The sequence below is a fragment of the Enterobacter sp. Sphag1F genome, assembly GCF_014193275.1.
GTDB classification, from domain to species: Bacteria; Pseudomonadota; Gammaproteobacteria; order Enterobacterales; family Enterobacteriaceae; genus Pantoea; species Pantoea symbiotica.
Genome location: NZ_JACHZD010000002.1, coordinates 858,528 through 916,198, shown reverse-complemented (window position 1 = coordinate 916,198; position 57,671 = coordinate 858,528). Strand labels below are relative to the sequence as shown.

48 protein-coding genes, 1 tRNA gene and 2 pseudogenes (2 of these 51 cut by a window edge) are annotated in these 57,671 nt (G+C 51.2%); 14 read left to right on the top strand and 37 right to left on the bottom strand.

Features of this window, described 5'->3' with window-relative positions; all coding sequences use genetic code 11:
• Positions 1-429 carry the 5' portion of a copper-exporting P-type ATPase CopA gene (copA, locus tag FHW71_RS09795; protein ID WP_179451693.1) on the bottom strand. It extends 2,091 nt beyond the left edge of the window, so 429 of the gene's 2,520 nt are visible here — the first part of the coding sequence; it begins with the start codon at positions 427-429; its stop codon lies beyond the left edge, outside the window.
• 95 nt (positions 430-524) lie between these two features.
• On the opposite strand from copA, the gene cueR reads away from it, so the two are divergent.
• Positions 525-941: a Cu(I)-responsive transcriptional regulator gene (gene cueR, locus FHW71_RS09790; protein WP_179451692.1), complete on the top strand. Its 417-nt coding sequence runs from the start codon at positions 525-527 to the stop codon at positions 939-941.
• Here cueR and FHW71_RS09785 read toward each other — a convergent pair.
• The 5 genes from FHW71_RS09785 to tesA all read right to left on the bottom strand — a co-directional run bounded on the left by FHW71_RS09785 (position 917) and on the right by tesA (position 4,718).
• Complete coding sequence (locus FHW71_RS09785) at positions 917-1,375, bottom strand: NfeD family protein (RefSeq protein WP_036648269.1); 459 nt, start codon at positions 1,373-1,375, stop codon at positions 917-919. The two genes, cueR and FHW71_RS09785, sit on opposite strands and share 25 nt — an antisense overlap.
• Positions 1,375-2,289, bottom strand: a complete 915-nt coding sequence (locus FHW71_RS09780; protein WP_008103839.1) for an SPFH domain-containing protein — start codon at positions 2,287-2,289, stop codon at positions 1,375-1,377. Before FHW71_RS09780 ends, FHW71_RS09785 begins: the two co-directional genes overlap by 1 nt.
• Before the next feature lie 63 nt (positions 2,290-2,352).
• A complete protein-coding gene (locus tag FHW71_RS09775) occupies positions 2,353-3,207 on the bottom strand; it encodes a co-chaperone YbbN (RefSeq protein ID WP_008103837.1) in 855 nt (284 codons plus the stop codon).
• Positions 3,208-3,286: 79 nt separating this feature from the next.
• Complete coding sequence (locus tag FHW71_RS09770; RefSeq protein WP_179451691.1) at positions 3,287-4,060, bottom strand: SDR family oxidoreductase; 774 nt, start codon at positions 4,058-4,060, stop codon at positions 3,287-3,289.
• A gap of 31 nt (positions 4,061-4,091) precedes the next feature.
• The gene (gene tesA, locus FHW71_RS09765; RefSeq protein WP_179451690.1) at positions 4,092-4,718 is read right to left on the bottom strand and encodes a multifunctional acyl-CoA thioesterase I/protease I/lysophospholipase L1; all 627 of its coding nucleotides are present in this window, start codon (positions 4,716-4,718) and stop codon (positions 4,092-4,094) included.
• Here tesA and ybbA point away from each other — a divergent pair.
• Both ybbA and ybbP read left to right on the top strand, forming a co-directional pair.
• Positions 4,686-5,372 (top strand): putative ABC transporter ATP-binding protein YbbA, encoded by a 687-nt coding sequence (ybbA, locus tag FHW71_RS09760; RefSeq protein WP_179451689.1) that lies wholly within the window; start codon positions 4,686-4,688, stop codon positions 5,370-5,372. The genes tesA and ybbA overlap by 33 nt on opposite strands.
• The gene (ybbP, locus tag FHW71_RS09755) at positions 5,369-7,783 is read left to right on the top strand and encodes a putative ABC transporter permease subunit YbbP (protein ID WP_179451688.1); all 2,415 of its coding nucleotides are present in this window, start codon (positions 5,369-5,371) and stop codon (positions 7,781-7,783) included. Before ybbA ends, ybbP begins: the two co-directional genes overlap by 4 nt.
• 123 nt (positions 7,784-7,906) lie before the next feature.
• Here ybbP and purK read toward each other — a convergent pair whose 3' ends face one another.
• The 4 genes from purK to ppiB form a co-directional block, all read right to left on the bottom strand.
• Entirely contained in the window at positions 7,907-8,971 is a 1,065-nt protein-coding gene (gene purK, locus FHW71_RS09750) for a 5-(carboxyamino)imidazole ribonucleotide synthase (protein WP_179451687.1), read from the bottom strand.
• Positions 8,968-9,477: a 5-(carboxyamino)imidazole ribonucleotide mutase gene (purE, locus tag FHW71_RS09745; protein WP_179451686.1), complete on the bottom strand. Its 510-nt coding sequence runs from the start codon at positions 9,475-9,477 to the stop codon at positions 8,968-8,970. Before purE ends, purK begins: the two co-directional genes overlap by 4 nt.
• 131 nt (positions 9,478-9,608) lie before the next feature.
• Complete coding sequence (gene lpxH, locus FHW71_RS09740; RefSeq protein ID WP_179451685.1) at positions 9,609-10,325, bottom strand: UDP-2,3-diacylglucosamine diphosphatase; 717 nt, start codon at positions 10,323-10,325, stop codon at positions 9,609-9,611.
• Complete coding sequence (ppiB, locus tag FHW71_RS09735; protein WP_008103818.1) at positions 10,325-10,819, bottom strand: peptidylprolyl isomerase B; 495 nt, start codon at positions 10,817-10,819, stop codon at positions 10,325-10,327. The genes lpxH and ppiB overlap by 1 nt, the downstream gene beginning before the upstream one ends.
• 332 nt (positions 10,820-11,151) lie before the next feature.
• On the opposite strand from ppiB, the gene cysS reads away from it, so the two are divergent.
• Together cysS and FHW71_RS09725 are read left to right on the top strand one after the other, a co-directional pair.
• The gene (gene cysS, locus FHW71_RS09730) at positions 11,152-12,537 is read left to right on the top strand and encodes a cysteine--tRNA ligase (protein ID WP_179451684.1); all 1,386 of its coding nucleotides are present in this window, start codon (positions 11,152-11,154) and stop codon (positions 12,535-12,537) included.
• Positions 12,538-12,570: 33 nt separating this feature from the next.
• On the top strand, positions 12,571-13,662 hold the full coding sequence (locus FHW71_RS09725; protein WP_179451683.1) for an AAA family ATPase: 1,092 nt from the start codon (positions 12,571-12,573) through the stop codon (positions 13,660-13,662).
• A 30-nt stretch (positions 13,663-13,692) separates the two neighbouring features.
• On the opposite strand, the gene ybcJ is transcribed toward FHW71_RS09725, so the two are convergent.
• On the bottom strand, positions 13,693-13,905 hold the full coding sequence (gene ybcJ, locus FHW71_RS09720; RefSeq protein ID WP_007890771.1) for a ribosome-associated protein YbcJ: 213 nt from the start codon (positions 13,903-13,905) through the stop codon (positions 13,693-13,695).
• Positions 13,905-14,771 carry a bifunctional methylenetetrahydrofolate dehydrogenase/methenyltetrahydrofolate cyclohydrolase FolD gene (folD, locus tag FHW71_RS09715; protein WP_036648219.1) on the bottom strand — a complete coding sequence of 289 codons (867 nt, stop codon included), beginning with the start codon at positions 14,769-14,771 and terminating at the stop codon, positions 13,905-13,907. The genes ybcJ and folD overlap by 1 nt, the downstream gene beginning before the upstream one ends.
• 175 nt (positions 14,772-14,946) lie before the next feature.
• On the opposite strand from folD, the gene FHW71_RS09710 reads away from it, so the two are divergent.
• From FHW71_RS09710 to FHW71_RS09670, 9 genes and pseudogenes are all read left to right on the top strand, one after another.
• Positions 14,947-15,450, top strand: coding sequence for a DUF1198 family protein (locus FHW71_RS09710; RefSeq protein ID WP_179451682.1), 504 nt, complete (start codon positions 14,947-14,949; stop codon positions 15,448-15,450).
• A 95-nt stretch (positions 15,451-15,545) separates the two neighbouring features.
• Positions 15,546-15,622, top strand: a tRNA-Arg gene (locus tag FHW71_RS09705).
• 171 nt (positions 15,623-15,793) lie between these two features.
• Positions 15,794-16,481: pseudogene (locus FHW71_RS09700) on the top strand (integrase family protein).
• A gap of 114 nt (positions 16,482-16,595) precedes the next feature.
• Positions 16,596-17,151, top strand: a pseudogene (locus FHW71_RS09695) (integrase); the annotation flags it as partial.
• Positions 17,152-17,353: 202 nt separating this feature from the next.
• Positions 17,354-19,003, top strand: coding sequence for a DNA phosphorothioation-dependent restriction protein DptF (dptF, locus tag FHW71_RS09690; RefSeq protein ID WP_179451681.1), 1,650 nt, complete (start codon positions 17,354-17,356; stop codon positions 19,001-19,003).
• 4 nt (positions 19,004-19,007) lie between these two features.
• Complete coding sequence (gene dptG, locus FHW71_RS09685; protein ID WP_179451795.1) at positions 19,008-20,333, top strand: DNA phosphorothioation-dependent restriction protein DptG; 1,326 nt, start codon at positions 19,008-19,010, stop codon at positions 20,331-20,333.
• Positions 20,314-25,401, top strand: a complete 5,088-nt coding sequence (dptH, locus tag FHW71_RS09680) for a DNA phosphorothioation-dependent restriction protein DptH (protein WP_179451680.1) — start codon at positions 20,314-20,316, stop codon at positions 25,399-25,401. The genes dptG and dptH overlap by 20 nt, the downstream gene beginning before the upstream one ends.
• Positions 25,398-26,609: a DUF262 domain-containing protein gene (locus FHW71_RS09675; RefSeq protein ID WP_179451679.1), complete on the top strand. Its 1,212-nt coding sequence runs from the start codon at positions 25,398-25,400 to the stop codon at positions 26,607-26,609. The genes dptH and FHW71_RS09675 overlap by 4 nt, the downstream gene beginning before the upstream one ends.
• On the top strand, positions 26,600-28,210 hold the full coding sequence (locus FHW71_RS09670; protein WP_179451678.1) for an AAA family ATPase: 1,611 nt from the start codon (positions 26,600-26,602) through the stop codon (positions 28,208-28,210). The genes FHW71_RS09675 and FHW71_RS09670 overlap by 10 nt, the downstream gene beginning before the upstream one ends.
• 61 nt (positions 28,211-28,271) lie before the next feature.
• Here FHW71_RS09670 and dndE read toward each other — a convergent pair whose 3' ends face one another.
• From dndE to FHW71_RS09545, 25 genes are all read right to left on the bottom strand, one after another.
• The gene (gene dndE / locus FHW71_RS09665) at positions 28,272-28,625 is read right to left on the bottom strand and encodes a DNA sulfur modification protein DndE (RefSeq protein WP_179451677.1); all 354 of its coding nucleotides are present in this window, start codon (positions 28,623-28,625) and stop codon (positions 28,272-28,274) included.
• Positions 28,625-30,625, bottom strand: a complete 2,001-nt coding sequence (gene dndD / locus FHW71_RS09660; protein WP_179451676.1) for a DNA sulfur modification protein DndD — start codon at positions 30,623-30,625, stop codon at positions 28,625-28,627. Before dndD ends, dndE begins: the two co-directional genes overlap by 1 nt.
• Entirely contained in the window at positions 30,615-32,249 is a 1,635-nt protein-coding gene (gene dndC / locus FHW71_RS09655; RefSeq protein WP_179451675.1) for a DNA phosphorothioation system sulfurtransferase DndC, read from the bottom strand. Before dndC ends, dndD begins: the two co-directional genes overlap by 11 nt.
• Positions 32,246-33,331, bottom strand: coding sequence for a DNA sulfur modification protein DndB (gene dndB / locus FHW71_RS09650; protein WP_179451674.1), 1,086 nt, complete (start codon positions 33,329-33,331; stop codon positions 32,246-32,248). The genes dndC and dndB overlap by 4 nt, the downstream gene beginning before the upstream one ends.
• 402 nt (positions 33,332-33,733) lie before the next feature.
• Entirely contained in the window at positions 33,734-34,780 is a 1,047-nt protein-coding gene (gene tssG, locus FHW71_RS09645) for a type VI secretion system baseplate subunit TssG (RefSeq protein WP_179451673.1), read from the bottom strand.
• The gene (gene tssF / locus FHW71_RS09640; protein ID WP_179451672.1) at positions 34,777-36,561 is read right to left on the bottom strand and encodes a type VI secretion system baseplate subunit TssF; all 1,785 of its coding nucleotides are present in this window, start codon (positions 36,559-36,561) and stop codon (positions 34,777-34,779) included. Before tssF ends, tssG begins: the two co-directional genes overlap by 4 nt.
• 7 nt (positions 36,562-36,568) lie before the next feature.
• Positions 36,569-36,970, bottom strand: a complete 402-nt coding sequence (locus FHW71_RS09635; protein WP_179451671.1) for a hypothetical protein — start codon at positions 36,968-36,970, stop codon at positions 36,569-36,571.
• On the bottom strand, positions 36,955-38,274 hold the full coding sequence (locus FHW71_RS09630) for a phosphatase PAP2/dual specificity phosphatase family protein (protein ID WP_179451670.1): 1,320 nt from the start codon (positions 38,272-38,274) through the stop codon (positions 36,955-36,957). Before FHW71_RS09630 ends, FHW71_RS09635 begins: the two co-directional genes overlap by 16 nt.
• A gap of 1 nt (position 38,275) precedes the next feature.
• Positions 38,276-40,030, bottom strand: a complete 1,755-nt coding sequence (locus FHW71_RS09625) for a bifunctional alpha/beta hydrolase/class I SAM-dependent methyltransferase (RefSeq protein ID WP_179451669.1) — start codon at positions 40,028-40,030, stop codon at positions 38,276-38,278.
• A complete protein-coding gene (locus tag FHW71_RS09620; RefSeq protein ID WP_179451668.1) occupies positions 40,027-40,659 on the bottom strand; it encodes a lysophospholipid acyltransferase family protein in 633 nt (210 codons plus the stop codon). The genes FHW71_RS09625 and FHW71_RS09620 overlap by 4 nt, the downstream gene beginning before the upstream one ends.
• Positions 40,660-40,668: 9 nt before the next feature.
• Complete coding sequence (locus FHW71_RS09615) at positions 40,669-41,598, bottom strand: phosphatidate cytidylyltransferase (protein WP_179451667.1); 930 nt, start codon at positions 41,596-41,598, stop codon at positions 40,669-40,671.
• Positions 41,591-42,193, bottom strand: a complete 603-nt coding sequence (locus tag FHW71_RS09610) for a CDP-alcohol phosphatidyltransferase family protein (RefSeq protein WP_179451666.1) — start codon at positions 42,191-42,193, stop codon at positions 41,591-41,593. The genes FHW71_RS09615 and FHW71_RS09610 overlap by 8 nt, the downstream gene beginning before the upstream one ends.
• Positions 42,194-42,222: 29 nt before the next feature.
• The gene (tssJ, locus tag FHW71_RS09605; protein ID WP_179451664.1) at positions 42,223-42,744 is read right to left on the bottom strand and encodes a type VI secretion system lipoprotein TssJ; all 522 of its coding nucleotides are present in this window, start codon (positions 42,742-42,744) and stop codon (positions 42,223-42,225) included.
• Entirely contained in the window at positions 42,741-46,076 is a 3,336-nt protein-coding gene (locus FHW71_RS09600; RefSeq protein WP_179451662.1) for an ImcF-related family protein, read from the bottom strand. Before FHW71_RS09600 ends, tssJ begins: the two co-directional genes overlap by 4 nt.
• Positions 46,057-47,193 (bottom strand): hypothetical protein, encoded by a 1,137-nt coding sequence (locus FHW71_RS09595; protein ID WP_179451659.1) that lies wholly within the window; start codon positions 47,191-47,193, stop codon positions 46,057-46,059. The genes FHW71_RS09600 and FHW71_RS09595 overlap by 20 nt, the downstream gene beginning before the upstream one ends.
• Positions 47,190-47,453 carry a PAAR domain-containing protein gene (locus FHW71_RS09590; RefSeq protein WP_179451657.1) on the bottom strand — a complete coding sequence of 88 codons (264 nt, stop codon included), beginning with the start codon at positions 47,451-47,453 and terminating at the stop codon, positions 47,190-47,192. The genes FHW71_RS09595 and FHW71_RS09590 overlap by 4 nt, the downstream gene beginning before the upstream one ends.
• A complete protein-coding gene (locus tag FHW71_RS09585; RefSeq protein ID WP_179451655.1) occupies positions 47,450-49,855 on the bottom strand; it encodes a DUF2235 domain-containing protein in 2,406 nt (801 codons plus the stop codon). Before FHW71_RS09585 ends, FHW71_RS09590 begins: the two co-directional genes overlap by 4 nt.
• Complete coding sequence (locus tag FHW71_RS09580; protein ID WP_179451653.1) at positions 49,843-50,388, bottom strand: DUF3304 domain-containing protein; 546 nt, start codon at positions 50,386-50,388, stop codon at positions 49,843-49,845. The genes FHW71_RS09585 and FHW71_RS09580 overlap by 13 nt, the downstream gene beginning before the upstream one ends.
• Entirely contained in the window at positions 50,376-50,891 is a 516-nt protein-coding gene (locus FHW71_RS09575; RefSeq protein WP_179451651.1) for a DUF3304 domain-containing protein, read from the bottom strand. The genes FHW71_RS09580 and FHW71_RS09575 overlap by 13 nt, the downstream gene beginning before the upstream one ends.
• Positions 50,888-51,640 (bottom strand): DUF4123 domain-containing protein, encoded by a 753-nt coding sequence (locus tag FHW71_RS09570; protein ID WP_179451649.1) that lies wholly within the window; start codon positions 51,638-51,640, stop codon positions 50,888-50,890. The genes FHW71_RS09575 and FHW71_RS09570 overlap by 4 nt, the downstream gene beginning before the upstream one ends.
• A 2-nt stretch (positions 51,641-51,642) precedes the next feature.
• The gene (vgrG, locus tag FHW71_RS09565) at positions 51,643-54,027 is read right to left on the bottom strand and encodes a type VI secretion system Vgr family protein (RefSeq protein WP_179451647.1); all 2,385 of its coding nucleotides are present in this window, start codon (positions 54,025-54,027) and stop codon (positions 51,643-51,645) included.
• A 36-nt stretch (positions 54,028-54,063) separates the two neighbouring features.
• Positions 54,064-54,720, bottom strand: a complete 657-nt coding sequence (tssL, locus tag FHW71_RS09560; protein WP_179451645.1) for a type VI secretion system protein TssL, short form — start codon at positions 54,718-54,720, stop codon at positions 54,064-54,066.
• A 556-nt stretch (positions 54,721-55,276) separates the two neighbouring features.
• Positions 55,277-55,744, bottom strand: coding sequence for a hypothetical protein (locus FHW71_RS09555; protein ID WP_008103765.1), 468 nt, complete (start codon positions 55,742-55,744; stop codon positions 55,277-55,279).
• A gap of 220 nt (positions 55,745-55,964) precedes the next feature.
• On the bottom strand, positions 55,965-56,909 hold the full coding sequence (locus FHW71_RS09550) for an HpcH/HpaI aldolase/citrate lyase family protein (RefSeq protein ID WP_179451643.1): 945 nt from the start codon (positions 56,907-56,909) through the stop codon (positions 55,965-55,967).
• Positions 56,909-57,671: the 3' portion of a cysteine protease StiP family protein gene (locus FHW71_RS09545; protein ID WP_179451641.1), read on the bottom strand. Its footprint extends 317 nt past the window's final position; only the last 763 of its 1,080 coding nucleotides appear in the window; its start codon lies beyond the right edge, outside the window — the gene reads right to left on this strand; its stop codon occupies positions 56,909-56,911. Before FHW71_RS09545 ends, FHW71_RS09550 begins: the two co-directional genes overlap by 1 nt.

Genomic DNA, 57,671 nt, shown 5'->3' with positions numbered 1-57,671 from the left:
CAGCGCGCTGCGCTCACCGAGATTGACGCGTGCCTGACTGACGCCCGGCACCTTTTGCAGCGCCTGTTCCACGCGACTCACGCAGCTGGCGCAGCTCATGCCGCCAATCAGTAAGTGATGCACAGGAAGATCGGCTTCAGTGGATGGTGCCGGTTGCGACTCCGTTGTCAGCGCCTCCGGCGGCGGCTCTGTAGCTGTCAACGGATCAGGCTTTGGGCTGGCTGCGCCGTCTTTCAGCACCGCGTGATAACCGGCTTGTTCAACCGTGGCGATCAAATCGCTGGCGCTCGCCGCACCGGTCACGCGCGCTTCTTGCTGCGTGACGTCGGCCTGTTCAACATCGCTGCGCTGCTCCAGCGCTTCTTTAACGCGTTTAACGCAGTGGCCGCAGGACAAGCCGTCCAGCGCCAGCAGTTGGGTATGTGACATGGTTAACTCCTCAGGTAATGATTTTGACTGCATGCAAAATTTGCATTAGAACTAAAGCCTAAACCTTCCCCTGAATGGAAGGTCAAGGGGGAAAAATGAACATCAGCGATGTGGCAAAAAAAACCGGACTCACCAGCAAAGCGATCCGCTTCTACGAAGAGAAGGGCGTAGTGACGCCGCCGTCGCGCAGCGACAATGGTTATCGTCATTATGCGGCGCATCATATTGATGAGCTGAATCTGCTGCGTCAGGCGCGTCAGGTGGGATTTACGCTGGAAGAGTGCCGTGAACTGGTGACGCTGTTCAACGATCCCGCGCGCCACAGCGCCGATGTGAAAGCGCGCACCTTGCAGAAAGCCGACGAGATTGCTGCGCACATTGAAGAGTTACATGCGATGCGCGCGCGCTTGCTGAAGCTGGCGGAAGCTTGTCCCGGCGATGACAGCGCCGAGTGCCCGATCATCAATCATCTGGCCGGTTGCTGCCATCAGGCCGATGGAAAGCGCGGCTGAATCATCAGCGTAATGCCGACCACGCCGGTGACAATCACTGGCGTACCCGCTGGCAGATCGCTATCCGCCTGCACGCGCCAGCTGCTGTCGCCGATGCGCACGTGACCAAGGCCATTTTTCAGCGCGTTATCCAGCGTCAGCTGCATGCCCATTAACTGGTTGCCGCGTTGGTTAAGCGTGTTGGCGACCTGCGACGATTCGCGATAGCGCATCCAACGATGCCAGAAAAACGCGCTGAGCAGCGTCATCACCGCAAACACAATGCCCTGGCTGGTCCATGAAATGGGAAACAACCATTCAATCAGCGCCACCGCGACGGCGGCTAAGCCACTCCACAACAGATAACCGCTGGTGCCGAGCATTTCGGCGGCCAGCAGCAGGCCGCCCAACGTCAGCCAGAACCAATGTGGATGCGCAATCAGCTCCATCAGGATCATGGTCGGCGCTCCGTCCGGCTCTCCTTCAGCAACTCACTGATACCGGCAATTGAACCGAGCAGGCTGCTGGCGTCCAGCGGCATCATCACCACTTTGCTGTTGTTGGCTTCGCCGATTTTTTGCAGTGCGTCGGTGTATTTCTGCGCCACGAAGTAGTTCACCGCCTGAATATCGCCGGCGGCTATCGCTTCGGAGACCATGCGCGTTGCCGTGGCTTCCGCTTCCGCCTGACGCTCGCGCGCTTCGGCTTGCAGGAAGGCGGAGGTGCGTTCACCTTCCGCTTTGAGGATCTGCGACTGCTTGTCACCTTCGGCGCGCAAAATCGCTGCCTGACGTACCCCCTCGGCGGCAAGGATGTCGGCGCGTTTGGTACGTTCCGCCTTCATCTGCGCGTTCATTGCGGCAATCAACTCTTGCGGCGGTCGCACATCGCGGATTTCGATACGGGTGATTTTCACGCCCCACGGATTGGTGGCTTCATCGACGATATGCAGCAGACGCGTGTTGATGTTGTCGCGCTGCGACAGCATTTCATCCAGTTCCATGCTGCCGAGCACGGTGCGGATATTGGTCATGGTCAGATTGAGGATCGAGAGTTCAAGATTGCTGACTTCGTAGGCGGCGCGCGCCGGATCGACAACCTGGATAAAGCACACCGCATCAATAGTGACGTTGGCGTTGTCTTTGGAGATAATTTCCTGCGAAGGGATATCAAGCACCTGTTCCATCATATTGATTTTGCGACCAATACGATCCATGAACGGCACCAGCAGATTGAGGCCTGGCTCCAGCGTTTTGGTATAACGGCCAAAGCGCTCTACCGTCCACTGATAACCTTGTGGAACAATTTTTACACCGGCCCACACGGTAACGAGTGCGAGCACAATGATGACGGGAATTACCGTTAACATATAACCTCCTGGCTGTCAGATTGTCGGGCCGAGTCGTTCGGCCCGTTTAACGCGCGGTACCGATCAGTACAGCAGCGAGTAAAGCTGGCGGCGATAGCGCGTGGCGAGGGTGTCGCCGGTGCCGAGTGCGGCCAAAATCTCCTGGAACATTTTACGCACCTGGCCGTCACCGACGCTGAGATCGCTTTTCAGGAAGCTGAACAACAACTCCAGCGCCTCCTCATTGCGGCCAACCTGATGCAGCTGTAACGACAGTTTAGCAGCCAGCTCGGCATTGGTTGGATCGCTGGCTAACTGCTCCTGCAACAGCTGAATTTCTGGTGTATCGGCGGCCTGCTTTAACAGGTCGATTTGTGAAACCAGGCTCTGATAGCGCGTGTCCTGATCCTGCAGCGGCACCGCATCCAACACGGTTTCGGCTTCGTCGCTGCGATTCAGAGTGATCAGCACTTCCGCCAGCAGGAAACCAATTTCGCTGTTTTTGTTGCTCAGCTGCCAGGCGTCTTTCAGCAGCGGCAGCGCTTCAAGTGGTTTGCCTTCGTGCATCAATTGCATCGCCTGCTGCGCTTTAACTTCTTCTTCACGCGGCAACACTTTTTGCAGCAGGGCGCGAATCGCCTCTTCCGGCTGCGGTCCCTGGAAGCCATCCACCGGCTGACCGTTCTGGAACAGGTAAACGGTTGGAATGGAGCGCAGGCCAAATTGCGATGCCACCATCTGCTCTTTATCGCAATCCAGCTTCGCCAAAATAAACTGACCGGCATACTCCTGCGCCAGGCGATCCAGCACCGGCGTCAGTTCCAGACAGTGCTGACTGCGTTCGGACCAGAAATAAAACAGCACCGGTAGCTGCATCGACTGTTCTAAAGTCTGCTGCAGGTTGGATTCGTTGATGTCGATAATCAAAGCGTGTGACATGAATACGTCTCTTGTCAGAAAGTGTGTTGAGGATATGGGGGCAAGCTGCCCCGGTTCAAGTTTGATTCTGCGTTGCAGCTTAGTTGCTGCGCAAAATGCGATCCAGTATCCAACCTGGCAGCAGACGTTTCAGCAGACTCATCGCCCAGGCGACCAGCGTCACCGGATAGCGCAGACGCGGATGTTTGCTCTCTAACGCGTGGTGCAGCTTCGGCAGAATCGCTTCTGGCGGCAGGGTAAAACGCGCGGCGATGCCCGGATTGCGCACCGGTTTATCCTGCTGGCCCTGATGCACGTTATCGGTGAAACGGGTGCTGATCGGGCCCGGCTCAATCAGGCTGACGCGCACGCCTGAGTCGCGCACTTCGAGACGCAGCGCATCGCTCCAGGCTTCCAGCGCCCATTTGCTGGCGGCATAGGCACCGCGTCCCGGCGTGGAGATCAGTCCCAGCACCGAGCTGGTATTAACGATACGTCCGTTGCCGCTGGCTTGCAGCGCGGGCAGCAGGCGCATGGTCAGTTGATGGGTGCCAAACAGGTTGGTGGAAAACTGCTTCTCTAACTGCTGACGCGAAACGCTACTGAGCGGCCCATATTGACCAAAACCGCCGTTGTTAAACAGCGCGTGCAGGCGATGATCGGTGAGTTCCAGCACGCGATCGGCGGCGGCATCGACGCTGGCGGCATCATCCAGATCCAGCTGCACGCCAATAAATCCCAGCGCTTCCATGCGCGCCACATCGTCGGCGCGGCGACAGGCGGCCAGCACGCGATAGCCGCGCGATAAAAGGTCATTCGCGGCGACCAAACCAATGCCGCTCGAGCAGCCGGTGATAAGAATAGTTCTTTGCATTTTTTTACCCGTTAAAAATCACGCGTCTGCATTAATCATGCTTTACTAACGGAGCCAGTTCGGTCGCCATCAGGTTGGCGATAAACGGCTGAGCATCCGGATTGGGGTGAATTCCATCCTGCTGCATCCACTCCGGCTTCAGGTAGACCTGCTCCATAAAGAAGGGCACCAGAGGAATGTCGTACTGCTGTGCCAGGCGCGGATAGATCGCGCTAAACGCCTCCGTATAACGACGTCCATAATTGGCCGGTAGACGAATCTGCATCAGCAGCGGCTGTGCCTTAGCGGCTTTCACTTCGTCGATCACTTTGGTCAGATCGGCGGCGATATTCTGCGGCGGGAAACCGCGCAGGCCATCGTTACCGCCCAATTCGATTAACACCCAGCGGGGTTGATGCTGTTTTAATAGGCCCGGTAAACGTGCCAGCCCAAGGCCTACGGTATCTCCGCTGATGCTGGCGTTCACCACTTTAGGCTGCTGTTGCCACTCTTTATTCAGCAGGCTCGGCCAGGCCGCCGTGGCCGACATGCGATACCCGGCGCTCAGGCTGTCGCCCAACACCAGCAAGGTATCGGCGGCGGCGAGTCGCGACACCAGCAGAAGCAATAACAACAGGAAGGGATAATGCCAGCGGAAAACATTGTTGCAGTTCATCATCTTACTAAGTCCGTCGGTCAGGGAGAGCATCAGCTGACCATCCTTACCGGAGTTGAGCTGGTTGTCAAACCAGCTGAGACCATCGCCCTGATTGGTGAGTCCGGCTCTGGCAAATCCACGCTGCTGGGCATTCTGGCCGGACTGGATGACGGCAGCAGCGGCGAAGTGCATCTGCTTGGCCAGCCGCTGCACAGCATGAACGAAGAGCAGCGAGCGGCACTGCGCGCGCGCGAAGTGGGCTTTGTATTTCAATCCTTTATGCTGGTACCAACGTTGAACGCGCTGGAAAACGTGCAGTTGCCGGCGTTGCTGCGTGGCGACAGCGATAGAGAAAGCCGTACGCAATCGGTGGAGTTGCTTACTTTATTGGGCTTGAAAGATCGTCTGCACCATCTGCCGGCACAACTCTCTGGCGGCGAGCAGCAGCGTGTGGCGCTGGCGCGTGCCTTTAGCGGCCGTCCCGGTCTGCTGTTTGCCGATGAGCCCACCGGCAACCTCGACCGTAAAACCGGCGATCGTATCGCCGATCTGCTGTTCTCCCTCAACCGCGATTTTGCCACCACATTAATTTTGGTAACGCACGACGAACAACTGGCGGCGCGCTGCGACCGCCGCTTACGGCTGCGCGACGGCAAGTTGTGGGAGGAGTCATGATTTGGCGCTGGTTCTGGCGCGAGTGGCGTTCGCCTTCGCTGCTGATTGTCTGGATGGCGCTCACCCTCGCCGTAGCCTGCGTGCTGGCGTTGGGATCGATCAGCGATCGTATGGAGAAAGGCTTAAGCCAGCAGAGCCGCGACTTTATGGCGGGCGATCGCACACTGCGCACCACCTCGCCCGCGCCGGAGGCGTGGCTGAATAAAGCGCGTGACGAAGGGTTATCGGTCAGCAGCCAGCTGCACTTTATGACCATGACCTTCGCGCAAGAGACGCCGCAGCTGGCGGACGTGAAAGCGGTGGATGATGCCTATCCGATGTTTGGCACGCTGCAAACCAATCCGCCGGGCTTGCGCCCTCAAGCGGGCACGGTGTTGGCCGCGCCGCGTTTGCTGGCGCTGCTGAATCTGAAAGTGGGTGATAGCGTGGATGTCGGCGACACCACGCTGCGCATTGCCGGTGAAGTGATTCAGGAGCCGGATGGCGGCTTCAATCCGTTCCAGACCGCGCCGCGTCTGCTGATGAATCTGGCTGACGTGGAGAAAACTGGCGCGGTGCAGCCGGGCAGTCGCCTAAGCTGGCGCTACAAATTCTCCGGCGAACCGGCACCGCTGGCGCGCTATGACAGTTGGATCGAGCCGCAGCTAAAAGCCGATCAGCGCTGGATCAGCGTTGATAACTCGGAAGATGCACTGGGCCGCTCAATGCAGCGCGCGCAGCAATTTTTATTGCTTTCGGCCTTGCTGACGCTGATGCTGGCGATTGCTGCGGTGGCGGTGGCGATGAGTCATTACTGCCGCAGCCGCTACGATTTGGTGGCGGTGCTGAAAACGCTGGGTGCAACGCGTAAGGCGCTGCAGCGGCTGATCATCGGTCAATGGCTGGCGGTGCTGCTGCTGGCGGCGATTGTCGGTAGCGCGTTGGGGCAGGGCATTGAAGTGATTCTGCTGCTGATGCTGAAGCCGGTGCTGCCAGGCGCGCTGCCTGCGGCGAGTTTCTGGCCGTGGCTGTGGGCGATTGGCGCGATGTTTGTGATTTCGCTGCTGGTGGGTTTGCGTCCGTATCGCTTGCTGATGGCAACGCAACCGCTACGCGTACTGCGCCGGGATGCGGTGGCGAACGTTTGGCCGCTGCGCATCTATCTGCCCGCGATGGCGTTGGTGGTAATTGGCTTGCTGGCGCTGCTGATGGGCGGCAGCAAAATGCTGTGGGCGCTGCTGGCGGGCGTGGTGATGCTGGCGCTGCTGCTGGCGTTACTCGGCTGGGGCACCTTGCTGCTGCTGCGTCGGCTGGTGGTGCGTAATCTGGCGCTGCGCCTGGCGATTAACCGCCTGCTGCGTCAACCGGCGATGACGCTCAGCCAACTGGCGGCGTTTTCGCTGTCATTTATGTTGCTGGCGCTGCTGCTGGTGATGCGCGGCGATCTGCTGGATCGCTGGCAACAGCAACTGCCGCCGGATAGCCCGAACTATTTCCTGCTGAACATCACCAAAGAGCAGGTGCCACAGGTACGCGACTTCCTGAGCGAGCATCAGCTCAAGCCGGAAACCTTCTACCCGATTGTGCGTGCGCGTCTGAACGAGCTAAACGGTAAAGAGGCCGATCCCAAGCTGGATAACGCGCTAAATCGCGAATTGAATCTGACGTGGCAAGCGGAGCGTCCGGATCACAATCCGCTGATCTCCGGCAACTGGCCGCCGCAGGCGGGTGGAGTGTCGATGGAAGTGGAGCTGGCGGATCGTCTGGGTGTGAAAATCGGTGATACCTTAACCTTCAGCAGCGATACGCAGCAGTTCAGCGCCAAAATCACCAGTTTGCGCAAGGTGGATTGGGAGAGTTTGCGGCCGAACTTCTTCTTTATCTTCCCGCCAGGCGCACTCGATCAACAGCCACAAACCTGGCTGACCAGCTTCCGCATGGAGAGCAATCCGGCGCTGCTGGCACAGCTTAATCGCGCGTTCCCGACGCTGAGCCTGCTGGATATTGGCAGCATGATGCGCCAGATCGGTCAGGTGCTGACGCAGGTGAGTCAGGCGCTGGAAGTGATGGTGGTGCTGGTAACGGTGTGCGGCGTACTGCTGCTGCTGGCGCAGATTCAGGTCGGCATGCGTCAGCGTCGGCAGGAGTTGGTGGTCTATCGCACGCTCGGTGCCAGCAAGCGCCTGCTGCGCGGCACATTATGGTGCGAGTTTGCACTGCTTGGCGTGGTGTCGGGGATTGCGGCAGCGCTGGGCGCGGAAGCGGCGCTGTGGGGCTTGCAGCGCAAGATCTTCGATTTCCCGTGGCAGCCAGACTGGACGCTGTGGATCGCCTTGCCGATCGGCGGCGCGCTGCTGCTCTCGCTATGCGGTGCCTGGTTGGGCATTCGGTTGTTAAAACAGAAGGCGCTGTTCAGAAGCTTCAGTGCCTAAATTGTCGATGGTGGCGTAACCAGGAGCGCATTAATGCGCACCCTACGAAAACCCCACAGGAATGCGCGTTCGGCAAAATCACATCAATCTACGTAGGGTCGCCATTCATGGCGACCTGGCTAATCAAAGCTTCTCAACCGCCCACGCAATCCCGCTCGCATACACTTCCGGCAGCAGCGGCACCAGCGCATTCAGCGCTGACGCCAGACGCCCATGATCGCTATCGGTCAGATTAAGATGCCCAACCTTGCGGCCGGCGCGCACCTCTTTGTCGTACCAATGCAGATGCACCAGCGGCTGCTGCAGCCACGCCAGATTCACATCGGTACCAATCAGATTCACCATCACCGACGGCGCAAACACCACCGGTTTTGGCAGCGCCAAACCCAAAACCGCACGCAGATGCAGTTCGAACTGGCTGATGGACGCGCCATTCTGCGTCCAGTGACCGCTGTTGTGCACGCGCGGTGCTAACTCGTTGATCAGCAGACCTTCTGGCGTAATGAAACACTCCATCGCCATCACGCCAACATACTTCAGCTCATGCATAATGGCGCTGAGCATCGCTTCTGCCTGCTGTTGCTGTGCGGCATCGGCCTGCGGGAAAGCCACGCTGGTGCGCAGAATGCCGTCCTGATGCAGGTTATGCGTCAGCGGATAAAACACCGTACTGCCATCGTGTCCACGCGCGCCGACCAGCGACACTTCGCCGCTGAAATTAATGCCTTGCTCAACGATGCATTCGCCGTAGCACTCATCCGGCAGCGCATCGGTTTCGTTGGCGCGCAAACGCCACTGACCGCGGCCGTCATAGCCGCCGGTACGACGCTTAACAATCGCCAGTTCGCCCAAGGTGCTGAACACGTTTGGCCACTCGGCTTTATCGGCCAGCAGCTGCCACGGCGCGGTGGCGAGGTTCAGATGATCGAGCAGCTGTTTTTGCGTCAGACGATCGGCCAGACGCGGGAAAATATCGCGATTCACAAAGGCCGGATGGCTCGCCAATTCGCGGGTTAACGCGGTTTCCGGCCAGCGCTCAATCTCAGCGGTGATCACGCTTTCGGCGATCGGCAGCGCAGAAGGCTCCGCATCCAGACCCACCGGATACACCGCGATGCCCAGCGGTTCACCCGCCTGGCGCAGCATGCGGCCTAACTGACCATTTCCTAATACGCAAACCGGCTTCATGCGTCCTCCCGCGGATCCGGGTTGTTCAGCACTTCATCAGTCTGCGTCTGACGCCAGTTGGCGATGCGTGATGACAGCGCGCTGTCGTGGATCGCCAGAATCTGCGCGGCCAGCAGGGCGGCGTTGGCGGCACCGGCTTTACCAATCGCCAGCGTTCCAACCGGAATACCGCGCGGCATCTGCACGATGGAGTAAAGGCTATCGACGCCGCTCAGCGCCGCGCTTTGCACTGGCACGCCCAGCACCGGCACCAGCGTTTTCGCGGCCAGCATGCCCGGCAAATGGGCGGCACCGCCAGCACCGGCGATGATCACCTGAAAACCGTTGTCGGCGGCGGTTTCCGCGAAGCTGAACAGTTTGTCGGGCGTACGGTGAGCTGAGACCACTTCAACGTGGAAGGGAACATCCAGGCTGTTAAGAATTTCCTCGGCGAACTGCATGGTAGCCCAGTCACTTTTGGAACCCATGACAATGGCGATACGGGCCGGGGCGGCGTTGGATGACATGCGGTCAACTCCTGTGAATATGCAAACGAACCTGGCCGGGCGGGCAGGCGAAGAAGGGCACAGAGAATAGCATGAGATGGCAGCAAGGAAAACGGTTGCGTAGGCGGAAAACGGGCATTGATGCCCGGATTTCAGAAGGGGAATTCGATCAGGCTTACGCCGCTGGCATCAAGCTGAATCATCGATCCGTTCTCATGCCAGGCACCGAGCACCGCGCGCTGGGCGTTTCCGCCGTGTAGCGTGAAGGGGTGAATGGCGGGACGATGCGTGTGGCCGTGAATCAAAATCGGCACCTGTAGGCGCGTCATCGCAGCTTCCACTGCGGACTGATTAACGTCCATGATGCTGACCGATTTATGCTGATTCGCCTGCTTGCTGCCATTGCGCATACGCGCGGCAATGCGCATACGCAGACGCAGCGGCAACGCGAGGAACAGACGCTGCAACCAGCGCTGATGCACTTTGGCGCGGAATCGCTGATAGCCTTCATCGTCGGTGCACAAGGTATCGCCGTGCATGATCAACACGCGATATCCGTAGAGATCGAGCACCTTTTCTTCCGGCAGAAGCGTCATGCCAGAGGCATGCGCAAAACGCTGGCCGAGCAGGAAATCGCGATTACCGTGGATGAAGAATTTCGGTACCGGCAAGGCTTTGAGCGCCGCAGCGATTTGCTGATGCAGCGGATTAGGATCGTCGTCGCCGATCCAGGCTTCAAACAGATCGCCGAGGATGTAAAGCGCATCGCAGGAACGCGCTTCTCCCTGCAAAAAATGCAGAAAACCGGCAGTAATTGCCGGTTCTTCATTACACAGATGCAGATCTGCGATAAACAGCGTGCGCGACATTACTCGCTAACAGTCACTTTCTGGATGACAACGTCTTCAACCGGAACGTCCTGATGCATGCCGCTGCGGCCGGTTTTCACCGCTTTGATTTTCTCAACCACGTCCATGCCTTCAACCACTTCTGCGAACACGCAGTAACCCCAGCCTTGCAGGCTTTCGTCACGGAAGTTCAGGAAGTCGTTGTCTGCCACGTTGATGAAGAACTGGGCAGTGGCAGAGTGTGGAGCCTGAGTACGCGCCATCGCCAGGGTGCCTTTGGTGTTTTTCAGGCCGTTGTTCGCTTCGTTGCGGATGTCTGCTTTGGTATCTTTCTGCTTCATGCCAGGCTCAAAACCGCCGCCCTGAATCATGAAACCGTTGATTACGCGATGGAAGATAGTGTTATCGTAAAAACCTTCCGCGCAGTATTCCAGGAAGTTCTTCACGGTAGCCGGCGCTTTGTCATCGAAAGTTTTAATTACGATATCGCCATGGTTCGTCTGGAAAGTGACCATTATTTTCTTCCTGTCAAGGTTGTCGTCAGTGTCGCTGCCGCGCCTGCAAGGCGGCGGGGCATTTTTGTAGACGCTTCTTATATCACAATTTCCAATAACGCGTCAGTAACCGGACGGCAGTTGGCAACCGAGCGATGCACAAGTCAGAAAAATACGGCACAATAACCGGCTTGATGCTGGCTGGTTAGGCGAGGTTGTTTCGGTCACCATAAATGGCGACCCTACAAACCGGACAGTATTTCGTAGGGTCGCCATTTATGGTGACCGTATTAAACCAAATGCACATTTATCACGTTCGAATCCCGCACACGTAATTAAAACGGAACCGTTCAATGCTAAAGATTTATAACACCCTGAGTCGACAGAAAGAGGAATTCAAACCCATCCATGCCGGTCAAATCGGTATGTACGTGTGTGGTATCACGGTTTACGACCTCTGTCATATCGGCCATGGGCGTACGTTTGTGGCATTCGACGTGGTGGCGCGCTATCTGCGTTACGTGGGCTATCAGCTGAAGTATGTGCGTAACATCACCGATATCGATGACAAAATCATCAAACGTGCCAATCAGAACGGGGAAAGCATTGAAACGCTGACCAACCGCATGATCGCCGAGATGCACAAAGATTTCGCCGCGCTCGGCATTCTGCCGCCGGATCTGGAACCGCGTGCCACCCGCCATATCGATGAGATCATCGAGCTGGTCGGCACGCTGATTGAACGTAAGCACGCGTACGTGGCGGACAACGGCGACGTGATGTTCGACGTGCTGAGCGACAAAGATTACGGCGTGTTGTCGCGTCAGGATCTGGAACAGCTGCAGGCCGGTGCGCGCGTCGAAGTGGCGGATGTGAAGCGTAATCCAATGGACTTCGTGCTGTGGAAGATGTCTAAAGCGGACGAACCGGCGTGGAACTCGCCGTGGGGCAACGGCCGTCCTGGCTGGCACATCGAATGTTCGGCGATGAACTGCAAACAGCTCGGCACCCATTTCGACATTCACGGTGGCGGTTCGGATCTGATGTTCCCGCACCATGAAAACGAAGTGGCGCAATCCACCTGTGCGCACGATGGTCCGTATGTGAATTACTGGATGCACTCCGGCATGGTGATGGTTGACCGCGAGAAGATGTCGAAATCGCTGGATAACTTCTTCACCGTGCGCGATGTGTTGCAGCACTACGATGCCGAAACTGTGCGTTACTTCCTGATGTCCGGCCACTATCGCAGCCAGCTCAACTACGGTGAAGATAACCTCAACCAAGCGCGTGCGGCGCTCGAGCGTTTATACACCGCGCTGCGTCATACCGATGCCAATGCTACGGCAGCGGGTGGCGAAGAGTTTGAAGCGCGTTTCCGCACCGCGATGGATGACGACTTCAACACGCCGGAAGCCTATTCGGTGTTGTTCGATATGGCGCGTGAAGTGAATCGTCTGAAAACCGAAGACAAAGCCCTCGCTGATGCGCTGGCGGCGAAACTGCGCCAGATCGCTAACGTACTCGGCATTTTGCAGCAGGATCCCGAGCAGTTCCTGCAAAGCGGTGCGCAGGTGAATGACGATGAAGTGGCGGAAATCGAGCATTGGGTGAAAGCCCGTTCCGACGCGCGTGCAGCCAAAGATTGGGCGCAGGCGGATGTGGCGCGCGATAAGCTCAATGAGTTGGGCGTTATCGTTGAGGATGGACCGCAAGGTTCCAGCTGGCGACGCAAATAACCGGAGAGGGCGAGAAATCGCCCTTTTTTATTGATGGCGATTGAACAGATTCACATTCACGGCTTCCGCTCGGTGCGCGACCTGACGCTGCCGCTGCAACAGCTCAACGTGGTGAGCGGCCCGAACGGCTGCGGCAAATCCAACCTGTATAAAGCGGTGCGACTGCTGCACGAAGCTGCGAGCGGACGCTTAGCGCTGGCGTTGGCGGAAGAGGGCGGCATCCAGAAAGCGATGTGGGCAGGCGGATTGCGGCGCGGCGATCGTCGCCACGATCCCAAACGTCTGGCGTTGGCGGTGGTGATGGACGATATGGATTATCAGCTCGATATCGGTTTTCCTGAGCCGCTCGTCACCAGCATGTTCAATCTCGATCCGCTGGTGAAAGAGGAGCGCTTGTGGATGAGCGGCCAACGGCGGCGTCCTTCCTCCTGCATCATGCAGCGGCAAAATCAGACCGCCTTTTTGCATAATGTGCAAGGTGAGCGCGTAGCCTATCCGGCGGTGCTGCATCCCGAAGAGTCGCTGTTTGGGCAACTGGGCGAACCGCATCTGTATCCGGAGCTTTCACAGGTGCGTGAAAGGCTACGTCAGTGGCGTTTCTATCATGAGTTTGCTGTGTGGCCAGGTTCGCCGATTCGTGCGCCACAGATTGGCGTACGCGCGCCTGTGCTGAGTCATGATGGCAGTAATCTGGCGGCGGCCTGGGCCACTATCGTTGAACGCGGTCATTCTGAGTTACTGCTCGAAGTGATGGCTGAAGCTTTCCCTTACACCGAATTTCACGTTGATGTGCAGAACGGGCGTTTTCAGATGCTGATGTCACGGCGTGGGATTTTGCGTCCGCTGGAGAGCGCCGAGTTCTCGGATGGCACGCTGCGGTTTCTTTGCTTGGTGGTGGCGCTGCTCAGCCCGCGTCCACCGGCGTTTATGGCGCTGAACGAACCGGAGAACAGTTTGCATGAAGATCTGCTGCCCGCTTTAGCGCGACTGATTGCCGAAGCCAGCCAGTTTAGCCAACTGTGGATCACCAGCCATTCACCGAAACTGGCGACGCTGATTGCGCAGCATACAGCGGTGAATCATATCGAGCTGGAGCAAATCGAAGGGGAAACTCGCGTCTTGTAAGGTCGCCACTAATGGCGACCTTCCGGATGACTACGCTACAACCGTAATCTTGAAGCCAGCAAACTCAACCTTCTGGCCTTCAACAATCTTGCAGCGCTTACGCGTTTCAACTGCGCCATCGACGCGCACTTCGCCTTCGGCGATCACGGCTTTCGCCTGCGCACCGCTTTGCACCCAACCTTCGAGTTTCAGCAGGTCGCACAAATCCACGTGGGCATGTTTACCGAGAGAAAAACTGGCCATTATGCCTCCTCAATGTCGTGAAATTCTTCACACGCCGTCAGCGTGTTTTGGATCAATGTAGCGACCGTCATTGGACCGACACCGCCTGGAACTGGCGTGATGTACGAGGCGCGCTCAGCAGCCGCTTCGAACTCCACATCGCCAACCACTTTGCCGCTGTCGAGACGGTTGATACCCACATCAATGACTACCGCGCCCGGCTTGATCCAGTCGCCCGGAATAAAGCCCGGCTTGCCGACCGCCACCACCAGCAGATCGGCGTGCTCAACGTGATGACGCAGATCTTTGGTGAAACGGTGCGTCACGGTGGTGGTGCAACCGGCGAGCAGCAGCTCCATGCTCATCGGACGGCCAACGATATTCGATGCGCCAACCACCACGGCGTTCAGGCCGTAAGTATCGATATTGTAGCGCTCCAGCAAGGTGACGATGCCGCGCGGGGTACACGGACGCAGCTTTGGCGCGCGCTGGCACAGACGACCGACGTTGTACGGATGGAAGCCATCCACGTCTTTGTCCGGCACGATGCGCTCCAGCACTTTGACGTTATCGATGCCGGCTGGCAGCGGCAGCTGCACCAGAATGCCGTCGATATCGTTGTCGTTGTTGAGCGTATCAATCAGCTCCAGCAGCTCGGCTTCGCTGGTGGTGGCGGGCAGATCGTACGAGCGGGAGATGAAGCCCACTTCATCACAAGCACGACGTTTGCTGGCGACATAGATCTGCGAAGCTGGGTTTTCACCCACCAGCACAACTGCCAAACCGGGCGCACGTTTACCGGCCGCCAAACGCTGCTGTACTTTTTCGGCAACCTCAAGGCGCACCTGCTGCGCAATCGTTTTACCGTCAATAATTTTTGCTGCCATCAGAGAGGAAATCCATCTGTAGAGGGTTAGATCGGGGATGGCGCCTATTCTGTCAGAAGCGCGTGCGGCTGTCAGGTAGAGATTCGCCATCAACGCCGCTTTCCCGATTTTTCGCCGTGGCGCCCGCCCGCGTTAGCGCTTATGATGCCCGGCAGTGAATGAGATGGATGACGTGATGATTTGGTTAATTCTCGCCACGCTGGCGGTAGTGTTCGTGGTAGGTTTTCAGCTGCTGACGGCCAGCTCGCGCCATGCGGTGCAGGCGCTCCTTAAACGGTTGCAACTGCCGCCGGTGCATATCGAATCGATGTTGTCGCTGATGGGCAAAGAGGCGGCAAAAGAGTTTACCGATTACATCGCGGGCGATAACGACACGCATCTGCACAATGGCGCGGCGGTGCTGCTGATTTGGCAGGTGCTGATTGTCGATGGCAGCGACGAAAATAGGCAGCGCTGGCATGGCATTTTGAGCCGGGCTGGGTTTTCACCGTTAATTTCAAGGCAGCAGCTGTTGCTGGCGTTAGGGTTCTTGCGTCAGCTGGAGCCGGACAGCCAGGAACTGCATGCGCTGCGCGACCAGTACAATGCGCACTTCACGCAGCAAGGGATTGAGCTGGAAGGCGAAACCGAGCAGGGCGGGAATCTGGTGTCGTTAAGCGAGTGGCGCAAGCGGCATTAAGGGGTTTTGGTTAATCTGGCAGCACTCCGCTGGTCGTGGGAGGCAAAAACGTTGACGCGCGAGCCGCTGGACGTATAATCCGACCCAATCACTATGCGCCCTTAGCTCAGTTGGATAGAGCACCGGCCTTCTAAGCCGTAGGTCACAGGTTCGAATCCTGTAGGGCGTACCATTTCTAAGTAACTCATCTCTTCTGAACCTTCTTTATTTGCTTATTACTTCCTGATATCGCCGGATTTTCTGACGCGAGCTCAACCAAAGTTTACTCAGTTCAACTCAAACCAATTGGTGTCGTGAGGCCTTTGCGGGGACTTATCTCGTTCAGTGGAAATTAGGGGCCCATATGCAACTGAATGCACTGCAGATCGACACTGCAAAACCATGAGAGAAAGAATACAAACTAACGGATTGCAGCGGGCTTTATCTGCTGAACATACCCAATGGTGCTAAATATTGGCATTTAAAATATCGCGTGCCAGGTAAATAGAAAAATCTCTCTATCGGCGTTTTTCCTGATATCTCCTTAGTAGATGTTCGCTTGAAGCCGAAAGGAAGCATGCAAGGTTGTCGCGCTTGACGGAGCTCCAGGTGAAGGGAAACACGTTGAAAAACTGGCGCAGAATGCGAGTGTTGAAATAACTTCAAAGCTGCCGCTGTCAACTCAGGTGGTTGAAGCACTGAGCGAGATCCAATCGGTTACTGGGCGTTATTCGCTGGTATTTCCCGGGCGCAATGACATCACCAAACCAATGAGTGAAGCGAGTATCAATCAGGTGTTGAAGCTAATTGGATATCACAGTAAGGCGACAGGGCGTGGATTCCGGCATACTGTGAGTACCATCCTGCATGAGCAGAGCTATAACACTGCGTGGATCGAGTTTCAGTTAACGCATGTGGGCAAGAACACGATTCGCGGAAAATATATCCATGCGCAGTATCTGGAGCAGAGAAGGGAGATGTTGCAGTGGTATGGGGATTATGTTCAGGGGTTAGGAAAGATAAATGGTGTTGAGATTCTTAAGATCGTTTGAATAGAAAGTGTCAATTCGCGTCAGGCATTCGGCACCAACAGTATGTAAATGGACCTCAACTGAGGTCTTTTTTTATTTATAAAATCCAGCATTTACCTGCCTTTCCCGCTATTCAGTGAGCTGCATTTCACTCGCTGGTCAGAAATCGTTTTTGAAACTTCAATGTAGACAATACCGCCTTAGCGAGAGCCTATTCCTGATTTAAAACATTCTCAGCAGGTTCAAAGATTTGTACACCTCATCTGGAGCAGCATTCAAAACAGGCGCTGGCAATCCTTAAGCAGATAAAACAGTTCTGCGGGGAACATGAATTGATTTTTATTGGCGATCACGGTCCGCGTAAGCCCATGAGTGGAAATACGGTAAACAGTGCGTTAAGGGGGATGGGCTGTGACACTAAGGTTGATGTTTGCGGCCACGCCTTCCGCACAATGGCCTCAAGTTCGTAAATTGAGCCCGGACTATGGTCGAAGGATGCGGTGAAAAGGCAGATGAGCAATATGGAACGCAATCCGGTGAGGGCGGCGCACATCTATAAAGCGGAACATCTGGATGAGCACAAGCTGATGTTGCAGTGGCGGGCTGATTTTCTGGATGCTAACCGGAGAAAGGGATTACGGCGTTAGACTATGCAAAAATCAATGGAGGAATATTTAGTGTAAGTGTTTAATTAATAGTAACTAATCAAGCAGCCTCACCTTGGAAGCTGCTAGATGGATGGATTTGATCCGCCATCTCTGGAAGTGTTTTGTGAACGGATAGAAAAATATGCAATGTTAAATTGCACGTAATGAATGTGTTAAAGAACTTATAGATATCAGTAGGTAGCTTTTATAGAATAGGTGTATTCCTACTTAAGAGAACGTGAAGTTATGAGCGCAATCACATTACGTAAAGCGTTGGGTGTACTTGCGAAGTCATCTTCGTTTTCCGTCACCACCGTGACACACCGCCAGAAGGATGAGTTCGATCAGTTGAAGGAGCAACTCTTTGTTAAACAAGAAATTGAAACCGAATTGCAACGCTATCTGGATGTTGCTAAACCCGGCGAAATCATTTTTTTGTGCGGTAGTAGCGGGGACGGAAAGTCCGAAATTTTAACCCGCTGTCAGTCAGATCCGCGTTATCAGCGGCGATTTAATTTCCATCTGGATGCCACTCATAGCTTTTCCCCTCGACAATCAGCCATTGATGCTTTGAATGAGTTATTTGTTAATCATCATCAGCAGTCATCTCCATTGCTCATTGGCATCAACACCGGAATGCTTGCTAACTTTGCCCGTGAAGGCGCTGAATGCCATAAGGTGATTCGGTCTGCAATTGACTCATTTTTATTAGGGCAGCAGGATGCAAGCCGTCCTTACCGTAACGAGAATTGTTCTTTTTTTGATTTTGAACACTATCCTAAATTTCAGTTTAACGAAAATAAAAACTATTCATTATTTATTAAAACCTTATTAGATAACTTAACTCGTGACGATGATAATAATTTATTTCAGTTTATCTTTCGGCGCGATGAGTCAATTAATCCAGAACTAAAAGAGGTCGCAAACTATAAATTGCTTTGCATGTCTGGCGTGCAGAATGTATTAATTACGCAGCTCTTTAAAGCCCGGTTGATTAAAGACCAGTTTGTAACGACCCGAACGCTGCTAGACTTTCTGCATCATCTGTTGATGGGGCCTGGCTACTTATTTGATAACCTGTTCATCGGTGCAGAAAATGATCTGATTAAAAAAGTTTCTGATTTTGATCCTGCCAGATTGCACACCTATGAACTTGATCAGTTTGTTTTGCGCTATGAACTGGGGCTGGTTGACGCTGATCTCGATGATTTTTTAGCCGCACTTGAGCCGTTGCACATTAAGTTTGATCGCCAGAGTGTTAAGTCTGGTGACGCAACCTCCTTGATCCGGCTTTTCTGGCTGTTGCAGCACGAGTCATTGGGTAATAATTATCATCGGAAATTTTCCGCGTTCTTTAACGAATCGCTGTTTGAACGTTACTCAGAAATCTGGCACTTGCATAGTAATTACACAGCAGCTCCGGAGCAAAAAAGGTCACTGAATCGCTTCTATGCTTTTGAGCTTATTGCTGGTATCCAGCGCTATGCTAACCGCAAAGCGCCTGAATTAAGTATGCAAAAAGAAGAGTTCTTTTTGGGTGAATTTGGTGGGGTTAAAATAACCGCGCCGGTAGAGGTAAAGCCTGACTGGGACTCTATTCGTAATAAACACACGGCTCATCCTACTGGCTTTGATATATATTTAAAGGTTGGGTGTAACGCACTTCCTCCTGTTCACATTGGACTCAATCTCTTTGAACTTTTGCACAAATTGAACAATGGCTATCGTCCGAATAAATACGATAAAAATGCCATAGTTCTGCTGGATGAGCTCGTTGAATTAATTTCTGAGCAAGCTAAATCTAGCCGCGATATAAAATTTTATGATGGCAGATTCCGAGTCTATCGTGCAAAAGCAGATGACGACATAATATCAATTAGCTGCATGGAGGGATAACATGATGTATCCCATTACCCTAAAAAAACTGAAAGTTGGAAACAATATAGTCGATAGCTACTTACCAGTGCGTAACAGCAATAATAATATTGACTGGAAAATAGTTACTGGTTTGGTACTTAGTTATGCACTTAAACATAAGATTGATGATTACGATTTCTCTCAGTTTCGTGATGACTGCAGATCTGATTTGCAGGGAGTACTTGAAGATCCAGAATTTTGGTCAACATTGGAAAGAATGTACTTTACAAACTATGATGTTTTCCGTGTATCTCCACTTTTTTTACTTTTCCATGCGCAATTTTCTGATGATAAAATAAATGTAGGCTCAACAGCAGATAAGCGACTTGCTATCCTATTTTCTAATCTGATAGGAGATTTTTCATTAAATTATCCAATACAAGATAATTTAAATTTCATCGAACAAAGAATGTTAGGTAAACTTGCTAAAAATATAACTCCTTTTTTAGGAAGGGGACCTTTTACAGAAGAACAACCATATTTACCCTATATGGTAGAGTGTTTCAAGTCAGATCTTTCATTTTTAGCAGAGCATCCAAAATATCTATTGCAAGAGCTTACCAATACTCTTCGATTGTATGCCTTTAGCTGGTGTGCTCAATTAGCACTCAATATTGATAACTGGAAAGATGGAGTTCCAAAAAGTAAATCGTTGTTTTTTATTCTTGATAGTGAGAAGGCTAGCTCCGAACGTGATATGTTGAACCGATATGGTTATAAACTATTCTCAAGTCAAAGTGAAAAACTTTTCCCCATGCTTTCTGCATTAGAAGTATTACAGTGGGAAAAAAGCGAAAAAAAACGTCCATTATGGCAGGTTTATCAGGATGTAATAAATTATCCAGACACCTCTTTTCAGATATTAAACGCGCTTAATAAATATTTGAGTGAATTTATTGAGAATCGGAAGCTCGAAGCTAGGGAACAAGCATCAACTCTAAAAAGTGCCTTCAATCAATTTTTTTCTGTTTCTCTTGAACAATTTCAAGATAAAAAAGATAGGGCAGCAGTAAACCGTAATTACATAAATGAGTTGGAAAGAGAAATCTGTACAGGTTTCATTCAGGTCCGCGGTCGGGCAGGGAAAGTGCTGGTGCTGAATCAGGATCGTCTTCTGTTACTGACCAATCTCACTGTGGGCAAAAATGACAAACTCCGCCTACACGAACTGCTGCGTGGTTTTGAACAGCGCGGTTTTTATCTGGACAACCAGTCGGCGCAAACGCTGGTGGCGTTTTATGAACGCATGGGAAATGTAGAGCGAATGAGTGATAGTGGAGACGCCGTTTATGTCCGTAAAACAGTATGAAACCTATCTGGCAGAAACTTTTATTGAATGGGTAGGTAGCATCATTCAGCCCGGCGAGCGCTACCAGTTCAAATCTCCCGATCCCGATAATGCCCTAAAACTGTGGAAAGCATTCGTCTCTCTGGCGGACGGCAATCAGTTGGAAATTGCGTCAGGGCAATATATTGATTGCCTCCCCTGCAATGGTGTTCAGCTTATTCCTGTACTACACGGAGCCGAGGCTCCAGCATTCACAGAAAACTACATTTCTCATTTGCGCGATGAAGTTGCAGGGCGCAGCGGCGTTTTTGCCCAAACAGCGCTGTTGATTATTCACAACAGTATGCTCGATACCCTGATAAACAGCACGAAAGACGTGGCTGCTCCGGATGCTATCTGGTATCCACAAACTTTCAGTCATCAACTAGAAAAGCTCATTACCACAGATAGTAAACGTTCGGAATTATCCCACTGTTTGCTGGAGGATCAACTGGCGACGGTACTAGATGAAGGCGCGACCGTGTTTGGTTTCTCGTCGCTGTATCGCTTGCTGGATGATGGCAATCTGGATTTCTCCGAGCTTCATCTGTTTAAAGATGGTGAACTACTGAACTATAGCCAGAAGCAGCTACGCACCCGACTGAATGAAAATCGGAAATTATATCGCCAGATAGAAGATAGTGTTGAACGTTACAGTGGACAGCTGGAGAATGTACTGCCTGAATTCAGTACAAAATTCATACAGGAGCATTTTTACGATAAAGGCGATTGGCGTGAGCTAGATTTCTCTGACTACAGGAAAGAGAAAGAGCAGAACAGTGAACAAAAACTGGTGCTGGGGAATGTCTCCGTCGAAAACGGAGAAATTTGGCCACGGGTAAAAAGTGCCAGTAAGGCGGGTAAACGTGACATCAGCCTACTTGTGCAGGTGCAGCCAGGGCAATTAAAGGTTGAGCTGGAGTTCAGTTTTCTCGGTAATGATCTTCAAGATAATCAGATAAAGATTGCCCATAATCGCCAGTTAAAGAATATACCGTTCTGGCACACTAGCCGAGTGGGAGGCAAGATTTCCCGCATTATGGCATCGGTGCCTTTTGACAGGCATCCATGCTTCTTTAGTCTCGAACTGACCAACCGCAATAATTCAGCTGAAGAGTATAAATTTCGCGTGTTGTTGGTCGAGCAGGGACAATTCTGGCTAAACGATATTCAGCACTGCTTCCGCATTGAGCCAGGTAAAGACCAAATAACCTTGCAACTGGAAGATAACACGTTGCGTATTGCCGAGTCTGGCAACCTGACCTGTACCTTGGATGACGAGAGTGAAGACATCGACTGCCAGCATTATGCTCAGGTGAATTTTGATACGCTGGCAAATCAAAGTGATCTGGTTCAGTTTTCGCTCGTTTCCGGTGATTCCCGTCTGTCGTTTAACATCGAGGGACCGGGAGCAGAAGAAGGGCTAACGCTGCCGCTGCTTTTTGACCAAAGTCGTTTCAACAAGTTGTTCAAGGAAGAGGGCAATGCAACCTGGAACCGACTAAAAGGGCGCATCATACTCGATAATACTGAACACAAGGTCGTCGGTGTACGCCAGCAGTTGTTGATACTAGAAGCCTCATTAATTGAGCAACGTCTACTGGGTACGGGAAGTGACGATAGCGAGTTTGCTCTGGATGAACTTCTTGCTAGTTATCCCGATCTCCATAACGCCTATGAGCAGTTATTTGCCTACTATCATCGGCGTAATACCCTGCCAAGTCTGGTGTCGTGGTCAGCTGAATATCGCACGCTGGTCAGCTACATTGTTACTACGTTTGAACAGTCACTCCAGCAAATAGGCCTGAGCAGAGCGCTGACAGCGCAGGAGAAATGTCTTCTGCATCTGGGGATCTGCCGCAATGATAGCCATGAGCGTCTGTCACCACTGCACCCATTAGTGCTGGCCTACCATCTACAACTGGCAGAAACTATCGTTGCGGAGTTGGAACAGAACGATTCAGCTTCATTCGCCACACTACCGCCCATCACTCTTGATCGCTTGATGGTTTCCGGGTTAATGCCGTTTGTTTACCACAGTGAGCATGAATACGCACAACTACAGCCGGTGGAGGAAAACCGCTTCTGGATTGATGCAGTTCCTCAGCGTCAGGTCAGCCATGACTACGTTAAACGTCTGGTAAAAGACAAGCTCAATGAGTTCACAGACGCTTACGCCCGGTTGTTCCAAAGCGCTGAAAACAGTGCGTTGATTATCAATGCCATTAATCTAGGGAATGCCAAAGAACTGTTTCTGGGATTAGTAGAATATTTTAAGCAAGAAAAAGAGCACGCTATTTCGGTTCATGTGAACTGCTACGATGAACGTTTGCTACCCAATATGTTCGATCACTTTGCTGAAAGTGGTAGCTATGAGCAGCTTAAAAACGATCTCGATTTGAACAGCGGCGTATGGCGGGCGGAAGCCGATATGCTGATTGACCTGCTGCGTAGCCGGTTAACGTTCAGCAAGTTTGCCCTGCCGTCAGAAAGCGACAAGCTGGCCTATGCACATCTCGCATTTTTCACCAATACAGCACCTGTGGATTGCCGCCAGATCCGCATTGAAGATGCGTCCAGCGGGGTATTGTGTCATGGATTGATAGCTGGGGAAGGTGCCGAAACGCAGGGGGATGCTTACTTTACCGCGTTTGGACTGCGTGATGTGGATACTGAGTCCTACAGCGCCCTGCGTCTTGCCCGACTAATCGGCTGCCTGTGGCAACCTGCACGTCAAAGCAACAGCCAGTATCATGGACAAGGGATCGGTTTGGCCGTGAGCGGCAATTTTAAACAGTTGCTCAATTACTCTTACAATAGCGCGCTGTGGACCACCATTATTGATCCAAAAGTCACTCTCGACTTTTTCACCAGTCAGAAAGATGTGGTGCTTATCCACTATTCTGACCAGTACACCAGTTGCGCAGGCTACGATGCCGTCACCGTCACGAAGCAGGTTGATTTGTTCCTGCGGTTGCTCCAGACCGGAAGCCAGTCAGGGCAACCTGCTGTGGATGGTCAGCATTTGCTGGCTGAATTTAATGCCTTTAACGGCGAATGGCTGCTGAAAATGCTGCGTTCTAGTGAAAGAGAGCGTAAAGAGAAGCACGGCATTATAGGTGCGTACAAATTTGTGCAATCTATGTTGCACCAGTCCGATATTTGCTGGATTCCGTTATCAGTGGCCGAAATGATCCGCGTGTCGGGCAATGTCGGGCTGAAAATGAAAGAGAGCGATTTATCGAGAAATTTACAGGGTTATCGTAAAGGTGCGATCTCTGATGATGTGCTCTTTGTTGGTTTCAAAGAAAACCGCCTCTATCTGTTGCCACTGGAAGTTAAAACCGGGGCGCGACCTGACTACAGCTATGCAGGCCAACAGGCTAGTGAGCTCAAACGTTATTTACAGCAGGACATTCTTGAACCTCAAACGCTGGCATCACAATTGTACCGGGCGCTCTTTATTCGTCAGGTGCTGATGCAGGTGGAGAAACTGCGCCTGTACGGTGTGCTGGACAGCAACAAACTGGCTCCCTTGCTGGATCGACGCGAATGGTGGTTAACGGGCGACTATCAGTTAGGTGAGTTGGCCGACTATGTGGGCGGCTTCGTCGTGGCGCATGTGGACAGCGCAACCTGTTTCGATCTCTCTTATAAAGAGACAGCGGAGAATATCTTACAGATCGAAATCCCTTATTCACTGCTGCCTTCGTTGATTGCTGCGCAAGGGAATGAACCACCGTTGGCGGAACGTTACCGGGTGCCGAAAAAATACCGGCTTAAGCCAGAGTGTGATGCAAGTCCGTCACAACCCGAAGTCGTGGTAGAAGTCACAACGGCGACTGCAGAACAGTCCATTCCGGAACCTGAGTCGAAGTCATTACAGCCTGCTGTACCGGTGGTGACACCTGATATTAGCGATACTCCATTACAGATCCTGTTTGGTCATGATGCTGCGCGTCAGAGCCCATTACATTGGGAGCCAACCAACACCGCGAAGTTCATGAATACCAATACCGGCATTATTGGAACGATGGGCACCGGGAAAACCCAGTTTACTAAATCGCTGGTCACACAACTGATGCGCAATCAGTCCTGTAACGTTGATGGTAAACCAATCGGCCTGCTGATCTTCGACTATAAGTCGGACTATGTAGATGATGCTTTCCTGGATGCTACGGGGGCGAAAAAGTACAAGCTATTTAAGCTACCTTATAATCCATTATCACTATTTGGCGATACGCCAATGCTACCTATCCATACCGCTGGTGGATTATCTGAAACGATGGCGAAAGCCTATGGCCTTGGCCATAAGCAGCAGCTTAAATTAGAAAATCTGATTTTAGAATGCTACGAAGCTGCGGGGATTTCACCGGAAGATCCGACAACATGGTCACGGACTGCGCCGACGATTGAAGATGTATGGCAGCGCTTCCTCGATCAGGAGAAGGTTGAAGAAGATTCGCTTTACGCAGCACTTTCTAAACTGGCGCGTTACAAGATATTCGAGACTATCCCGGAGAAGATGACCAGCTTGTACGAATTGATTGACGGTGTAACTGTGATTGAACTGGCTGGTTACCCCCCGGAAGTGCAAAACCTGGTGGTCGCACTAACGCTGGATCTTTTTTACGCGCAGATGCAAAAACGCGGTAAACCAGTGGTGCGAGGGGATTATCGTCAGCTCACCAAAATGATTCTGGTGGACGAAGCCGATAACTTTATGCGTCAGGATTTTTCCAGCTTGCGTAAGATCCTTAAAGAAGGCCGTGAGTATGGCGTTGGTGCGATCCTGTCAACGCAGGAGATCACCCACTTTAAGACCGGGGAAAATAATTATGCCTCATATATTTTGACTTGGGTGATCCATCGTGTTTCTGAGATTAGGAACGCGGATATCAAGGCGGTATTTAACGTCGATGATAAAGGTGAACAGGAGTCTTTAATGGGACAGATCCGGCAATTGGATAAGCATTTTAGCCTATATATCGATGGGGATAAGAGGGTAAGTAAAATGCGAGATAAAGCATTTTGGGAGTTGAATTCATGAAAATAAATACTACAGATCCAGATTTGAGAACTATTTTCTCACGAATAGATGAAGGAAGTTTAGATCTTCAGCCTGATTTTCAGAGAGCTGAGGTGTGGCAGCTATCCAAGAAGAAACTTTTAATTGATACTATTTTACGAGGATGGCAAGTGCCACCCGTTCATGTGATTTTAAATGAAGAGTCTTATATACAAGAGGTGCTTGATGGTCAGCAAAGATTAAGCGCAATAAGAGACTTTATGTACAATAAGTTTAAAATAAATGGATTTATTGAACCTATTGATGATGATATAAAAGAGCTAGATGGTTTGACATTTGAAAAACTACCTCAAAAAATAAAAAATAGATTAGAGCGATATGCTATTCGGGTTTTTGAAATTGTTGAATACAATCAGGGAGAGCCCGGCGAGCTATTTAATAGGTTAAATGAATCTCTTAAGTTGACTTCGGCAGAGAAAAGAAATGCTTATGTTGGGGATTTAAGGAATCAAATAAAATCCTTAGTTGACTATCTAGATAATAATGGGTTGGACAAGCATTTTTTAGGCTTTAGCAATCAAAGAATGGCATACCATGATCTTTTTATAAAGCTCTGTTATATGCTAGAGAAGAATTCATTAATTGCCTCGTATACAGAAAAGCAATTGAACGATAGGGCTCGAGAAGATGAACCTTTTGATGATTCTGTTATAGAATCTGTAAGAGGTGCTATTTTAGTGTTAAGTACGGCAAAGGATAAACTCGACAATGCAGAGTGCAAAGTCCATATAACTAAAGCAACTCTAACTTCATGGCTTTACTTCTTTTCAAATATCTTGAAATACAACGGGAATCTAAGTAGCGAATTAAGTGAGTACTTTTTTGAATTCGAACGTGATAGGTTTGTTTTTAAAGAGGAAGGCCATCTGAATGGTATGTTTGACTGTGTAAATACAGGTGAAGTTAAAGAGCTTTTGGAGGAATTCAATTTCAGGGCTGTTTCTAGGGTTATGACAGGAAGCTCTTTACTTATTCGAGACTTCATAATTTCGTTATTTTTCTTGAAAAACTATCCCGGCAAAGCAGAAGTCTTAGATTTGATGAAGAAAATAAATCTTGAGGCTGCTCATGAGGCACTCTATAACAAAAATGAAAATGAAAATGATGTGATTAGTGTGGTTAATAACTATGCAGATGCAGTCTTGATGGGGGTTTCCATATGTCAGTAGATACAATTAAAGCTGCAAAAATAACTGATTATTGGAATCATCTATCATCAAGAAGAAACTTTAGCATTAAGATTAGCAGTATATCTCTAAAAGGGGTGCCGCTTTTTGAAGATTCAGATATTGAAATTAACTCAGCTTTAACGTCTATATGCGGGAGGAATGGCATTGGGAAAACGTCATTGCTGAAACTATTATATAGAATACTATCAAAAGACCAGTGTAATATCGGTATCTTTAATTCATGCGATATCAATGATGTTTCGGTAGATATAACCATTAATGGGGAGAAGCGAATTTTTACACTCTCTTCGGAAGAGGCGGTTCGAAATGTAGAATATTTCGATTCGTCATCAATGGCGTTAAGGATTATAAATGAAATATATACATCACCAGAGAAAAATGGCTGGTTCAACGCATCAAATCCCTATTATTTTTTAAAGGAAAACCTTTTCTTTGTTCAAAAGATAACAGGTAAAAAATATGAATATGTAAAAGTTAATGAAGTCGAGGGAATAATCGATGATTTGACGTTTCCCTACTTTGAAGTCAAGGAAAAAAATAGTGATGTAATATACAACTCAGAACAGATGGGGCAGGGAGAGCATAAGCTATTAATAGCTATCTGGAAGCTTATTCATATTGAAAATAATGCAATACTATTTATTGAAGAACCTGAGAGCTTTATTTGCCCCGTGAGTCAGCGAAATTTCATGGATTTTTTAGCTTATACCATTGATTATAAAAAATTAAATATAATAATGGCAACCCATTCGGAACATATACTTAACCCTCAAGGGTTGAAGTCAGTGTTAGTTTTAGCTAAAAAAGGGAAGAAATATACTGTATCGAAGTGTGGCAGCAATTACAGGTATTTTAATGCATTAGGGCTTTCCCCTGAAAAGAAAAACATTTTCTTAATCGAAGATGATTTTGCAAAGCTTGTACTTGAGTTTATTTTGAAAATTAAAAACACATATCTATACTCTACAAGTTATTTGCATAATTTGAGTGGTGAGTCTAATATACGAAAAGTATCTGAGCATTATAAAGATAGTTCAGGTATAAATATAGTCGCTGTATTTGATGCAGACCAAGTTAATGACAAAGGCATAAATTCAGATTGTATAAAAAAAGTATTTCTTCCTTCCGAAAAAAAATTATCACCTGAAGAGGAAGTTATCGAGTGCATCAAAAATAATATTCGAGTTTATGCTTTGAAAATAGGCGAGGACGCCGATTTTCTTGAAGGTGAAATCGAGTCAATTACCTGCGACCATCATGATTTTTTCATCGAACTTTCAAAATGTTTACCTAATCAATCTTTATCTACATTAAAAGGTTATGCAATTACTGTTTGGATTGAAAAAAATGAACATGAGATAGATAAGTTTCTGTATTGTTTAGAGCATGTTAATAATAGTTTTACTGTAAATTTAATAGATAAGAAACAAGATGAAACATATAGATATGCTGAAATATCTAATGAATGTTATAAGTTTAAAGTCGATAGCAATTTCGATTCTTATAAATGCGGTAAGAATTTAGCTATGTTTATACATTCACCAGAGGCTGGTGAACTGATTTTAAAATTAGTCGTCTGATACTCAACTGCAGTCAGGTGACCCTTTTTAAACTTTCCCGCCATAAATCTGGCGGGAAAATTTAAATTGCATGTGAGAACTTAATTAAGTTTCTATAATTTCTTAACCCCGCAATCCCATCCTCAACATGCGCCGCCCATGCCTTAATTATATCTTTCTGAGCTATCTGAGGATAAAGCATTTTCAGCACCAGTTCCGTAGTTTGCAATGTCTCCCCCAACCACGTAATTTTATCGAGTATTAAAATGCCATCCAGCTTTTTACTATCTCGCTCTGGTGAATATCGAAACTCACTTTCGACAGAACGGAAAAATGCCAAGCGGGCGGCTACGTTAGGAGTTATCCCTGTATATCCCTTTAGCTTTTTTAGTTGTTCCTCAGTCTGACGACTGAGCTGCATTCTGTTTGGGAGCATCAGATTGCCTCCTTAGTTAATTCCCAGAAATAACCTGGCTTAAGTGTGGAAGATTTCGTAGGTGCACTGAACACTATCTCATAAGCATGAGAGATATCATCACGCAATTGATCGACAAAATAACGCTCATCCACTTCCGTATCTGTAGACAGCAACACAACCTGATGGCTGGCAAACGGGAAGTAGTGGTTAATCAGTTTATCTCTATGTTGAGAGTCTAAACGGCCCAATGGAGTATCAATGATTACCGGCAAATCACGACCAGAAGTTTTTGCCAAGGCCTCAAGAATCGCAATCGCATAGATCTGTTTCTCTCCAGCAGAGAGTAGTTTGCGATTGATCACTGAGCCGTTTTCATCAACTAATTCCACATCAAACGTTTCAGGATTGATGTGTGCATTGAGCTGCAAATCTTCTTTACGAGCTAATTTACGGTAAGCACCTTCAAAATTCGCTGATAGCGTTTTCACCCTTGCTTGAGTCAAAAGCTCGCTGTAGCGGTCAAGCAGGTTGATTGTTTCTTGGGCATTATTAAATGCACTATCGGAGTTATGTTGATTACGTGCCAGATCGTGTGTTTTTTGTACCTGACGAGCACAGTCCAGTTGCAGCTGTTTAGTTTGTTTTGCTTCTTCCAACAGCGAGCGATACTCCTGACGTTTACTCTCGCGTTTACGGTCAAGTTCCCGAAGTTTTTCAAATATATCGATAAGTTGATCATCTTCCGGTGCACGAGCAATGTTTGCCGCGGCTTGCTCAAGCTGCTCTTCAACTTCAGCCAATTGGTTACGATAAAGGTCAAAACGTTGCCACGCTTTCTTGCTGTCCTTTTCGATCGATTGTTGGATCATCCCAGCTTCGCGTTCGGAGATGTCAAATAACAGCTCACCTTTCGGTTTTCCAGCCAGGTAATCTTTCAAATTATCTTCAATTGATTCTGCAGCAATTTTGCCAGTAGTTCCTGAGCGGAATGAAATATCATTTTTCAGCTGCGTAAGAAATTGAGTTAATTCCTTTTCAAAACTGTTCGCCTGCTTGATTTGTATCTCTGCACTAATTTGCTCAAGCAAAAGCCCTAGAGTCTTAGGTGCTAGAGCGTAAGGTAGTGAGCTATCGCATTCATGGCGCAATGCTTTTTCAAGGCGATCTTTTTCTTTTAACAGAGTGTCAACTCTCTGTTTTTCTTGTGCTTTTGTCTGAGCAAAAGCACCACCTTGCGCATTCAGAAGTGCTTCATATCGGTTGGTTTCTTTTGAAAGAAAATCAATTCGTATTTTGGCAAAATCAGCTTTTTCTAAAATATGCTCTGTCTGAAAAGCAAACTGCTTAACCTGTTCTTCAAGTTCAGCAAGTTTTTGTTGTTGGTAGTCTGCTAGTTGGCTGGATTGCTGACGCTTAACAAAGATCATCAAATCATTACGAAGTTTCGCGATGAGATCTAAACCTAATAAGCGACGTACGGCTGTACGCAGAACATTACCAGAGTCATCTTCAGCGAGCTCTGCAATTTTTTCACCATCAAAGAAGAATAAATCGGCAATTCCATGCGGAATTAATTCATTCAAGAAACCCTGGCATTGATCATAATCCAGCTCTTCAAGGAATTGGTCATCTTGCTGGAGGGATAGTTGATCCTTTTTCCCTTTTTTCCATGTGCGCGTGACGGTAAACTCAGCTTCATGCCCGCCTTTGTTATAGGTGAAAACAAGTTTAATCGACGCTTCACTTGGCCGTTCATCAGTTGTTAATCCGTTGTGAATTAATGCGCTGAGTTCTTCAACATACTCTTGTTGTTGAGTTGCTGAGCCAAACGCTAACCGACCATACAATGCCAGGCGGATTGCAGACAGAATCGATGTTTTTCCTGCTCCGTTAAGCCCACCGAAAAGAACTATCGGACGCGGGTTATCATTGTTCTGGCGCTTTCTCGGGGCCAAATCAATGACATGAGTACCATTAAATACACGGAAATTACGCAATACCAGCTGTTTAATTAACACGTTCTTTTTCCTCACTGGTAAGCAGAGTCGGCTCGCTCACTTCGGCAATTCTGCGCTGCAAGATCTGTAGTTCGGCTTCCAATTTTGCTACTTCATCCTGATGAATATCTCGGTCGTTCCGTTTCTGTAAGGCTTGTTGCTGCTGTTTAATTTCTTCTAGACTGCCCCAGTCTTGTTTCAAGATGGTGCCAAGTTTGTCAAAGATACCCTGACGGCGGCTGAGTCCTTCCATAGAAACCTCAAGCTCAATCAGTTTCATAACCATCTCAGGAACCACCTCAAACCCTTGGGCGATCTGCTCAAGCAGTTCCGCATCGCTAGCATTGAAACGTGACTGGTCGTCAATAACCCAGTCCAGGTCTTTCCCGTAAACGTCGCGATAAATACCTGGCAAAGTATCGTACCAGTCCGGCTCATTAGGATCTTTCAGCCATTCCTGTCGAATAGCGTGTAGCTCCGGCTGCGTAATTAACGTGATGTTATGGCCCTGATTGTTCAAATCGCGCTCAATTTCCAGCAAATCTATAAGCCACTTCTGACGATATTTGAGCCAGTAAGGGCCGGGAACATGCTTACGTTCCGCACTGATTTCTTCGCCGTCCTTGGCATATTGATAACTCACTTTACCGGTACGGCGCTTATAGTTGCGGAACGTATCTTTATTCACGGGGTCGGTGGTAAATGCCAGCAGATCGCGATATTTCAGCAAAGGGTACATCCATTCTTCGCCATTCTTGATCAGACTTTCCATCGCTTTATCTTTGGTGACTACGGTACAGGTCCAGCAGCCAAAGCGGGAGTTACCACAGGAAGGGGTACTTTCATCGATCACCAGTGGACACTCGCCCTGTGCGGAAGAGTCCATATAGAGTGTCCAGAGCGGACGGTTATTGCCGCCCCAAGGGCTTTCCCACTCAATAATATCTTCTGGGGCATAGCGAAACGCACCGCGCAGCAGCTTCCAGACATCTTCTACATCCCAGGTATCAATGGGGGTATAGATAAATGCATTTGCCAGCGTAGTGTGCCTGGCTAGCCGGGAGCCATCAATTTTATGCTTTGCTATTACCTGCGCGCGAGAAGCACTTTCGCTACTGCGCGAACCCAACACGACGATAACTTCATCAAACTGGCTGACTTTATCTTTAATAAAGTCACTTACTGGATTGATTTTCATACGCTCGGTACACCAACGGAAACTACGGGTTGGAGCCGGATAACCTTTCCCCAGCAAATTGACCCAGAAGGTCTCTTTGGTTATCGGCGTAACAGCATGTTGGGTGATCGGCAGACCATTGCGCTTTGCGCCCGCCTCTATTTGTTGCATCGTTTTCTTAATCAAATCGACTACAACGGGTGTTTCAACCAGTGTATCTGATGACACTAAGTAAACGTCTTTACTACGCAATTCTGGCTGTAATCCCAGCAAGGCTAAATAAACCAGAGTAATAACCGCTGAGGAATCTTTGCCACCACTGTAGCCAATTACCCAGGGGCGCTTATCCGAGCAATAAATTCGCTGTACTTCTGAGACATATTCAGCAAGAGGACGACCAGCGAATTGTTCTTGGTTAATAAAATCTTCATATTCGGCCAAATCGAAGGCCTGTATTAATTTACTCATTGGGCAGCCATTTGAGCTTCGAGTTCAAGTTCTTCAGAGGATAGGGGGAGTAATAACGCGATCTTAAGTGCGTTGCATGTTAACTGAATAGCCGTGCCACTTTTGCTTAGTTTTCCATGCTGCATTGCTCGTTTACTGAGATCTAAATTACTTTTGCGCCAGTCAAAGGTTTTTAAGTTAGTTATTTTCTGACGCCAATTGTTTGGATACTCTGTCATTAAGCTTCGCCCAAGAAGTCCTAGCGCATGGAGGCCAATCCCGTGAGCATGAACATAATCTTGGCGCAACTGGGCTGGTGATACTTGCTTTTTGGCAGCTAGTTGCCAATCTGGCATAACATCGAAAATAGTTTGCCAGTAAAGAGACGCTAATTGAGTCATTTCTTCAAAGTCATTTTCTTTTGGATCTTTACCTAATAAAGCACGAGTCGCTTGTTTGATACTACTAAGGGTGAAAAGCTTATTAGAAAGCTTGCTGATGCTCGATTTCTCCATCTCTGTAAGTCCAACAAATGGTTCAACTGACATAGCTAAATAACGGGCAAGATTTGAACTGATATCTCTGTGATCATACAGTGATGAAAGTGATGGACTTGGACGAATAGCATATTTGTTCAAATCTGCGAACATTTGTTGACTACGTTGCAACCCCTCATCGACAAAGAATAAGACAGGAATATTATCCTGACCCAGCTCGGGTTTCTGCTCCAAAGCATCTTCAATCGCTTTTCTACGATGTTGTCCATCATTAATTAAAATTTGAGCTTCCATTGGGACCCTCAAGGTACCCAAATTGTTTGAATCCATAAATTCATCGAATCTAACATCAACAGCGATTGATGCTGTCAATGCTGAAAAGATGTAATCATCAGGATTATCAATTAGATATCTTGCCATCTCAGGGATGCGTGCTTTATTGAGCGTCCTCTGAGCCCTGAGCTCTGGGGGAACGTCATTCTCATCGAAACTAAAAATTTTTGGGATCACACGCATCGGGCACATCGCGACGTAAAAAGGCTTACCAGCCTGAATACCACGCAAAGCGGGGAAGGAATAGCAGTACTCTACGTCAATGTTCGCCATCAGATTGTCCCTTTAATGATCAAATCGCCCAGAGTTGGTTACGTCATATTTTACGTAAAAAAGTTTTTTTTTGAAGTTTTTTGACGTAAAAAAAGATGTTTTCTTGAGGGAGAGATTCCAAATCTTGCTTTAAAATTCCATTTAGATTGATGTGGCCTCATAGAGCTTGGCTGAACATGGTGTTCTTAAGTGTTTAAGAAAATTTTCATTTATGCAGGAGAGAACGGAGGGATGTGTTTAACGTATTGATTTTAATGGCTAATTAATCATTATTTTTGAGCGCGGATGTGACTTGGAGTTTGAAGTGGTTAAGATTTTTTATCGCAAGTAAAAAACAAATGGATTATCTCCATATATTCAACATTCGTCTCATCACATAAGGACTCTCGTTCAGTTTTCTTTTCAGCACAAATGTCCCTGTCGCATCCTTCCAGTCTCCAAATTTTCCTCGCGCAGCCGCCCTATACGTATCCGAACCATATCCGGCATCGCACTCTGATTATCCTCCCTCAGCCCCAGCATCATGTTGTATCCATTGAACAACCCGGGATCGCCCAGCCGTGGCATTGGCAGCAATCGTGTGGGAATCGTCAGCCAAAACCGCAAATCATAGTCACAGCCCAGATAGGTGCGCAGTAGCGCCATCACGTCATTCCTAAGCTGTCCGTCAGGCATCCAGCCTTTCGCTTCATCAGGATCGTCTGTTGAAAGCTCAACCCGTGAGCAGTAATCAGCCACGCGGGTTTCATCGCCCAGTATCGGATTCTGATCAAGCGTCATGCCGCTGCGTATTGAAAGCCGGGCGCGTTTTGCCACCGGCATCGTCACCGGATGATGTGCGAAAACCTCAACTTTGGTGTTCGGTGCCTGGCTGTTGATCACCGCTGCCATACCTTCAGCAGTGTGTGTGGTATGCAGCAACGGTTTCAGTATCGCCAGCAAGCGTGATGAAGGTTGGTCACCGCTGTGGGAAATGCCGGTTAGCGCCATCAGGCTTTGCGAAACCGTATCGGTACCGCCCGGCTCAAAGGTGGCCGGATAGCTGTACTTGCGCCAGATGCGGTAAAACTGCGTCATCAGCCGATGATTAAAGATATCCAGAAACGCTGCCATTACATCAGCTCCGTCACGCCCTTGGTTGATGTCATCAATGATGCTGGTGGGCAGCGGCGAATCAACACCGTACAGGCCGAAGAAGTTGGTTCTGACCGTTGGCGGCGCATCCGGATTATCAGAGTCAATTTGCGTGCGTTTTAGCTCCCCGGCGGGAAAGCCCAGGTGCGGATTGGGACGAAAGCGCACCGGATCACTCTTTGGCGTGCGGCCCGTGCCGAGACGGCTGCCGGTCGTCTGCTCCAGCAGCTGGCAGAAGCGGTAAAAGTTATACTGCGCGGTCTGGTCATTGCCGTTATCATCCAGCCAGAACGGTTTGTTGTTTTCTTCGCTCACATCAGCACCCTATCAATGCGCCGCTCCGGCCAGGCCCACTCGGTGCCCGAAGCAATCAGCAGCACCGTCAGCTGGGTAAAGCGCACAACGCTGGCGTACTGCGTCAGGAACTGTTCCAGCAACTCGCAGAACAGGCGTGCATCGCCGGTGCCGCTGAACTGGGTTTCATCAAGCGCCACGCGGATGCGCACGCCGTGCCAGTGATACGAGGAGTTATAGTCCTGAAGCCAACTGACGTGACGAATCCCGCTGATGCGACGACGGTTGTTATCGTCATTGCTCCAGTCAAACAGCGCCAGCACGGCTCTGAGGCTTGCAGCATCGTTAATCATCTGGCTTAGGGCGCGCGGATGCAGCAGCGACATCAGATGCCACTGATACAACTGTGTGGTTGGCGGGTAATAAGGCATAGAAGGGGGATGACGCGTTGTGCACTGCAACGTCAGGTTGCCGGTTACAGCGCTTCCATCAAATACAGCTTTCTCCAGCGCCATACGCGGATAGTTACCATTGGTGCAGGTGATGTTCATAAACAGCGTGGCATCATCCTCGACCCGATCGGTCTCGCTTTCATCGCCGCCCAGCATCAGCAAGGTTTCATAAAGACCGCTGACACCCCGCCAGACACGCGTATGGAAATATCGCTCTGGCCAGGACTCTTTGCGTTGCAACATGCCACCTTTTTGCCGGAATTGCCGATACGGCACATAACGCCGTTTATCCAGTATTTCGCTGGCGGCAACTTCATCAACACTGTAAATCTCAGTGTGCTGATCGCGCAGGCGGTGCGGGCGCAGAAGATAATCGAGCACCGCAGGCTTCACCTTCAGCGGCTCGGCGTTCAGCGTAAACAGGTTAATCACCGGCACGCAGTGAATGCGCAGCGCGTCTTCCGGCAGGGAAATATCACGCGGAAGTGGCTGACTGAGGTGAATATCGAGAATAACCTCGCGGCAGCTTTCGTTGAAGAGAAGTGTGTTGAGCCCCGAAAGAGTAAAGAAGGCGTAGCGAGCCGGAAAACTGAAATATTCCAGCAGCGGGCGCACTTCACCGCACAAGGCTGGGCTATCGCTTTCTGGCCAGACCGAGTGCCAGTGCTGTTGCCAGCGGGCACGGATGTCGCCACTAAAGGGTTTTGGATCCCAGTTATCGATCTGCGGCTGGCGAACAGTAATTCTTTCAATATGGTTGGTTAGAGCCTGATACATCAACGACTGCACCGGGCGATCTCCGTGGATGTAGAGCGGGATATCGCTGAGATCGACCTGGCTCGGATCTGCCTGAGGGCTGAGTGAAAACCGCAGGGAGATCATCTGGTGCCCATTAGGATGGAAGGGCGTCGTTATCTCGCCCAGCGTCAGCGGATGCAATTTCAGCGCATCGGTAGTGCGATACGGGCAGCGCAGGCCAGTAATATCCATCGGTCGGGTCAGCAGCGTTGTGCCTTCCGGCAGCACCGCATCACGTACCTGAGCAACCATATCAGGCGTAAGTTCCACCACAGACATTGATGGCAGCGTGCGGTTCACCACGGGCAGCAGATGCCCGAGCAGCGGCTCTGTTAGCTCAGGAATATCGTCATCAATCTTGCGGCGCATCTGCGCCATCATCAGCGAGAAGCCCTGAAACAGTTGCTCGACCGAGTCATCCATCTTCAGAGATTTGCCGTCGACACCCAGTCGCCGTCCCGCCTCCGGATATTCCTCAGCAAACTCCTGCGCAGCAGCTTTCAGATAACGCATTTCGCTGTCGAAATATTTTAGGAAATCATGATCGTTCATTGTTCACCTACTCAACCAGCGTAAGTGCCAGATAAATCACTGAGCAGAGTGAAACCAACCACAATACCAGCAGTGAGATCATTGCCCGGTAAAACATGACTCTTGTTCCGTGCAGGCGATCTGCCAGAGAACGCGGGCGGGCAAATTTTTTCGGCCACATCTGCGCCATGCCCCGGTCAAACTCAGCAAGGTCGTCTTCGTTGTTGAGCAAGGCGAAGAGCCGTTCATCAAGCCATAAACGCCAGCAGTAGTAGTGTGTGATGAAGAACAACAACATTAACGGCAGACTCAGCGCGGAGTAGAAAAGGCTGAGTATCAGCGCCAACGGTGGCAGTGTCAGCGCGGCAAAGTAGCGCCAGCTTGCCAGATGAATTTGCACAATTCGGTTGGTCATCATGATGTCAGACATGGCTGTTCCTTGCTGAATGCTTCCAGGATTTCAATGTGTGCAGGTGTGAGAACAATCTGCGGGCGTCGGGAATGGATGAGTTCAACGGCCTGAACGACAGAAGCTGCGTGCCTTTCTGCCAGCAGCCACGCCGCAATCACCGTGGCACTGCGCGATAAACCCAGCGCGCAGCAAACCAACACCTTGTCATTTTCCCGGTGCAGTTGCTGGAGCTGTCTTACTGCAGTGCGCAAATGCTCAATGTCTGGCACCAGCAGATCCATTAGCGGATAGGCCTGCCATCTCTGTGCGTTCCGGCTGCCTTTGTGTAATTCTGCGGTCAGGTCAAAAACAGCAATATCTTGCTGCGCCTTGTCCGGAAACCTGCCCAACGATACGCCAGCGGCAATCTCATTACTTTGCGCGGTATGCCGGGAAAACCAGCGGCGGGAAATCCTCGCGCCTATCAGATAGGGTAAAAGCAGCAGGCGTGCGGAGAGAGATAAGTTGCCGCAACTGCTTTTCTGGAATACCGTCACGCCCAATCCGGCATAGCCCGCAGCCACTGCCAGCAGCGCTATGGCAGGCCACAACAGCAAATAACCACAGGGAATCGCTGCGCCCGCCATTAAAAACAGCATTCCACCCAGGCAGTATTTTCTTGCGAGACGTCGCGCGTGCCAAGTGGGCCGCTGCCAGCGCCATTCTCCTCTAATCGGAATCAGGTAACTGATGATGATCGCGACCACAATCCCGCTAATTACATCGATAAAATGGTGCTGCCAGGTGGTTAGTACGGAGACAGCAATCAGCAGGAACCAACCGCCCGCAACGATTCTCACATTGCGATTTAGATGCAGGCGAAAGCGCAGCCAGAGCAGCCAGGTCAGAATAATGTGCAGCGAAGGCGCCTGGTTATAGGGTAAATCAAACTGTTCAAGCTGGCGGAACAACCAGCCGAAGGCACCCTGGGTTTCCGGGCGCGTGAAGGTAAACTTCAGCGGGAAAAGTAAAAACGCTGCACACGCCACCAGCGATGCTGCAAGCAGGCGATAGCCGTGACGCATCAGCTCTTGTCTTGATGTGCAGATGAACAGCGAAATACCGTAAAGCAGGTCGATGCTCCAGTAAGGCACGATAGTCCAGGGAACAAATGGAATCGAACGTTCCCAGGCAAACACCAGGCTTTCTACATCATCGCGGGTCGCGGTGTAGGTATTAACCTGCCCATAGCTGAGAAAAAACAGTGGCCCCAGCAACATAAGCCAGCAAAGCCCCTGTTTCCAGGGGCTAAAAGGGCGTTGTGTCAGCAACGATTCAGTCATGCTATTTTCTTACCGCCAGCGACACGGTAAAGATGCCAAACTCATCGATCAGCTGGTGGCACTTCTCAAATCCAGCGTCTTCGACCAGCGTATCCATCTCATTCTGGCTGCGCACGCGCATCAACCAGGGAATGCCGTTCTGGTGGCTGGTTAAGGTCCATGCGATGGTTTTCAACTGCGGATGCCACGGTTGCCCGGTATAAACCAGCACGCCGCCCGGCGGAATGGCTGCGGCTAACCCGGCCAACGATGTTTTGATTAATTGGTTGCTCGGGAACAGTTCATACAGGCCGGAGACAATGCCCAGCGTTGGCGCAGGCGCGAGTGTGGCGAGCGAGTCATAATCAAAGGCATTGCCTTTTTTAAACTGCGCGAGGTGGCCTAATTGACGCGCTTCAATCATCGCCTGGCCTTTCTCCACATTCAGATCGCTGTAATCTCGCAGCAAGATACTTTCAATTCCCGGCTGTTTCTCCAGCGCATCAAGAACGTAGCGGCCATGTCCCGCGGCAATATCGACCACGCGAACCGGCAAATTGTGCTCTTGCAGTTTTGCTACGGCCTGCGCAATCACCTGCTGGATATTTTCTTTGCGCATGCGAATGCCGCGCCAGCCAATGCTGTTGAGGTACTGCCGGTCGATGATGCGACCAACAATGCCGGTGCCTTCAGGCGTGTTGCGGTAGACGTAATCCAGCGTGCTGCCAGAGTCAAAACCGGTTTCATATCCCAGGCGCATGCCTTTAGACAGCCTGCCAATGGTTTTCATGCCAAAACTCAGTGAAGCGTAAGACATGCCTTGTAGTGAGCAGCGCTTAGGTGGTGCCTGCAACTCACGGTATGCATCAGCGCCCGGACTCCACTGATCTTCATTGCTGTAATCGAAGGTGTAAGGTGCAGCGTGGTAAAGCTGTTCGATAAACGGCTTCATTTTATCGAAGGCAAGCTGGCGATCCTTTTCTCCCAGCGTGTCGTGATAAAAACCGGGCAGAATATGCTGCTCTTTAATGGCGCTACGCAGAGCCTGATAGAACTTTTTCTGCGGTTGGGTGTGCACCACAAAATCATCGCCGGAAATCAGCAGCTGTGTTGGCACGGTGATGGCGGCAGAATCAGAAACAATGCGCTCCGCCGTTTTATACAGATCCAGCAGAATATTCACCGCAATCTGACGGGTGATGAGTTTATCCTGCTCAAAGCTGCTAATACGCTCTGGGTCGTGGCTGAGAAATTTCCCTTTGACGTAAGAGTTCACATAAAATAGACCGCGAATACGTTGCAGCAAACCTAAACCCGCGCGAGCGAAAGGCACATACAACTTCACCTTAAACGCTGGCGATGCCAGCACCATACCGCGGATTTTAGGCGCGTAGTCATGCACCCAGGTGGCAACCAACACCGCACCGACGCTTTGCGCAATCACAACAATGTCTTCAATGTTTACCTTTGCTTGTTCAGCGACAAAGCGAACAAATTCATCGACGTCCTGCACTGAGCGAGCCAGGCTTGGGCTGTAACCTCGCTCTCCCGGCGAATGTCCGTGTCCACGCGCATCCCAGGCGTAAAAATGGGCATCCGGCATCAGCAACTCATCGACAACATGCTGCAAACGACCTGAGTGCTCATGCCCGCGATGAAATAGCACAATCACTTTTTTGCTCTGCGCATCCTGCGCGGGCCAGTGGCGAAAATAGAGAGATTCACCGTCGCTGGTTGAAAAAGATCCTTCCTGAAATAAACGTCCTTCCTGGCTCATGATGATTTCCTTATGGCTTGCTGTTGTAATTCGACAAAACGATTTAATAACGCGCTTTTAAATTCAGCCTTGTTGTCCTGATAACGCAGCGGATCGTCGATATAAATATCGATAAAGAACGGCACCGGTATTTTTTGACCTTTACCCATTGAGCGATCCAGTCCGTGCATATAGACCGGAATGATGGGCACATCCGGGCACTGCTGGCTGAGATGCCACAGGCCAGATTTAATTTCTGACAGTTTCCCCGGCTCGCCGCGCGTGCCTTCCGGGAAAATAATCACGATTTTCTTTTCCGCCAGTGCATCGACGCAGGCCTGCAACGGATTAGCCTGATGCGCCCCGCGATATACCGGGATGATGCCAATCACCTTGAGCGCAAACCAACCCACCACTTTGTTTTTCAGGAAGTAATCAGCCGCAGCAACCGGCTGTACATTCACCAGCGTCGAAAGGGGAAACAGCGTGAACAGCGTCAGCACATCCAGATGGCTGTTATGGTTCGCCACAATCATCGCCGGGCCTGTTTTCGGTAGCTTCTTGCGGTTGGCAACGGCGACACCCAGCCAGATCCACACCACCGGATAAGCGATGCAAAGGGTAAAGATCCAGCGCAGCATTCGGTTCATGTGCGCCTCCTACACGTAGAAGTAGTAATAGAAGTGGAAGAACAGCGGCGCGGTGTAGATCAGTGAATCGAGTCGATCCAAAATGCCACCGTGTCCGGGCAGCAATTTGCCGGAATCCTTCACACCAAAATCGCGCTTGATCGCCGACATCACCACATCGCCGCAAAAGCCGCTTGCACCAATAATCAACCCAGCACCCAGCGAGTGGAGGTAACTCATCGGTGTAAGCAGTGGGCCAAGAATCACAGCCAGCAACATGGTGGTAAAGATGCCACCTAGTAGACCGGCCAGCGTCTTATTCGGGCTGACTTTGGGCGTCACTCGAATCCTGCCCAGCGATTTTCCCCACAGATACTGGGCAATATCATTCAGCTCAGTCAGTGCAACGAGGAAGAACACCAATAGCGCACCGGCACTGGCGTCGGCACCGGGTAAAGTCATCAGGTAGGCAACGTGGCTCAGAGCGAACACGGTGGTCATCATGCCCCAGTGCATCACCGATGCAGAGTGCAGAAAACCTTTGGTATCACCGGCAATCACCATGCGAGCCGGCAGGAACAGGAAGACGTAAACCGGGATAAAAATGATGAACATGCCGTACCAGGCCATGCCGGTCCAGAGATATTGCACCGGGATCGCGGCATACATCCACAGCAGCGGCATACTGTCAGAACGCCGCGTGGGTGCTAGCGTCAGATACTCTTTTAACGACAGGAAGCTGATGAAGCCGAAAAAGGTCAGCGCCAGCCACTTTGGCGACAGCATTGCTAACGAGAACAGGCAGATAATGACCCACCAGCTATTAACGCGCTGCTGCAACTCCACCCAGTTGCGTTGTGGGCGGCACTTTCTCAGCACAAAAATAATTAGCGTTGCCAGAATGAGAACGCCGAAGATACCGCCCAGGCAGTAATAAAGCACGTGTCTGGAATCAGCCATTTTTCGCCTCCATTGCATTGCGGCAGCGATTCAGGCTGGTCCAAAACAGCAACAGGGCGGCGATGGCAAACAGTGCGTCAGCGTAGCCGATATACTGCGGCCACAGCGCAATCACTAGGCCGAGAGCACCAAAGATAAATGCGCGGTCACTTTTGCCCAACGGACCACGGTAGCTACGGATGCCGTTCAGCGTCTGGCACATCACACCGCAAAATTCGCTCAGCCAGGAAAGTAGCACGACCATTACAACCAACCAGGGAGATATGCCTGTAACAAAGGCAAAAGCGAGGTAGAGTGCGGCGTCGGAGATAATGTCACCCACCTCGTTGAGCATCGCCCCGATGGTGGATTGCTGATTGAATTCCCTGGCTAACATGCCATCAATGGCGTTTAACGCCATGCGGAAAAACAGGAAAACGGGCAGGGTGATAAAAAAGCGCGGATCGGGAAAACACATCAACAATGCGCCCAGCACCACAGAGGTGAGCATGGCAAACAACGTTACCTGGTTCGCAGTGATACTCTGCGCATGTAACCTGACGACCAGCGGTCTTAATAAATTCTGAAACTTCGGTTTTATATCGTATAGCGTCACTTTGTGGCTCCTGCCGTTAAATTGAATAGTTACTTCAACAATTCCAAATTCAGGGTGTTATCCCTTACTTCAATCGTGCGCGGTGTGTCCGGATCAAGCTCCTCACGGCTCAGCACCCGTTTCCATGTGCCGCGCTCCCGGTCCGGCTGGCGAAACAAGCCCACGACCGCGACGAACTGAGCCTGTTTCTCCATTGGCATATCCAGGCTGACGCTTTGTCCCGGCATGACGCTGAGCTGCCGCTGCGCCACCAGACTCTCTTTCAGCACCAAATCTGGCTGTGCCAGCAGGCTGCTGTATTCGGCGTTATCGAAACTTTGACGCGTGCTGAGCTGCAAAATAATCAGGCGCAAGGGCATCGACTGCTGGGCATCGTCCTGATTAATCGCTGTACGTGCAGTGAAGGTCAGGTGCAGGGTGTTGACCTGGCGATAAAACACGGCATCTGCAATGCTCGCGGTTCCCTGTTTGGTTTTTTGCCAGGCTCCACAACTGCTCAGCAACATTGCCGAGAGGCAAATCAACAACATATGGGCGAAACGAACCCTCATTGTTCACCTCCCTGATACGCAACTTCACTCTGCGTAGCGGAAATAAATATCCGCGCAGGCATGCGGAATCCACGCAACTCGAGAAGCGCCAGCGGACCACTGCCAAGTTCTGTGCGAATCTGGTAGTTAAGCGCCAGCCCGTCCGGCGTCGGCCAGACAACACGGTAGATGTTGCTGCCCAGATCGGTGATACGGGCTTTATCCAGCAGGCGGATCAGGCCCCAGCTTCCAGGGTGATCGGCATAAATGCGGGTTCCGGTATGGGTGCTGCGCCAGGTCAGCGTGGTTTGCGGTTGCCAGCGGTTGTCAGGCCAGTTCAGCGTTTGCCAACTCTCTTCCTGGTTAAAATATTGCAGCTTCTGGCGATCCACCGTCAGCTCCGATTCCACTATGTCGCGGGAAGGTTTTGCCATCATCTGGAAATGCAGTTCCACATCTCCCCGGACAAATGCGGTGTTCGCGATGTGCGTCAGTTTATTAAGCGCGCTGAGAAAAGCAGGATCGAACGTCAGTCCCTGGCTGTTCATTGCATCCGGCACCCAGCGATCGCCTTCGAGCCGTAGCAGGCCACCGAGGCGACTGTTAACGAACTGCGCGATACGCCCGGTGTCGGTACGCATAAACTGCGCTAAATGCGGTAAGGAGACGTCGCTTTGCCGGTTGGCAAACGGGTAGCGGTCGGCAAACGATTGATCCCACGGCGTGACAACATCGTTCTGCCACTGGCTGTTAATGCTTTCAGCGGTGGGGCTGAGCACCTGCTCCCACGCCTGCACCATCGGTTCGACAAATACCGCCTGACCAAACCCGCTCCACTCCTGCCCGAGGCTGGCAGCAATCAGACTGCCGTAATCGCGGGTGTCAGTGAGATCAACGGCTTTGCCCTGAAACACCGTCAATGCTAACGACTGCATCATGGCCTGCGGATCCGGCGCGTTGGTTACCTGCTGCAGTCGCAGACGAACACGGGTGATACGTGTCAGGAATGTTTGCAGGCTGAGGCTATCTTTAGCCGCTGCGCCGGTATCGGTAAGTGCCAGCAAGGGGCCAAAAGCGTCATCCATTGGACCACTTGCACCTTGCGGTCTTGCGATGGCGTGGGTTTTGTCACTGCTGAGCAGATTCTTTGCAGAGCTCACCAGCGAATCGGTAAGATTACCGCCAGTTTGCCCCGTCCGGCCCTGCATATTCAGCGTGTTCATCAGCGCAATCAAAGGTGACTGGCGTATATCGGCCAGCAGGGTTAACTGTTCAATCGATTCCGACAGGCTCTCCGCCCGCTGCCATTGCAGGCTGTTGAGGAATTTCAGCCAGGCTCCGGCGTAATCGGAGAAATAGCGATCTGTCAGCCGCGCTTTCAGCGTTTCCGGAGAGAGATCATTGTTGCTGGCAGTTTTGTTATCGCTCAGCACCCAGTCGATTTCATCGCGACGCACTTTCGCCGCTTGCTCAATCGCCGGTTTTACGGCTTCTTCCCACGCTTTACGGGTAAAGACACCAGGCACGGTTTCATCGGTATTGAACAACCTGCTGCTGTCGGTGCCGCTGACCATCTCACTGAGCGTCATATCGGCATAATCACGGGACACCTGCTCGATGAGCTTTTGATAACGCGAAGTTTCCGCATTGCTGGCACCAATCTGACGCAGCAGCGCTGAGCGCATACTGCTGACCAGTCGCATATCCGGTTGTAACTGCCACTCTGGGTGCGCAGGCAGATTCGTCATCATAAAGGCCAGCATAGCGCCGCCATTGTTGCGCCAGCTTGCGTCCTGAACGCCATCACGCCGTAGCCAGACCTTCATTACCGTGGCGCTGAAAAACGCCGGATCGGATTGTTCGGGATGCGCCAGCATCAGGTACGCCTTGAGCAGGTCATACATGCTTTTGGCCTCACCGGCCCGCAGCGGGCTGTCGGGCGGCAGGTTACGCCAGCCGCTCATCAGCATAGTCAGGCGCTTGACGGATGCATCACGCAGCAGCGGCATTGCCGCCTGCTGCCATTGTTGCCACAGAGAATCCAACAGTGCGTCATTCTGGCTGAGGCCAAAACGCATATACCAGGGCGCACCATATTGCTGACGATGCTGCAGACGCTCGATCTCTTTCTGCAACTCGCGCAAAGCTGAAAGTTGCTGCTGCAGCGGCTGACGGGAATCTGTTGCGGTTGCGGCAAGCTGCTGATCTGCCTGTATAAGGCGAATATTGGCAATCCAGGAAAAAACCAGGCAGGCCATCCACATCATCAGCAGGCAGGAGCAGATCGTCAGCAACGTTTTCCGCCATGAAGCACCGTTGGTGACCGGCCGGCGCCAGCGTAGCGCTAATAAATCCAGCCAGGCTTTTCCCGGTTGCCAGGCATGACGCAATGAAGCGCTTCCGGTGGTCTCCGGCTGGCTGAGTACCACGCCAGCCAGCGGCAGCGCCCTTGCACCTGCGGAGAGCTGCGACAAGGTTTGTGTCAGGCGAGCAGATCCGCCGCTGCGCAGCACGTGCGCCAGTTCCAGTAAGAAACTGTGCTGGCGATTACGCTCAGTCTGCTGCATGCCGCGCTCAACCAACTTGTGCTCAAGATCATCGAGTGACTGACGGTAATCGTCCGCACTGTCGCCTTGCGCGATGGTGAATCCGATCCCCTGCGCGGTGGCGCTATGCAGAGAGGGTGCGTGAATTTCCCATAGCCACAGCGGGATATCCTGGCCCAACAGGCCGTAGCGCTTCTGCATCTGGCGAGCCGAGGTATCCAGCACATCCTGAGTCATTTCCGCTTCTGCGTTCACTATCCAGACCACCTCATCTGCCAGCTGGCGACGAATTTTACGCAACGCGCGCAGCTGCGCGGGTAGCGGATCTTCCTGCGGGCTGCCGTGCCAGAGCAGCAAGGTATTATGCCCCTCAAGCCAGTGCTGAGTTGTCAGGCCGGGGATACTCTGTTCAACCAGATGCTCATCGCCGACCACCAGCAGAATGCGCACCCGGCTACGCCAGCGCCACCGATACTGGTAGCGCATCTGGGTAATGATGTCCTGCACCCACTGATATTCTGCAGGACGCTGTTTCTGCGAATCTGCTGCGCCTGTTGCTTCACGCGCATTGAGTCGCACCAGCCCGCGCCAGGCGAGAATAAACAGTGGGCAAAACCACACCAGCGCCAGCCAGACCATCAATGACCAGAAAGCAATCTGGCGCGGCAGAGCCTCCGGTAGATCAATGCTGCTGCCTGCGAAGTAATAGAGCCCTGCGCCAGTCAGCACCAGCAGGGTTACGGCAAGCAAATAGGCACAAACCAGCCAGAACAACGAGTGCCGGGGATTAGTGCGGGAGGTTTCCACGGGGAATACAAACTCCTGTAATGTATTGAGATTCCATTTCTGCGGCGATCCAGCCGCAGGACTGGCCGTTGAGCGCCGAGAGCAGCGCCAGCGACCGTAACGTAAACGGTGTTATTTGCCCGGCATGGCCGAGCCATGGGGCAAGTACGTGATCCAGCGCGGACCAGCCGCCATCCAGCAACGCTTCCATGGCGGGGACATCTGCCGCGATCACCGTGTCTGGCGTCTCGCTCAATCCGGCATAACGAGAAAGCTGTGCGACGGCCAGAGCCGCCGTTTCACCCAACGCCGGTTGCCAGCACTCCGATCGATGCATCAACGCAGTCCCCTGCGCCGAGCAGAGCCAGGCAAAGGCGGCTTCTCCGGCAACCTGGGTGCCATCAGATAATCCTTCGCCGCTTCCGGCACACAGCAGCAAAGTCGGAGCTGTATTGGCGAGCAGATCGATAACGCTGTCTTTGCCATCAATTGCACTGAGTCGAATGGCTTCCTCTGGCAACTTCATGCCCGCTGCCAGTAGCGTTTCGCGAAAGGCGAGCAGACTTTGGTCATCACCGAGCCAACAGAGATGCGTGATCGGGCGTGTTTCACCTGACTGACGCACATGCGCCACCAGGCGATTGGCGAGATAAGCCGCCAGCATTTCTGGGCGATTGCGCGTGCTGTTTAGCACCAGCGGGCAACGCAACTCCGCGTAACCTGCTGCATTGATGCCCGGTTGTGGAGCGTCCGCTGGTTGCGACAACAGCGCCAGATGTTCCGACGCGTCGTCTCCAACTGGCGTCACCAGCAACACGGCTTCAACCGGCAAAGCCTGGCTACGCTGACGCCACCAGGCATCGAGCGCCAGCGAGGTTTCCGCATAGTGCGTGCGGCTGTTATCGCTAGATTGCAGCCATACCAGCCAGCGCAGCGTAACCGCCAGCAACCAGCACAGCAGCGGCAAGACCAGCGTCCAGAACCAGAAAAGCGGCGAACGGGTCGGCTTTCCCTCCGGCCACAACAGCATGGTGATCATCGCCGATATAAACAGCAGCACGGGCAGCGCCACCCACCAGCGCCGCCAGCGGGCCGGGTAAATAGTGGCGTAATCGGCATAAACCGGCGGTTGATTCATCCGCAGACATCCATATCCGGCAGGGAACTGACCAGCGTGCAACCGCAGGCACATTTATGCCCATCCAGCGCCACCGCTTTACCGTTTACGGTGCAGTTGGTTGCTCCCTGAATAATGGTGGTCATGCCGTGCTGATTGCATTTCGCTTTGTCATTTACGCAGGCCACCGGCTTGCCAAACGCGTCAAAGCTCCCGCTGAGCACTTCACCGCCGTAAGGTTTGAGCGTATCGCCAACGCGCACCAGTTTTTTAAGCGTCATACCACTCGCGCTCCCGAGGATTTCAGCATATCGATGGCAGAGGTCATCATGGCCTGGTGCTGTGATGCGAGCATTTGCTGGCTTGCAAGGGCGACTAATGTGCCCGGCTCGCGGGTGGGATTCAGCAACTGTGCTGTACCGTCCTGAAGTGGAATAGCTTTGCCAGTTGCATTGTCAATAACCGTCCAGAATGGAACAGGCTTATCTACCCTCGTGGTCGGGAGGATATTCTGCACTTCAGCGTTGCGCATGCTGCTGGCTGGATAGTAGAGCGCATTATTTTTAACGCGATAAGATGTTCCATCATGAGTAACAGGAACGCCTATCAACTGTTGGTGAATTGAGAACAAATACTGATCTTTATTGCTTTGGCTGCCGTAATAGATCGAGCGATAGAAAAAATAGCCGCCCCAGGGTTCACGTGTACCCAGCGCAGAGTGCATAAACCAGGCGCGCGAATCGTGAATCTGATCGTCAAACAGCGCGACCACCAGCGCTATCGTTGGATCGGGTGTGACTGTGCCCTGTTTCGAGGAGAAAAGACGCGGATAAAGCCTTTCACCATCCTGCTTTATATTCCGCTGCTGCGTGATCTCATCATCAGTGTTAATCAGCCAGACAATGCCTTTGGGGATTTGGTTAAGAACAAATTCACTCCAGCTTTGCGGCCTTATCTTATTCAGGTAGTCATTTTTAAATTCGTCTGCGGCTTCCTGAAGCTGTTGTTTATCTATCAGTGGTTCAAATTCAGGCGGGCCCGCCTGATTAAGCATCTTTCCAGCGTCTTTAAGCGCAGGGTTCAATTTTGCCGCTTTGCGTAAGTATTCAATCTTTTGCGCCTTTTCCTCACGCGCCTTTTTTGTCTGCTCCAGCATTTCTTTCGAATGCTGTTTAGCATCAAGATAAAAAGGTTGGCTGGCATAGCTGCCGTTAGCATAGCGACCAATGCGCCATGCGGTGATCAAGCCAATTTGATCGGCAACGGCGTCATCCAGTGATTGCGAAAGAAGATGTGGGATATAACCATCATCAATAGTGCATTGCTGGTCGAGGCTGGTCTGATCTTTTTCAGACAGAATGGTTTGTCGCCAGGCATTGAAGCGCTTGACCAGGGATTTATTTATATCGAATTCCTGGAAGGTGGAAGAGGGCATTACCCTTGACGGTTTCATTAAACGTAATTCGTCAGGTATTGAGTTTTCCATCACCGTCAGAGGTGCACCTGCTGCAAATGCAGCAGCATAGAGATCATGCAGAATAATCTGCGACAACAGATTTCCCGGGTAGTTGGGGTCATCACTCTGTCCGCCCACCAGCCCTTTTCCCTGGTCGCCCGGCGGATAGCCGCCGCCGATATCCGAATGCATTCCGGGGTAGATGACCTCCTGGGTGGCTGGTGGGTAGCCACCGCCCGGGCGGCATACCGAGTCGAGCGGAAAGCACAGGCGCTGCTCATGGGCCGCAACAAAATGGCGGCAGCATTTAATTAAATGAGGAAAACGTTTTTCATTAGGCAGCAACTGCGTATTGTTGGCCCATCCCATATGCCCATCGACCAGAGGTGCAATATGGGCAATCCCCACGGATGGCACAGTATCCAGCAGACCTAAGAATTCAATGCTTAAAGGGATGCCGAGTATTGATTGTTCCGGTTTATTTGCACCTTTTGGGATTTCAAATAGACCTGTTAGCCAGTTCACGAAAGTACGTGCCTCTGCCGCACCACGAGAAAAACCGTAGATAAATAGTTTTATCTTAAGCAGCTTAGGTTTGGCTGTAGCAACCTTCGCCTTCATTTCTGCATTCAAGAATGAATAGAATGCAGCTTTCCGACTTTCAGGATTATCAAACGGCCAGTCGGCTGCCATTCGTGAGATTTTGCTCTTTGCAGATGCGACGGATATGCGTTTTTGCCCTTTTGTTAAGGCATGCATAACAGCATCAGCGAGCATCAATAAAGCCCAGTTAATTCTGGCTTCGCCACCAGTGGCATAGGCCAATCCAGCCCCACTGTAATTCAATTCACCGATTTCAGGGAATGCTGTTCCGACCCCAGGCATGTAGTAGCGATAGTACCCATCATTCTCAGCAGCTTTGTCATAAGTAGCATGATAAAGCTTGGCAATATTTGTCGGATGTGTGGGGTTAGAGTGATTGGTATCGTTATCTTCGTTATTACCCGTTCCATCAAAGAAGAAACTAATATGTAGGCTTTGCGAGCAAGTAAACCCCGCGCCGTTACGTCGCTCAGTTTGTGCATTAAATTGTTGCAGATACTGCTCTTCCTCTCGCTTTTGCTGCAAATAATTTTTGATTACCGCTTTATAGGTAACCGAAAGACGTCCGTTTTCCGGTAAATGCGGTGGAGCCCAGACATTTACTCTGGTTTTTATTTGGGACATGTTGCTGGCTCCTTCATATCCGTTGGTTCTTTAATCGGGTAAGTATCCGCACCGTAGCTAGCGATACCGGCGTAAACCTTCACCTGCTGGCAGGGTAGAAAATGCACGGTGATGCCTGCACTTTCATCATATTCAGGAATAGGCACATCAGCGCTGTACTGACGATATTTCGCTTTATGCAGAGCGTAAGCATTTTGGTCATATCCGGCCCCCTCTTTTCTCATGGGAATTTTTTCATGAGGATTAGGATCAATTTCCCACTCAATATGAACCACTAATCCTGGCCGCCATTTATCTGGGATCATGACACAACAATATCCTCCACCAGTGCCAGGCACGCGATAACCATCAACGGAGAACCAATTAATACTTTGTCCGGCAACATGGTTAATTGCCCCTAAGTTCCCACCGCTATATTCATTAGCTCCTGATTGATCGCATCCAGCCAGGATAAGCAGGCTGCTGAGCGCCGCGAACTGTGTATGAAGACGGAGCCAACGCAACGCAACGTGTAATAAGTTTATTTGGGACATGTTGCTGGCTCCTGCATATCTATGGGCTCTTTAATTGGATAATCGGGTAAAGACGGCGACAGGCATGAGGCCGTCACTTTTACCTGCTGGCAAGTCAAAAAGTGTACAGTTAAACCACATGCATCGTCGTATTCAGGAATGGGCACATCAGCACTATATCGACGGTATTTGGCTTCATGCTGTGCCAAAGCTTTTGGTTCAAAACCCACGCCTTCTTTTAATCGCGGAATTTTCTCACGAGGATTGGGATCGATTTCCCACTCAATATGAGCGGTCAGGTTTGGACGCCATTTATTTGGCAGCATAATGCAGCAATAACCGCCACCCGTTCCGGGTACGCGATAGTCATTTACCTTGAACCAATTAATACTTTGTCCGGGAACATGGTTAATTGCCCCTAAGTTCCCACCGCTATATTCATTAGCTCTTGATTGATCACAACCAGCTAAAATAACCACGGCACTGAAAATAATTGTTTTTAACAGCTTGGTTATATCACTCATTGTCGATGCTCCGTGAATGCCAATAGATCTCCCAGACACCCAGCCTGACTTGCCTGTAGTGCTATCTGCAGGCATCGTGCATATTTCACTTCTTTTGAGGAACATGGTTCGCTGGTTTTCAACATCAGCGCCTCGGCATCACTAATACATCCCATCAGTTCAACCTGCGCATCACTAATGCGGTTCATCTCTGGCGCATCAGCAAGTTGTCGACCCGGGTTCCAGGTACCGGTTTTCCACACCACCTCGTCATCACGATCCCGCCAGCTCCAGAACAGCGCAATATCGGTGAAAGCCGCCTGCTGCTCTGGCGTCAGGACATGCTCAAGTAACGAGGGGAATACGCGATTGTCGTAGTAGCGCAGCAAACCGGTTTGCTCTTCCCAGTGAACCTGTGACAGTGCCTGCAAATGGCTACTCAGCAGGTCGAATGCCAGTGGCGATATCAGCAAGGTCAACCGCGGCGTCCAGGAAAAGTGATCCACCAGCTGTTCCAGCCAGCGCTGGTGGTTGCTGATGCTAAAATGCAATCGCATCACTAGCGGTGAATATTCTGGCGTTGCCGCTTCCGGCGTATTTGCAAACAGCTCAAACCAGCGTAATGGTGGGTTAATCTGGTTCAGTGCCTGCTGCAGCGGCTGTGCTGTGCCCGCCTGATCAACCAGCACATCGAGATAATCCTGTCCGGCAGCAGTGCAAAGCGCGGTGGCCTGTTTCAACCATGCTGCGCCATTATTCATGTCCGTCATGGTTATCCCCTTGGCGCGAAAGCAAGCGCGGCTTCCTGCGCCTTTTTCAGGCACTCTTTGCACACGGATTTAGGCAGATCCGGCAGCGCTGTTTCTTCGCTGGCAGGAGAATTCCAGGCATGGACGCCACGGATGCTGGTTTTACCCGGTGAATGAATTTGGATATCACCCTGCGGCGTAATCCTGATGGTTGCGCCGCCGCAACCCAGCACAATGCCGTTTTTCGCGGTCAGGCGCAGTTCACCCTGAACGGTTTGCACGCTGATATCTTTCATCGCCGTCAGTCCCAGGGTATCGCCGTGCGATTCCACCGTCAGCGGACCTTGCCCCGATACCATGCGAATCCCTTCCTGTTGTGACAACAAAGAAATCGCCTGGCTGGCGTTGACCTGAATGCGTTTGCCACTGGCAATGCTGGTTTCCATCTGGCTTTGCAGATGCAGAGTGCTGCCTGAGTTGAGCAGAATGCTTTTAGGGCTAACAACGCCAATCCCTTCCGGTGCACTCAGCAACATGACAGGGGATTTAAGCTGGTCGACGGCGGCCAGATAAGCTCTGAGATGCGTGGCATCAGGCTGGAGATTATGGTGAGACTGAGTGATCGACTGCCAGTCGCTCATCTGGCTGATCGCACCTTTGACCAGGCTTACTGCCGATGTCATTTCCAGTACCGGTCCGGTTGCAGAGGTCTGCGCATCTGCCGTCAGGAAAAGGCCCTTACCGGCTCGCAGCGTACCGGTGCTGTCTGTACGCAGCTCAAACCCTTCACCGCGCTTGCTACGTGAACTGTCGACGATATGTCCGAGTGAGAGTTGGCTCTTACCGCCAAACTCCGTCGACAGTTTGACATGCTCATATCCACGACGATCCTCAAATCGGAGTTTGTTATTCGCCGGAGTTCTCAGCACATTGCGTTGATAGTTATAGAGATTGACATGATCTTCATGACGAGAGTTATGTACCGAGCACAGAATATAAGGCCTGTCAGGATCGCCGTTGGTGAAGGCAATCATCACCTGCGTTCCGGCTATCAGCGGAAAGTGCCAGCCATAGACATTGCCTGCATAAGGCTTCGCCAGCCGCACCGGTACGCTTTCAAAACCAGACTGCCAGGATTCGTTCAGATCGAACTGAAAGCGCACCCGATAACGGCCATGTTCATCAAGTTCTGCATATTGCGCATTTTCTACCGGGCTGGTGACGCGAGCCAGCAGCGTGCCTGCAATGTGCGGCCAGCTTTTCAACGGTGGGCGATAAGTGCTTTGTGAGCGAACGGGCACGGCGGTAAAGCGAATTACATAGGCGGTATCGCGCGAAATACGGTTTGATGAGGTAGACACCACCAGCAGGCCATCCGGCGCATCCGGCCACTCTTTACCCTGTGGGGAGATCACCATGCCCGGACGGATATCCATGCCGTTGCTCATACCGTCGAAAGTGACCTGCTCGGTTATCAGGCGTTCCTGACGGCGTTTGACAAACCACTGTCCCTGTTCCGGCAGAGCCCGGTACTCCTTGCCCAGCGACTGATAGTTTTCACCGTAGCGATACAGCTCTCCCGTAAGCGCAGGTTTATCAGGATCGGTTTCCGCCCGCGCCTGCATGTCATTTTGCGCATTGCGATAATACTCATCATTAAGCCGTGTGCTGGCGGCAACGGATTGGCGATTAACTGAAATATTCCAGAGTGATTCCTGGCCGCCATCAAATAACCCTGACGGATGGCGAAAGACGATGCTTTGCTCAGCTCCATAAGCCTGCGCGCTGTCACCCAGTACCAGCACATCACGGTGGTTTTCTTCATCCCAGGTGAAGTAATAAAAGACACCAATGCGCGTTAGATGACGCTCAATAAAGGTGAGATCGCTCTCCGCATATGAGATATAGAAATCGCGAATTGGATACTGCGTATTCAGGCGAAAGTGATAATCCAGCGAGGAATATTCCCAGCGTTTAAGGATATCCTCTACTGCACCCGGTACGCTTTTATGCTGGTAAACGGCATAGGTCAGGCTGTTTTTTAGCAGCGCAAGGCGCGATTCCAGCGTTACCACATAACGTGTTTCGTCAGCAGAGGATTCACACTGCTGGAAAGCGGTAACTACACCGCGCAAAATGCGGGGTTCCACTGACTGCCAGGGTTGGCCATCAGGATAAAACAATAGCTGGGCCGTGCTGTTAATCAGAATATCGGCGGGAATATCGCGTGTAGCGCTGGTGAGTTCAATGCTGTACTTCCACGGCGAATTCAATGCCTCTTCACCGCTAAAACGCAGCACCGACAACAGGATATCGGGACGCTGACTTTTCAGCATCTGGATGCTCAGTTGATAGTGGTTATATACCGGCGTCTTGCCGCCCGTAATAACAAAATCCTTTTTGCCCATTTACAGATTCCTTCCTGAAATTTGTTTGCCCGAAGCCTACCCTTTGACTAACAGATATTGCAGATGACCATTCATGATGAAAGTGGCGACGATAACGGCAACCAGCACACCGCTGCGAATCAACCAGGGAGAACGCTGCCAGAAAAATATTTTATGTTTTGAACGCTGGATAATTACCGCTGTGTCGGCAGATCCAATCTGCTGCGGTAACCGCGCTTTTAGCTGCTGCATCAGCGATTGGCGCTCCTCAATATCTTCCGTTCGGTATTTTCCGGCATACCCAAAAATCAACATTCTGTAGTAGCAGCTAATGGCGGCTTCAGCTGTTGCAGGTTCAAGAAGCAGTTTTTGGATGCGTTCGTAGAAATGCTCACCACCATTGAGGTGCCCGACAAAGTGCCCCTGCAAAGGTGTGCGTTTCCACCAGGCAGAGATATCAGTTTCCGGAATGGTCATGATCAGTTCGTCGAGAAACACGCAGTGCGCAAATTTGATTTCTTCGCAGAGAGAGGCTGGTGCTCCCGCTGTAGTGAGTTGATCCTGAACCTGATGAATCATATTGAAGCAACGCTGGTAGAGCGCATCATCAATTGTGATCGATTGCCCATTGCGGACCGCGAGCGCCAATAGCCAGGTATTCTGCATCAGCGCATCGAGAGTATTGGCTGTGATGTTATGTTGTGAAAACGTCATGGGTACCTTCCTGGTAACGCCTGAACATTGTTAATCCATTAACCCAATTACCGATTTCAATTGGGGAGTTGTTGTTGCTCACGCTGCTTACTTAGCCGAGCAAATGTGGACTATCTGACCTAAAAAAGCGGCCTCTACCTATCAACGGCACTGATGATATTACATTGAGTGATAGTTGATCAAACTAACAATTTGAGTTTATGAAACAGGATTCCAATTTTCTACCAGTTTTTACACTCGATATTAAAAAGAGTTTTAACGCGATTCGGTTATTGCGAATTTTTATTTTAAGCATTGATTTATTTATAATTAATAACGAAGGGATGCTGCTTTGTGTTAGTTATCATGTGGTGCGATGATGTGAATGCTAATGATGAAAATAACGATCGATGAAACGTGATTACGCTAACAGTTTTGGGAGGTTAGGGGACAATATCCAGGTCGATGAGGTCCATTAATCATTTAAGGGGGTAGGTTTGCATCGCTGAAGTTAGTTGGAGGTCATTGCGCTAAAAAGCGCTATTAGCCAACTGGTGAAGTATTGCTGTCGTTTGAACTAATTCTTTTTAAGCATCAACCTCTCAATCAACTCATCCAGCCCGCTCTCAACCAGCATCTCCACCGCATCACTTCTTGTCGTTTCACTCAATCGCACAACCTGATCAATCTTCCTTAAAACAGACATACGCAACGACAGCGATACCGCTTTCTTTTTCTCTTTATCCAGAAATACCCGGCTGACGGTTTCACTCTGTTGCAGTTCGGCATTGAGTTTGAGCGCTTCATTAATATGACGCAGGCTTTTCTTATCGAGTTTGCCGGGTTCGGTAAGTTGGTAGCAGTGGGTGAGGCGGCTGTATTTGATCTCCGCAGACCAGGATTCACGTAGCTCTTTTAGTGCGCGCGTCAGCGTGGGTTCGGAGCAGTCGAGCGAGGCGAGAATGCGGCTGGAGGCTACCGGTTTGCCGCTGCTGAGCAGTGAGGCGAGCATGAATACGCGTGTCTGTCGGGTACTGAGTTGCATGGTCGATTGAGGCCTGCGTTAGTGGTCAATGGTCGGTATCGCCCTCCTGGCAAACGGTTTTCGACAGTATCAGAGGGTATTTAAATATCAGGTAAATAGGGTCCGAAAATTCTTACGTCTGGTTTTTAGTTTGGTGGTAAAGCGGTGGGCATTAATGCCCACCCTACGACGGCGTGAAGCGGTGCGGTCGGTTTATAGGGGCAATGGCGCGGATTGTCATTTAGGTTACCAGCATCAATGCGCCGTCTGAGCGGGTATCCGGTGCGATGCCATATTCCTGCGCGCGGGCCAGGATGGCGGCGGCCCAGCGGCGATGCGTTGCCGGTTCGCACATCGCGCCCTGCGATTTAAATACTGCCTGGCTTGAGTTGAGGATGCGGAAGGCATCCGCCTGATCGCTGGCGGAAACCATCAGCATGTCCTGAATCTTGCCGATCTGGCTCGGGTGAATGGCGGTTTTGCCCACTAAGCCGTGCGCGATATCCAGCGCCAGTTCCTGATCCATAATCTGCTGATCGTCGATGTGCTCGCACACCGGAGCAGTTAGCGCAAAATCGCGCGACGCGAATACCGCCACCAGCATTTTGATGGTGTAACCCATCGGGCTGTCATAGAGCGTGAAGTGGCGCGAGCGGCGCAGTGACAGCACATTCATCAAATCGTTACCGCCGATGCGCAAGGCGATCACGCGCTCGCGGCAAGCATGGTTTTGCAGCGTGAGGGCCAGCTCGCGCATCGCCACCACGTCGAATACCTCTTCGGTTTCCAGCGTCGGCATCATGCACAGATGGCTCGGTTCGAGAATCTGCCACCACAACGGCAAAGAATCGGCGGTGAATTTCGGCAACACGTAACCGTCTATCGCGCTGAGGTTAAGGTTTTCCACCAGCCACGCGCCCATCTCGCTGTTACGCGGACGGATAAACACCAGCGGCCACTGCACGTTGCCATTGGCGCGCTGTTCGGCATTCAACACCTGCAGGATTTGCTGGAGATTGTGTAGCGCCTGCGGCAAATCCGCATCACTGACCGCATCTTCCAGGCAGATCACCAGTGAGCGCAGGCCACTGATTTTATTGTGCAGAATGGCATCGACGATATCGTTGCGCACCGCCGGCATATACAGCGTTGCGCCCAAACGCCATGGAGAGAGACGGCCGTTCATCACAGCACCTTTTTGATTATCGTCACGGCGCGGTATTGCCCAAGATCGGCTCCCGCTTCTGTGATGGTCAGCCCTTTTTGTTGGGCAAGATAGACCAGCAGCGCCACGTCGGGATCGTTCATCGAACGCACCAGCACCTGATCCGGCACGCGACGCAGCACGGCGCGCGTGGCTTCGGCGATGCCCGGCTTGATGCGGTTGATGCTGTTCACCTGATAACGTGCCGCCAGCATGGCGATCACCGCTTCACTTTGCGCCACAAGTTGTTGTTGATGTTGTGGATCCTGCAGGCAAGCGGGCAGGGCGCTGATGTCCAGCGAACGCGCGTATTCCGCCACGGTGTTCACCAGTTGCTGGCTGCAATCGTATTGCGCCAGATGGTCGCACTGCACGCAGCCGTGCAGGCCTTCTTCCGACCACAACGAGCGCGAGATCAAGCCCGACACCGGCGCGCCCATAATACCAAACGGGATCAGCCAGTCATCATCGCTGGCCGAAAGCCACGCCTTGCCGCAAGGATCGGCCAGTACCACCAAGCGCGGTTGCGCCGGATAGCCGGGACGATGTTCGAGGCTGCGGATCAGCTCGCCGGTGATGGCGCCTTTGCCGGTCCAGCCATCAACGAACACAATGCCTGCGGTGCCGTGGCGCGCTTCGATGATCTCCAGCGCGGCCTGATCAATCCCGCGATCGCGGATGATGCTGATGCCGTAATGGTAGGATTCGCGGCCCATCGCGCGCAGCGCCTGTTGCAGCATCACG

What these genes read in the sequence shown, in the direction of transcription:
- cueR (WP_179451692.1), top strand. Translation starts at nt 525, where the DNA reads ATGAACATCAGCGATGTGGCAAAAAAAACCGGACTCACCAGCAAAGCG.
- FHW71_RS09780 (WP_008103839.1), bottom strand. Translation starts at nt 2,289, where the DNA reads ATGTTAACGGTAATTCCCGTCATCATTGTGCTCGCACTCGTTACCGTG.
- FHW71_RS09775 (WP_008103837.1), bottom strand. Translation starts at nt 3,207, where the DNA reads ATGTCACACGCTTTGATTATCGACATCAACGAATCCAACCTGCAGCAG.
- FHW71_RS09770 (WP_179451691.1), bottom strand. Translation starts at nt 4,060, where the DNA reads ATGCAAAGAACTATTCTTATCACCGGCTGCTCGAGCGGCATTGGTTTG.
- ybbA (WP_179451689.1), top strand. Translation starts at nt 4,686, where the DNA reads ATGCCAGCGGAAAACATTGTTGCAGTTCATCATCTTACTAAGTCCGTC.
- tesA (WP_179451690.1), bottom strand. Translation starts at nt 4,718, where the DNA reads ATGATGAACTGCAACAATGTTTTCCGCTGGCATTATCCCTTCCTGTTG.
- ybbP (WP_179451688.1), top strand. Translation starts at nt 5,369, where the DNA reads ATGATTTGGCGCTGGTTCTGGCGCGAGTGGCGTTCGCCTTCGCTGCTG.
- purK (WP_179451687.1), bottom strand. Translation starts at nt 8,971, where the DNA reads ATGAAGCCGGTTTGCGTATTAGGAAATGGTCAGTTAGGCCGCATGCTG.
- purE (WP_179451686.1), bottom strand. Translation starts at nt 9,477, where the DNA reads ATGTCATCCAACGCCGCCCCGGCCCGTATCGCCATTGTCATGGGTTCC.
- lpxH (WP_179451685.1), bottom strand. Translation starts at nt 10,325, where the DNA reads ATGTCGCGCACGCTGTTTATCGCAGATCTGCATCTGTGTAATGAAGAA.
- ppiB (WP_008103818.1), bottom strand. Translation starts at nt 10,819, where the DNA reads ATGGTCACTTTCCAGACGAACCATGGCGATATCGTAATTAAAACTTTC.
- cysS (WP_179451684.1), top strand. Translation starts at nt 11,152, where the DNA reads ATGCTAAAGATTTATAACACCCTGAGTCGACAGAAAGAGGAATTCAAA.
- FHW71_RS09725 (WP_179451683.1), top strand. Translation starts at nt 12,571, where the DNA reads ATGGCGATTGAACAGATTCACATTCACGGCTTCCGCTCGGTGCGCGAC.
- ybcJ (WP_007890771.1), bottom strand. Translation starts at nt 13,905, where the DNA reads ATGGCCAGTTTTTCTCTCGGTAAACATGCCCACGTGGATTTGTGCGAC.
- folD (WP_036648219.1), bottom strand. Translation starts at nt 14,771, where the DNA reads ATGGCAGCAAAAATTATTGACGGTAAAACGATTGCGCAGCAGGTGCGC.
- FHW71_RS09710 (WP_179451682.1), top strand. Translation starts at nt 14,947, where the DNA reads ATGATTTGGTTAATTCTCGCCACGCTGGCGGTAGTGTTCGTGGTAGGT.
- dptF (WP_179451681.1), top strand. Translation starts at nt 17,354, where the DNA reads ATGAGCGCAATCACATTACGTAAAGCGTTGGGTGTACTTGCGAAGTCA.
- dptG (WP_179451795.1), top strand. Translation starts at nt 19,008, where the DNA reads ATGTATCCCATTACCCTAAAAAAACTGAAAGTTGGAAACAATATAGTC.
- dptH (WP_179451680.1), top strand. Translation starts at nt 20,314, where the DNA reads ATGTCCGTAAAACAGTATGAAACCTATCTGGCAGAAACTTTTATTGAA.
- FHW71_RS09675 (WP_179451679.1), top strand. Translation starts at nt 25,398, where the DNA reads ATGAAAATAAATACTACAGATCCAGATTTGAGAACTATTTTCTCACGA.
- FHW71_RS09670 (WP_179451678.1), top strand. Translation starts at nt 26,600, where the DNA reads ATGTCAGTAGATACAATTAAAGCTGCAAAAATAACTGATTATTGGAAT.
- dndE (WP_179451677.1), bottom strand. Translation starts at nt 28,625, where the DNA reads ATGCTCCCAAACAGAATGCAGCTCAGTCGTCAGACTGAGGAACAACTA.
- dndC (WP_179451675.1), bottom strand. Translation starts at nt 32,249, where the DNA reads ATGAGTAAATTAATACAGGCCTTCGATTTGGCCGAATATGAAGATTTT.
- dndB (WP_179451674.1), bottom strand. Translation starts at nt 33,331, where the DNA reads ATGGCGAACATTGACGTAGAGTACTGCTATTCCTTCCCCGCTTTGCGT.
- tssF (WP_179451672.1), bottom strand. Translation starts at nt 36,561, where the DNA reads ATGAACGATCATGATTTCCTAAAATATTTCGACAGCGAAATGCGTTAT.
- FHW71_RS09635 (WP_179451671.1), bottom strand. Translation starts at nt 36,970, where the DNA reads ATGTCTGACATCATGATGACCAACCGAATTGTGCAAATTCATCTGGCA.
- FHW71_RS09630 (WP_179451670.1), bottom strand. Translation starts at nt 38,274, where the DNA reads ATGACTGAATCGTTGCTGACACAACGCCCTTTTAGCCCCTGGAAACAG.
- FHW71_RS09625 (WP_179451669.1), bottom strand. Translation starts at nt 40,030, where the DNA reads ATGAGCCAGGAAGGACGTTTATTTCAGGAAGGATCTTTTTCAACCAGC.
- FHW71_RS09620 (WP_179451668.1), bottom strand. Translation starts at nt 40,659, where the DNA reads ATGAACCGAATGCTGCGCTGGATCTTTACCCTTTGCATCGCTTATCCG.
- FHW71_RS09615 (WP_179451667.1), bottom strand. Translation starts at nt 41,598, where the DNA reads ATGGCTGATTCCAGACACGTGCTTTATTACTGCCTGGGCGGTATCTTC.
- tssJ (WP_179451664.1), bottom strand. Translation starts at nt 42,744, where the DNA reads ATGAGGGTTCGTTTCGCCCATATGTTGTTGATTTGCCTCTCGGCAATG.
- FHW71_RS09595 (WP_179451659.1), bottom strand. Translation starts at nt 47,193, where the DNA reads ATGAATCAACCGCCGGTTTATGCCGATTACGCCACTATTTACCCGGCC.
- FHW71_RS09590 (WP_179451657.1), bottom strand. Translation starts at nt 47,453, where the DNA reads ATGACGCTTAAAAAACTGGTGCGCGTTGGCGATACGCTCAAACCTTAC.
- FHW71_RS09585 (WP_179451655.1), bottom strand. Translation starts at nt 49,855, where the DNA reads ATGTCCCAAATAAAAACCAGAGTAAATGTCTGGGCTCCACCGCATTTA.
- FHW71_RS09580 (WP_179451653.1), bottom strand. Translation starts at nt 50,388, where the DNA reads ATGTCCCAAATAAACTTATTACACGTTGCGTTGCGTTGGCTCCGTCTT.
- FHW71_RS09575 (WP_179451651.1), bottom strand. Translation starts at nt 50,891, where the DNA reads ATGAGTGATATAACCAAGCTGTTAAAAACAATTATTTTCAGTGCCGTG.
- FHW71_RS09570 (WP_179451649.1), bottom strand. Translation starts at nt 51,640, where the DNA reads ATGACGGACATGAATAATGGCGCAGCATGGTTGAAACAGGCCACCGCG.
- vgrG (WP_179451647.1), bottom strand. Translation starts at nt 54,027, where the DNA reads ATGGGCAAAAAGGATTTTGTTATTACGGGCGGCAAGACGCCGGTATAT.
- tssL (WP_179451645.1), bottom strand. Translation starts at nt 54,720, where the DNA reads ATGACGTTTTCACAACATAACATCACAGCCAATACTCTCGATGCGCTG.
- FHW71_RS09555 (WP_008103765.1), bottom strand. Translation starts at nt 55,744, where the DNA reads ATGCAACTCAGTACCCGACAGACACGCGTATTCATGCTCGCCTCACTG.
- FHW71_RS09550 (WP_179451643.1), bottom strand. Translation starts at nt 56,909, where the DNA reads ATGAACGGCCGTCTCTCTCCATGGCGTTTGGGCGCAACGCTGTATATG.